General features: G+C 53.4%; 39 protein-coding genes. 21 read left to right on the forward strand and 18 right to left on the reverse strand.

The window, feature by feature from the left end:
* Positions 1–864: 864 nt before the first annotated feature.
* From RC85_RS11590 to RC85_RS11600, 3 genes are read right to left on the reverse strand one after another with little or no spacing between them, the layout of a single operon-like run.
* The gene (locus RC85_RS11590; RefSeq protein ID WP_068262730.1) at positions 865–1,251 is read right to left on the reverse strand and encodes a response regulator; all 387 of its coding nucleotides are present in this window, start codon (positions 1,249–1,251) and stop codon (positions 865–867) included.
* Positions 1,248–2,480 carry a two-component system sensor histidine kinase NtrB gene (locus tag RC85_RS11595; RefSeq protein ID WP_068262733.1) on the reverse strand — a complete coding sequence of 411 codons (1,233 nt, stop codon included), beginning with the start codon at positions 2,478–2,480 and terminating at the stop codon, positions 1,248–1,250. Before RC85_RS11595 ends, RC85_RS11590 begins: the two co-directional genes overlap by 4 nt.
* Positions 2,481–2,504: 24 nt before the next feature.
* Positions 2,505–4,070 carry a hybrid sensor histidine kinase/response regulator gene (locus RC85_RS11600; RefSeq protein WP_238383122.1) on the reverse strand — a complete coding sequence of 522 codons (1,566 nt, stop codon included), beginning with the start codon at positions 4,068–4,070 and terminating at the stop codon, positions 2,505–2,507.
* A 267-nt stretch (positions 4,071–4,337) separates the two neighbouring features.
* On the opposite strand from RC85_RS11600, the gene RC85_RS11605 reads away from it, so the two are divergent.
* On the forward strand, positions 4,338–5,777 hold the full coding sequence (locus tag RC85_RS11605; protein ID WP_068262736.1) for a sigma-54-dependent transcriptional regulator: 1,440 nt from the start codon (positions 4,338–4,340) through the stop codon (positions 5,775–5,777).
* Positions 5,778–5,785: 8 nt separating this feature from the next.
* Here the strand turns inward: RC85_RS11605 and RC85_RS11610 are convergent, their stop codons facing one another.
* Positions 5,786–7,036: a GspE/PulE family protein gene (locus tag RC85_RS11610; RefSeq protein ID WP_149752688.1), complete on the reverse strand. Its 1,251-nt coding sequence runs from the start codon at positions 7,034–7,036 to the stop codon at positions 5,786–5,788.
* 100 nt (positions 7,037–7,136) lie between these two features.
* Between RC85_RS11610 and RC85_RS11615 the strand changes: the two genes are divergently transcribed.
* Positions 7,137–7,865, forward strand: coding sequence for a putative signal transducing protein (locus tag RC85_RS11615; RefSeq protein ID WP_068262739.1), 729 nt, complete (start codon positions 7,137–7,139; stop codon positions 7,863–7,865).
* Between the two features lie 1,100 nt (positions 7,866–8,965).
* On the forward strand, positions 8,966–9,448 hold the full coding sequence (locus tag RC85_RS11620; RefSeq protein WP_068262742.1) for a transposase: 483 nt from the start codon (positions 8,966–8,968) through the stop codon (positions 9,446–9,448).
* 345 nt (positions 9,449–9,793) lie between these two features.
* Here RC85_RS11620 and RC85_RS11625 read toward each other — a convergent pair whose 3' ends face one another.
* Positions 9,794–11,062, reverse strand: coding sequence for a nickel-dependent putative hexonate epimerase (locus tag RC85_RS11625; protein WP_068262747.1), 1,269 nt, complete (start codon positions 11,060–11,062; stop codon positions 9,794–9,796).
* A 98-nt stretch (positions 11,063–11,160) separates the two neighbouring features.
* Here RC85_RS11625 and RC85_RS11630 point away from each other — a divergent pair, with 98 nt between their 5' ends.
* Genes RC85_RS11630 through ilvE form a run of 3 tightly spaced genes read left to right on the forward strand, consistent with a single transcriptional unit; the run spans position 11,161 to position 13,399 of the window.
* Positions 11,161–11,643: a 3-hydroxyacyl-ACP dehydratase FabZ family protein gene (locus RC85_RS11630; protein ID WP_068262750.1), complete on the forward strand. Its 483-nt coding sequence runs from the start codon at positions 11,161–11,163 to the stop codon at positions 11,641–11,643.
* Positions 11,640–12,485, forward strand: coding sequence for an SDR family oxidoreductase (locus RC85_RS11635; protein WP_235033234.1), 846 nt, complete (start codon positions 11,640–11,642; stop codon positions 12,483–12,485). The genes RC85_RS11630 and RC85_RS11635 overlap by 4 nt, the downstream gene beginning before the upstream one ends.
* A 56-nt stretch (positions 12,486–12,541) precedes the next feature.
* The gene (gene ilvE / locus RC85_RS11640) at positions 12,542–13,399 is read left to right on the forward strand and encodes a branched-chain-amino-acid transaminase (protein WP_068262752.1); all 858 of its coding nucleotides are present in this window, start codon (positions 12,542–12,544) and stop codon (positions 13,397–13,399) included.
* A gap of 113 nt (positions 13,400–13,512) precedes the next feature.
* Here the strand turns inward: ilvE and RC85_RS11645 are convergent, their stop codons facing one another.
* The 3 genes from RC85_RS11645 to RC85_RS11660 form a co-directional block, all read right to left on the reverse strand.
* Positions 13,513–14,862 (reverse strand): sigma-54-dependent transcriptional regulator, encoded by a 1,350-nt coding sequence (locus tag RC85_RS11645; protein ID WP_068262833.1) that lies wholly within the window; start codon positions 14,860–14,862, stop codon positions 13,513–13,515.
* Between the two features lie 56 nt (positions 14,863–14,918).
* On the reverse strand, positions 14,919–16,610 hold the full coding sequence (locus tag RC85_RS11650) for a sensor histidine kinase (protein ID WP_149752689.1): 1,692 nt from the start codon (positions 16,608–16,610) through the stop codon (positions 14,919–14,921).
* Between the two features lie 376 nt (positions 16,611–16,986).
* A complete protein-coding gene (locus tag RC85_RS11660) occupies positions 16,987–17,523 on the reverse strand; it encodes a methylated-DNA--[protein]-cysteine S-methyltransferase (RefSeq protein WP_068262761.1) in 537 nt (178 codons plus the stop codon).
* Between the two features lie 113 nt (positions 17,524–17,636).
* On the opposite strand from RC85_RS11660, the gene RC85_RS11665 reads away from it, so the two are divergent.
* From RC85_RS11665 to RC85_RS11675, 3 genes are all read left to right on the forward strand, one after another.
* Positions 17,637–18,173, forward strand: coding sequence for a hypothetical protein (locus RC85_RS11665; protein ID WP_068262763.1), 537 nt, complete (start codon positions 17,637–17,639; stop codon positions 18,171–18,173).
* Complete coding sequence (locus tag RC85_RS11670; RefSeq protein ID WP_068262766.1) at positions 18,173–20,479, forward strand: HEAT repeat domain-containing protein; 2,307 nt, start codon at positions 18,173–18,175, stop codon at positions 20,477–20,479. Before RC85_RS11665 ends, RC85_RS11670 begins: the two co-directional genes overlap by 1 nt.
* Before the next feature lie 69 nt (positions 20,480–20,548).
* Complete coding sequence (locus tag RC85_RS11675; protein WP_068262769.1) at positions 20,549–21,631, forward strand: mannose-1-phosphate guanylyltransferase; 1,083 nt, start codon at positions 20,549–20,551, stop codon at positions 21,629–21,631.
* Between the two features lie 239 nt (positions 21,632–21,870).
* Here the strand turns inward: RC85_RS11675 and RC85_RS11680 are convergent, their stop codons facing one another.
* From RC85_RS11680 to RC85_RS11690, 3 genes are all read right to left on the reverse strand, one after another.
* Positions 21,871–23,280, reverse strand: coding sequence for an O-antigen ligase family protein (locus tag RC85_RS11680; RefSeq protein ID WP_068262772.1), 1,410 nt, complete (start codon positions 23,278–23,280; stop codon positions 21,871–21,873).
* A gap of 113 nt (positions 23,281–23,393) precedes the next feature.
* On the reverse strand, positions 23,394–25,154 hold the full coding sequence (locus RC85_RS11685; RefSeq protein WP_068262775.1) for a hypothetical protein: 1,761 nt from the start codon (positions 25,152–25,154) through the stop codon (positions 23,394–23,396).
* A complete protein-coding gene (locus RC85_RS11690) occupies positions 25,151–25,936 on the reverse strand; it encodes an ABC transporter ATP-binding protein (RefSeq protein WP_238383123.1) in 786 nt (261 codons plus the stop codon). Before RC85_RS11690 ends, RC85_RS11685 begins: the two co-directional genes overlap by 4 nt.
* 313 nt (positions 25,937–26,249) lie before the next feature.
* Between RC85_RS11690 and RC85_RS11695 the strand changes: the two genes are divergently transcribed.
* From RC85_RS11695 to RC85_RS11705, 3 genes are all read left to right on the forward strand, one after another.
* Complete coding sequence (locus tag RC85_RS11695; RefSeq protein ID WP_068262777.1) at positions 26,250–27,488, forward strand: MFS transporter; 1,239 nt, start codon at positions 26,250–26,252, stop codon at positions 27,486–27,488.
* Between the two features lie 364 nt (positions 27,489–27,852).
* The gene (locus RC85_RS11700) at positions 27,853–29,049 is read left to right on the forward strand and encodes a GTPase family protein (protein ID WP_068262780.1); all 1,197 of its coding nucleotides are present in this window, start codon (positions 27,853–27,855) and stop codon (positions 29,047–29,049) included.
* A complete protein-coding gene (locus RC85_RS11705) occupies positions 29,046–30,611 on the forward strand; it encodes a GTPase family protein (RefSeq protein ID WP_068262783.1) in 1,566 nt (521 codons plus the stop codon). The genes RC85_RS11700 and RC85_RS11705 overlap by 4 nt, the downstream gene beginning before the upstream one ends.
* 44 nt (positions 30,612–30,655) lie before the next feature.
* Here the strand turns inward: RC85_RS11705 and RC85_RS11710 are convergent, their stop codons facing one another.
* Both RC85_RS11710 and RC85_RS11715 read right to left on the reverse strand, forming a co-directional pair.
* Positions 30,656–31,552, reverse strand: a complete 897-nt coding sequence (locus tag RC85_RS11710; protein WP_149752691.1) for a response regulator — start codon at positions 31,550–31,552, stop codon at positions 30,656–30,658.
* A gap of 186 nt (positions 31,553–31,738) precedes the next feature.
* Positions 31,739–32,812, reverse strand: a complete 1,074-nt coding sequence (locus RC85_RS11715) for a M42 family metallopeptidase (protein ID WP_068262789.1) — start codon at positions 32,810–32,812, stop codon at positions 31,739–31,741.
* Between the two features lie 251 nt (positions 32,813–33,063).
* Between RC85_RS11715 and RC85_RS11720 the strand changes: the two genes are divergently transcribed.
* A complete protein-coding gene (locus RC85_RS11720; protein WP_068262792.1) occupies positions 33,064–33,498 on the forward strand; it encodes a hypothetical protein in 435 nt (144 codons plus the stop codon).
* Positions 33,499–33,657: 159 nt separating this feature from the next.
* Here the strand turns inward: RC85_RS11720 and RC85_RS11725 are convergent, their stop codons facing one another.
* The 3 genes from RC85_RS11725 to RC85_RS11735 all read right to left on the reverse strand — a co-directional run bounded on the left by RC85_RS11725 (position 33,658) and on the right by RC85_RS11735 (position 36,879).
* Complete coding sequence (locus tag RC85_RS11725) at positions 33,658–34,506, reverse strand: hypothetical protein (protein WP_068262795.1); 849 nt, start codon at positions 34,504–34,506, stop codon at positions 33,658–33,660.
* Positions 34,507–34,594: 88 nt separating this feature from the next.
* Positions 34,595–35,608: a hypothetical protein gene (locus tag RC85_RS11730; RefSeq protein WP_157593917.1), complete on the reverse strand. Its 1,014-nt coding sequence runs from the start codon at positions 35,606–35,608 to the stop codon at positions 34,595–34,597.
* Positions 35,609–36,498: 890 nt separating this feature from the next.
* On the reverse strand, positions 36,499–36,879 hold the full coding sequence (locus tag RC85_RS11735; RefSeq protein WP_149752693.1) for a hypothetical protein: 381 nt from the start codon (positions 36,877–36,879) through the stop codon (positions 36,499–36,501).
* Between the two features lie 202 nt (positions 36,880–37,081).
* Between RC85_RS11735 and hpt the strand changes: the two genes are divergently transcribed.
* The 3 genes from hpt to RC85_RS11750 are packed head-to-tail and all read left to right on the forward strand — an operon-like array spanning position 37,082 to position 39,994.
* Positions 37,082–37,627: a hypoxanthine phosphoribosyltransferase gene (hpt, locus tag RC85_RS11740; protein ID WP_068262804.1), complete on the forward strand. Its 546-nt coding sequence runs from the start codon at positions 37,082–37,084 to the stop codon at positions 37,625–37,627.
* Positions 37,620–38,888: a glycosyltransferase family 4 protein gene (locus RC85_RS11745; protein ID WP_068262807.1), complete on the forward strand. Its 1,269-nt coding sequence runs from the start codon at positions 37,620–37,622 to the stop codon at positions 38,886–38,888. The genes hpt and RC85_RS11745 overlap by 8 nt, the downstream gene beginning before the upstream one ends.
* 2 nt (positions 38,889–38,890) lie before the next feature.
* Positions 38,891–39,994, forward strand: coding sequence for a glycosyltransferase family 4 protein (locus tag RC85_RS11750; RefSeq protein WP_068262838.1), 1,104 nt, complete (start codon positions 38,891–38,893; stop codon positions 39,992–39,994).
* Between the two features lie 9 nt (positions 39,995–40,003).
* Here the strand turns inward: RC85_RS11750 and RC85_RS11755 are convergent, their stop codons facing one another.
* On the reverse strand, positions 40,004–40,513 hold the full coding sequence (locus tag RC85_RS11755) for a hypothetical protein (RefSeq protein ID WP_235033237.1): 510 nt from the start codon (positions 40,511–40,513) through the stop codon (positions 40,004–40,006).
* 257 nt (positions 40,514–40,770) lie between these two features.
* On the opposite strand from RC85_RS11755, the gene RC85_RS11760 reads away from it, so the two are divergent.
* Together RC85_RS11760 and RC85_RS11765 are read left to right on the forward strand one after the other, a co-directional pair.
* Positions 40,771–41,595 (forward strand): penicillin-binding protein activator LpoB, encoded by an 825-nt coding sequence (locus tag RC85_RS11760; RefSeq protein WP_084422585.1) that lies wholly within the window; start codon positions 40,771–40,773, stop codon positions 41,593–41,595.
* A gap of 9 nt (positions 41,596–41,604) precedes the next feature.
* On the forward strand, positions 41,605–43,008 hold the full coding sequence (locus tag RC85_RS11765) for a COG3014 family protein (RefSeq protein ID WP_235033238.1): 1,404 nt from the start codon (positions 41,605–41,607) through the stop codon (positions 43,006–43,008).
* Between the two features lie 122 nt (positions 43,009–43,130).
* Here RC85_RS11765 and RC85_RS11770 read toward each other — a convergent pair whose 3' ends face one another.
* Entirely contained in the window at positions 43,131–44,048 is a 918-nt protein-coding gene (locus RC85_RS11770) for a polysaccharide lyase (RefSeq protein ID WP_068262810.1), read from the reverse strand.
* 307 nt (positions 44,049–44,355) lie between these two features.
* Here RC85_RS11770 and RC85_RS11780 point away from each other — a divergent pair, with 307 nt between their 5' ends.
* The 3 genes from RC85_RS11780 to RC85_RS11790 all read left to right on the forward strand — a co-directional run bounded on the left by RC85_RS11780 (position 44,356) and on the right by RC85_RS11790 (position 48,861).
* Positions 44,356–45,738, forward strand: coding sequence for a Gfo/Idh/MocA family protein (locus RC85_RS11780; protein WP_068262816.1), 1,383 nt, complete (start codon positions 44,356–44,358; stop codon positions 45,736–45,738).
* A gap of 236 nt (positions 45,739–45,974) precedes the next feature.
* The gene (locus RC85_RS11785) at positions 45,975–46,502 is read left to right on the forward strand and encodes an RNA polymerase sigma factor (RefSeq protein ID WP_068262819.1); all 528 of its coding nucleotides are present in this window, start codon (positions 45,975–45,977) and stop codon (positions 46,500–46,502) included.
* A gap of 58 nt (positions 46,503–46,560) precedes the next feature.
* A complete protein-coding gene (locus RC85_RS11790; protein WP_068262822.1) occupies positions 46,561–48,861 on the forward strand; it encodes a VWA domain-containing protein in 2,301 nt (766 codons plus the stop codon).
* Positions 48,862–49,247 lie beyond the last annotated feature (386 nt).

Raw genomic sequence — 49,247 nt, forward strand, 5'->3', positions numbered from 1 at the left:
GCCAAGCGAACTTTGTTGAATGATCTGCGGGCTACCCCTCGTACGATCGAATAGCAGCTTGCGATGCAAATCGGAACTTCCAAAGAAAACCCGAATTTCACCTTGACTAAGATTCCCTCATAGCAGCGAAAGGCGACACTAATTTCCCGCTCGTTCCTAAACGGTGACTTAGATGTAGGCCGTAGCGAGTGGAACGAGTTACGGCAGGGCCGCAAAAAATGCCCCATCTGCCCGAAGCGTGCGCCAGAGTTCTTTGAGGACTTTCCAAGCCGAAGGTCATTTTCTCAGCGGAACTCAATGTCGAACACCGAACAAGGAATCTCGAAGCCACCTCTTTTTGTCGGCAATTTTTTTGTCTAACCGTCGTTGAGATCACTTTTGATGACGATCGCGATGTGGGGAGGATGTAGACAAAAAAATTAACGACAAAAAGAGGTGCTCGCTTTCGCGGTTGTTTGTCATACCGGTGAAGCGTTGTAGCCTGCCGTGCGATCGAGACTGTGTAGCCTCTGTAGGCCGGAACAAGCCGCTTCGGCGCAGTTCCGGCAATTGCATGGTACGGCGTTGGATTGCCGGAACTGCGCCGAAGCGGCTTGTTCCGGCCTACGTCAATTCTCATTACGCCCTACAAGCTTTGAGGTCGAAAAGCGAATCAAATTACCGGGCAATTTTAGAATGAAGTGCGATTGGGCCTTGGCACGCAGGGGCAAACGCAGTTTCTACGCCACCTCTTTTTGTCGCCAATTTTTTTGTCTAACCGTCGTTGAGATCACGTTTGATGAAGATCGCGATGTGGGGAGGATGTAGACAAAAAAATGCCGTAACTCGCTCCACTCGCTACGGCCTACAAAAAACCAATTGATCCTAAGGCCGTGATGATGTGGTCGCCTGTTGGATCAATGGCAACAACCGTTTCATATCAACGGGCTTGCGTAGAACTTCAACGGTTCCGGCTTCCATTGCACGCTTGATGCCATCGCTTTTTGCTTCCGCAGTGATCATGAAAGTCACGGTCGTCTCGCTCCTGGCCCGAATTTTTTGACACAGCAAAGCGCCGTCCATTCCCGGCATCTGGAAATCGACCAGTGCAACGTCATACAGATGTGCATCAACCAACGTCAATGCGTCCGCACCATTAGACGCGATGTCCGCGCAGTAACCCAAGTCGATAAGGATGTCCTGCAAATTGACAACGATATCGTCGTCGTCGTCAACAACCAGAATTCGATACACGCGTGAACTCGGTGTCATGATACTGAGTTCTCCTCGCTTAAATTCAACTTGGCGGCGGGGAACCGAATCGTGAACGTTGTTCCCTCGCCAAGCTTGCTGTTTACAGAAATGTCCGCATCGTTTTTTTCAACGATCGTTCGCGTGATGGCCAAGCCCAATCCCATTCCCCGCGCCTTGGTCGTGAAGAAAGGTTCCAGAATTCGATCGAGCTGTTCCGGCGAGATTCCCACACCGGTATCGGAAATGGACAGAGCAATCGACTTACCATCTGCTTGAACCGAAATGGTGATCCGATTTGGATCAGGTGATCGGTCCGCACCGTTTGGCTTTTCGCTTTTAAGGTTTTGTGCTTTTTCGGCAATCGCATCCCGAGCGTTTCGAATCAGATTGCGGAATACAATTTGAAGCTGGTTCTTATCCGCGAAGACAATCGCATCTTGGTTGGTTAAATCGTTGACGATTGTGATGTTCTCCAATCCAGAAACATCGCCTAACACGCTCGCGAAAACTTCTGCCAAACTGCAACGAATCAGTTTTGGTTCCGGCAAGCGAGCGACATCGGTGAGGGATGTCACCACATTGTCAATCAGTCCGACTTGCCGATCGATTCGTTCTAGGTGCTCGCGCATTTTATCAGGGCTGACTGATTTTGCGTTCATCAGGAAATACGCCGATGTCTTGACGGCGTTGAGCGGATTACGGATTTCATGAGCGATTCCGCCTGAGACTTGCCCCAAGGTCGCTAATTTTTCTTTGGCAACGAGTTCCGCTTGCGCCCGCCGAAGTTCTTCAGTTCGCTCCAGGATGCGAACTTCAAGGGCGTCGTTGAGCTGGACAAGCTGGTTTTGGACATCCTTCAAATCGCTGATGTCGCGGACGATTCCTGCGTAGTGAGTTTCGCCATCGAGGCTGAATTCACTGACCGCCAAGTGCATTGGGAAATCAGATCCATCTTTTCTGCGTCCCACGACCTCGCGTCCCGTGCCAATGATGCGAGCCTGGCCGGTGCGTTGATAGCGATCAAGATAGCCGTCATGTTCTTCCCGGTAATTCGGTGGCATCAAGACCTTGACGTTGTGACCAACGATTTCATCAGAGCAAAAGCCAAACATCCGCTCTGTCGCAGGATTGACCTTTTGAATGATCCCAGACCGATCAATCACAATGATCGAATCCACCGCCGATTCCATGATCGCGGAAAGCAGGTCAGTCTGTTTGGGCGACGAATTGGGGCGGTGCGGATTCATTGGTGAAAACTCACGGGAAGCGATTTATTGACCTTTCGGCTCACGAAAATGACGCGGGGCCGAAGACGGTGATAGGTCGGTCGGCAATGTCATAACGAAACACGCACCTGAATCGGACGGTTTCACTGCAACACTTCCCCGATGGGCTTCAATGATCCTAGCGACGATCGCAAGTCCTAAACCAGTCCCTGTCGGTTTCGTCGTATAGAAAGGTTCAAAGAGTTGCTGGTGATCGCCCGTTTCAAATCCTGGTCCGCTGTCCGCGATTTCCACGCTTAGATCGCCAGAGTCATCGCGAGTGCAGGTCACGCGAATCTGAGGCTTCGCGTCAGTGTTTGACTCGCTGCCGATCGTTTTCATCGCAGCGATTGCGTTTTCAAACAAATTGCGAAAAACCTGTTCCATTCGCATGATGTCTACCGCGATATTTGCATTGTCGCTATTTGCATTGTCACTATTTGCATTGTCACTGGGGGACGGTTCGACAAGCGTTGCGAATGTCTTTTCGGTGGCGGGATTGAGTTGCCGCCAAACTCTTTGCCATACCAACCGCAAGTCGGTGTTCTCAATATGCAACAAAACCGGCGCGGCGAACGATCGAACCTCTTCCAAGACGCTTTGCAGGTCACTTGTCGCGCGGCGGACTGAACGCAAGTCTTTTTGAGCGTCTGCCTGATCAGGGATTTCAAGTTCCAGCATTTCCAAACCGGCATGAATTCGCTGCAACGCATTACGACTTTCGTGGGCCAGCGCCGCCATCGTCTTGCCGATCGCCGCCAAGCGTTCGGACTGTAAAGATCTCGTCTGAGCGGCCAGCATTTCGGTGATGTCAATTCCAACCGCCAATACGGAAGTAGTTTTACCTGCTTGGTTTTTTAGGCACGAATTTGACCACCGAACTCGCCGGATGTTGCCATCGCGACACAGCACTGGGTTGACCATGCTGGTGGTCTTGATGTCCGTCAACGTTTCCATGAACGTGTCTCGCACACGCTGGCGTTCATCCTGCGGAACAAAATACTCAAACCAGTCTTTGTCTAAAACTTCGGACAATTTCCAACCCGTTAGTCGCTCTAAGAATGGATTGAATTGAATGACATTCCCGTTCAAATCCAGCACCAACACAATCGCTTCGGCGGTTCGGAGCATCTGGTTTGCGAACTGCTGTTCACGTTGAAGCACATTTTCAATTTGATGCCGATCATCGATCCGCCGAAGGCTTTGCCGAAGAGCATCAGGGTTGATCGGTTTTAAAATGTAATCAGCAATGCCGTAGCGAAAGGCAGCGATGGTGCTATCCAGTTCCGCGAATCCCGTCACCACAATGATGTCTGAACGAGACCAGCGTTGGACTAGCTCCGGCAGAATTTCATCAATGTTGCCATCGGGAAGGCGACGGTCCAAAATGACAACGTCAAACGAGGAATCGGTCGCTGCCTGGGCTTCCGCCAACGTTCCAGCGAGCGAAACGCTGTATCCATCCAGTTCCAGAATGTCCCGGATATTTGCCCGAGTGTCTGCATCGTCCTCCACCAGCAGAACGCGGAGCGTCGCCGTGGGCGGGAGCATTGAATCGAGGGAATTCGGCATGGATGCACCAGGAATTGTCCATTACGCACACATTACAGCCGGGAAACCGCACATGCGCGCCAATACGCACGTTAAAATAAAGGGGGCCGACGGTCGGTGCAAGTTTTCCGCGTTGACGATGCGAATCAGAGTGCCGCATTTTACGAGTTAATCATCAGCGTGTGTGAGACGGCAGCAAGAAAATGGCTTCCAGGGTCACCAACGGAACAAAGTTCGCTTCTTGCAGACGTAAACACGAAGTCCGCAGGCTTAACTAACTGAAAACCGATGACTGACATACCGCTACGAATACTGCTGGTCGAAGACGAAGAGGACTTCCGAGATTCCTGTGCACGTTGGCTGCAGCGTAAAGGACACATTGTCACCGCACTTGGCAGCGGCGCTGAGGCGATCACTGCCTGCGAAGGACTTCAATTCGATGTTGGCGTTTTCGACTTGAACTTACCAGGCATGTCGGGACTGGAACTGCTTCACCGCATTCAGAAAGATAAGGTCGACATTGAAGTCATCTTTTTGACCGGCCAAGGCAGCATCGAATCCGCTGTGTCGGCAATGAAGATGGGCGCGAGCGATTACTTGACGAAGCCATGTTCGCTTGGCGACCTGGAACACCATTGTCTGCTCGCACACGAACGGGGCAAGCTTCGTAAAGAAAATCAACAGCTCAAAGAAGTGATCTCGCGGACCCAACCCGCTGCTCAACTGGTCGGGGAATCTGCAGCAATGCAAGCCGTCAACAAGATGGTTCAAAAAGTTGCTCCGACGGATAAGCCAGTTTTGATTCAGGGGGAAAGTGGGACCGGGAAAGAAGTGGTCGCTCGTGCGATTCAGCAGTCGAGCATGTTGGCCGATAAGCCATTTGTGACGATCAACTGCGCAGCGTTACCCGAACAATTAGTTGAAAGCGAATTATTTGGTCACCTAAAAGGATCCTTCACCAGCGCTAGCTCAGACAAACCTGGGCTGTTTGAAATCGCAGATGGCGGAACGCTGTTCATTGATGAAATCGGTGAACTGCCACCCGCATTGCAGCCGAAATTGTTGCGGGTTTTGGAAGATGGTTCGATGCGCCGGATCGGTTGCCACAAAGAGCGTCATGTTCGCGTTCGGATCATCGCAGCAACCAATCGTGATTTGCAAAAAGAGGTACGCGAAGGTCGGTTCCGCGAAGACCTCTACTATCGAATCAACGTTTTGTCTTTGAACCTTCCGCCACTTCGAGAACGTGATGGTGACGCGCAGCGGTTAATTGAACATTTCCTGCCTTCGCAATGGCACCTGAATCCGGCCGCTCATCAAGCGCTGACAGAATACCATTGGCCTGGGAACGTTCGGCAATTGATCAACGTCATTCAAAGGGCAACGATTCTGGCTGATGCGCAGGAAATCATGCTGAGTGATTTACCAACGGAAGTGATTAACCGGACGGATGGCCCGCTACAATCACGACCGCCTGTCGAAGCAGTTTCCTATCCAAACGCAGTCAGCAATAGCGGCTTAAACAACAGCGGCTATCGCTCGGCAGATCTGCCAACGGCGAAACTAGACGATATCGCCAAAGCTCATGTTTTGGAGGTTCTGGCGCTCGAAAACGGCAACAAGGCAAGGGCTGCGAGGAAGCTTGGTATTCATCGGAGAAAACTCTATCGGTTGCTCGAGCGATTCGACAAGGATCGCCAGAGCAGCGATTCGACCGTTGAAAGTTGACTGACGCGTTAAGATCCCAAGACGCGATAGACTTCCGCTTGATCGGTCACCTTGTTGCCGACCCAATCGCTGGCTTGCTGGGCCAGCGATCGGCTTCCGACTCGCACCGCGGCCGCATTCATTTCCGCAACCGACAAGCCCGCTTCTAAAGCGTCGGCCAGCGCGTTGCCGATCGCCGCATGATCCGTCTGAGATTCGCCACGCTGAAACTCGGTGCCTTGAAACTCGGTGCCTTGAAACTCAACACACTGAAACTCGATACACTGGGCAATCGGTCGGATTCCTTTGTATCCACGGCCTTGGCAGGTGGGGCAGTCGTGCGATGAACCGGCTCGGCTGCCCGCCTTGCAATCGGGACAAAGGCACCGCAACAAACGTTGGTTAATGATCGCCCTGACACCGCTGCGGACGACCGGCCCGGGCACGCCATAGGCCACCAACCGACGCAGCGCGGTCGCGATGTCGGTTGCGTGCAATGACGAGAAAACGAGATGGCCCGTCAACGAAGCCTGCATGGCGGCTTCGACAGTTTCCGGATCGCGAATCTCGCTGACCAGCAACACTTCGCTGTCTTGACGAACTGCACTTCGCAGCGCCGATGCCAACGTCATTCCCGTCGAAGCGTCAATTTCGCTTTGACTGATTCGTGGCAGCTTGGTTTCAACGGGATCTTCGATCGTCAAGACACTTCGCCGAGGATTCATTGATGCGATTTGTTGCAGCATCGTGTAGAGCGTTGTTGTTTTTCCACTGCCCGCCGGCCCGGTCAAGAGAATCGCACCGTCCTTGGCTGCACACAATCGCGACAATTGTTTTGTGACGTGATCGTCCAACCCGAGTGAATCAAGCGTCTCAAAAACGCTTTCACGACGTAGCACCCGAATCACGGCGCGGGGTCCGTAAACGGTGGGAAAAATTCCTAGCCGCATCGAATGCTGACTTGCCCCCGAGTCACTTTCAATCCGTAAACGACCTTCCATCGGAGAACTCGATCGGTAAGTCGGCAAACCGGCCAACACCATCAATCGCGAAACGGGATCGCTGACTCCACCGCCGGGTAACTCGCAAACGTCTAACAGCACACCATCGATGCGAAGGCGTAAGTTCCAACCCACCGTTGACGGTTGCAGATGAATATCGGATGCGCCACATTGCACTGCCATCGGCAGCAAGCGATCAATCAATTCAATCGCAAACCGTTCGGAAGTTGAATCCAACCCCTGCGTGATTTCCTCGGCCAGAAAAGCAGTTGCGTTCAAAAGAGGTGCCCAGCTTCAATGAGTGATGTCTAACCCTAGTCTTGTTATCATAACCACAATCCATTGACCACAACTGAATGATCCGAAGGGTGTTGTTTCGATGAGCAAAGAAATGGTCGTGTTGCAGCGATTTTCAGATTCCGTTGCGGCTGAGACATTGCGTGGTCGTTTGGCGGTCGCCGGCATTGATACGTTCGTGCGCGGCACCAGCATCGAAACAGCGTTTGGACTTGGCGGAGCACCCACGTCCAGCGGGCTTCGGGTGGAAATTGCCAAGCGTGACGTTGACGCCGCGCTCGCGATCATGGCGGAAGACCAACGGATTCGCGAAGTCGCGGGCGATTGGATTTGCAGCCGCTGTGACGAAGAGAATGACGCCGCGTTTGAGTTTTGTTGGAAGTGCCAAAAGGAACGCGGCCCCAACGACACCAAACAAAATCCGTCCGCACCCGAAATCAACCCCATCGCCGCCCCAGAATCAAATGTAGCCAAATCGATCAAGCTTACGACCGCTGAAAAAGCCAATCCCTATCAGCCAGTTTTGTTGGAACCCAATGCGGCTCCCGTAGATTCGGGGGCAAACAGCAGCAGCATGATCGACGACGAAAAAATCGACGACACGATGCGAGATCTGTTTCGGTTGGCGTGTGTTTCGGTGTTGATCATTCCCATTCCGTTGGCCCTGTATTCGGTGTACCGCGTGATGATGTTACCTGATGAATTACAGCAACATCCCCGAGTCCAATCACGACTCCGCAAGTACCTGTTTTTCTACCTACTGATTTCAACAATCGTCCTAGCATTCTGGGCCGCAATGCTATTCAGCTAAACCAAGGCCTATGACCAAGGCCCGGCCGCTCACGCGCCAGCGGCTCACAACCTGTGAGCCGCAGGACGTAAGTCCTCGGGCCTCGTTGCGCAACTTTTCAGTTCAGAACGAAGCGATTCAGCCATGATCAAGAACCCGGCCGCTCACGCGCCCGCGGCTCACAGATTGTGAGCCGCAGGACGTAAGTCCTCGGGCCTCGTTGCGCAACTTTCAGTTCAGAACGAAGCGATTCAGCCATGATCGAGGCCCGGCCGCTTACGCGCCCGAGGCTCACAATTTGTGAGCCGCTGGACGTAAGTCCCCGGGCCTCGTTTCGCAACTTTCAGTTCAGAACGAAGCGATCCAGTCAAGAACAAGGCCCGGCCGCTCACGCGTCGCGGCTCACAATTTGTGAGCCGCTGGACCTAAGTCCCCGGGCCTCGTTGCGCAACTTTCAGTTCAGAACGAAGCGATCCAGCCACGATCGAGGCCCGGCCGCTTACGCGCCCGAGGCTCACAATTCGTGAGCCGCTGGACGTAAGTCCTCGGGCCCCGTTTCGCAACTTTCAGTTCAGAACGAAGCGATCCAGTCAAGATCAAGGCCCGGCCGCTCACGCGCCCGCGGCTCACAACCTGTGAGCCGCAGGACGTAAGTCCTCGGGCCTCGTTGCGCAACTTTCAGTTCAGAACGAAGCGATCCAGCCATGATCAAGGCCCGGCCGCTCACGCGTCGCGGCTCACAATTCGTGAGCCGCAGGACGTAAGTCCTCGGGCCTCGTTGCGCAACATTTCAGTTCAGAACGAAGCGATTCAGCCATGATCGAGGCCCGGCCGCTTACGCGCCCGAGGCTCACAATTTGTGAGCCGCTGGACGTAAGTCCTCGGGCCTCGGTGCGCAACATTTCAGTTCAGAACGAAGCGATCCAGGCATGATCAAGGCCCGGCCGCTTACGCGCCCGCGGCTCACAATTTGTGAGCCGCTGGACGTAAGTCCCCGGGCCTCGGTGCGCAACTTTTCAGTTAGATTCAGTCATGATCAAACCCCGGCCGCACATCGACCGATTCAATTTGTTAAAATACCTCATTGGTCCTGCGACGCATTTCGCGATTCGAGAACTACGATGCCGAATGATCCTCTTGCGTACTTCATCACTTGGACGGTTTACGGAACGTTCCTTCCAGGCGATCCACGTTGGTGGCGGCACAAGAAACAAGGCCCATCGGCACCCGCCCGCGGTCTTGAGCAATGGTCCAAGAAACGCCTTCTCCACCCAATCAAACTGCTCTCCCCCGATGACCGAATTGTTTGCGAATCCGCCATCGACGAAATTTGCGTTTTTCGAAAATGGAAACTCTGGGCCCGATCGGCTCGAACCAACCACGTGCATGTTCTCGTAACTGCGTCGGCCAAGAAGCCAAAGTTGGTTCGTGATCAAATCAAAGCCAAATGCACTCTGGAAATACGAAATGCAAATTCTGGTTTCGTAGATCGGCCGATTTGGACGACCGGAGGCGACATCGAGTTTATCGATACGGAAGACGAGATCCGCGAATGCGAAACTTACATCAATGATGCCCAAGACCGGATGGATCGCGGTATCTGAACCTCAAAACCCCGCCGCTTACGCGCCCGAGGCTCACGACTTGTGAGCCGCTGGACGTAAGTCCTCGGGCATCGTTGCGCAACTTTTCAGTTTAGAACGAAGCGATCCAGCCATGATCAAGGCCCGGCCGCTTACGCGTCGCGGCTCACAATTCGTGAGCCGCTGGACGTAAGTCCTCGGGCATCGGTGCGCGACTTTCAGTTTGATTCAGCCATGATCGAGGCCCGGCCGCTTACGCGTCGCGGCTCACAATTTGTGGGCCGCTGGACGTGAGTCCTCGGGCTTCGTTGCGCGACGTTTCACTTGGAACTTGGGAATGGCACCACGAAACATGCGTTTGTTAATCTAACCCAGCGGTGCTTCCCACAATCCGAGTGCTGGATTGCGGATGAAGTAGAACTCGCTGCCGTCGATGTCGGTATGGAATCCGTCGTCTAGCTTGGTGATGTCGTACTGTTGCATCAGCAGATTGATGTCGCCGTATTGGTAGCCAACCGATTCGATTTCTTGGGCTGATAGTTTTCCGGCGGCGTAGATAACGTCAAAACGGTTTTCCGGGGATCCATGCACCAGGTGTGCTGCGGCGGATGGGTTCGCGGCAAGATCTTCGTTTTCGGCAACCAGTTTGACGACCTCTTCTTTCGTTCGGTAACCGTACTTGCGAATCAGGCGATCGATTTCTTTGTCTTCACCAAACTCCTCGACCGCCGGTGCCAGCACTGTTAAGCGGCCGCCGGTTTGAATCGCCAAACGCGTTCGGTAGATCGACTTGTTTCCCAACCAAGTGCTTTTGAATTCGCTTGGATCCAGGTAGGCGACAACGTGCTTGGGTGCGTGGTCCAAATGCGTGATGTTCACCTTGCGTGCCAATTCTGCCGCTTGGAAAAACGTGTCATGATCGTCGCCAATGTACAGGCCACGAGTATGCAAGGCACCGTCAGGCATCTGCTGAACCACGGTCAATGCGTACAGCAACGGCATCGATTGGCAGAATTGATCCTGAGCGTGATTGAGAATTTTTCGCAGCGGTGTGTCGGCTTGTCCAAGCGTTTGCTCGATCCCATAAATCGCACTCAGATAATGACTCTCGTTGATGCCTTCCACACCGCCGGTGCCAACGAACACGTTCTTGTTGTAATTCGCCATTCCGATCACTTCGTGCGGAACGACTTGCCCGATTGAAAAGATCAAATCGTGACCACCGTCTCGCAGCATTTGATTCACTTGGGCTTTCCATGGCGAAGTGTAAACACCACCGGTAACTTCGGAAACAAATTCGGCTGAAACTTCGCCAAGGGTCACCACATCGTCTCGCCAGTTATGCGCCCGAAACAAGTCGTGCGGAATACCGGGGAACATGTGATCAAGCTGGTCCGGTTTCATCGGGCTGTGCGTGCCAAGGGCTGGCATGATATCGGTCACCGCATCGCCCAACATTTCGTTGCTCAACACCGTGATCTCGCCTGCTCGGCTGAACAAACGCGTCGCATCAGGAGGCAGCAATAATACCTTGTCGCGTTTGCCGATCGCGGCAAAGGTTTGTGAAAGAGCGTCGCGAAGGTCTTCGGTGGTCAGCGACGTGGACTCGTCGCCCCGAGCGTAGAAAATGGTCATGGAGGCTTTCATAGATTCCGGTAAACGATAACGGCACTTCATCTTAACAAATCCGTGCCCGCTTGACGTCTAGACCGTTTTTGACGTCTCATAATGCAATGAATCAAGCTGAAATACTTCGCCGAATTCCTCACCGCGGTCCGATGTTGTTGGTCGATGAGATCATTGAGGAAACCGAAACAACCATCGTTTGCAAAAAAACATTTGCGGACAACGAGTTCTTTTTCCAAGGCCATTTTCCGGACTCGCCGATCGTTCCAGGCGTGATCCAGTGCGAGTGTTGCCTGCAATCGGGCGCGCTGTTGTTGGCGGGAATTTCCGCTAGCGGTTCGACGAGTAACGATGATGATGAGTTGCCGGTCGCGACGCGGATGGACAGCGTTAAGTTCAAACGCATGATTCGTCCAGGCGACGAAATTGAAATGCACGTCACTCTGAACGAACAAGTCAGTAACGCGTCCTATCTAACTGGCAAGATCCTTTTGGCGGGAAAACTTGCGATGCGTTTGGACTTTTCGGTCACGATGAGTCCCGCACCAACCAGCAGCAACGCTCCACCGAAAAAGGAATCGGCATCATGACAGCTCCCATGAAAGCGGCACACGAACCTGTCCACGATTTTTTGGGGCTAGCTGGAAAGTCAGTCTTGGTGATGGGGGTCGCGAATAAGAAAAGCGTCGCTTATCGAATCGCTCATACGCTTGAGCAAGCTGGCGCGGAAGTGATTTACAGCGTCCGCAGCGAGGCGAGAAAAGAAAGCCTGGCGAAGCTGTTGGCCAATCGCCGAATTTTTGTTTGTGATGTCGAGCAACCCGAACAGATTGATCAGTTGGCGATCGACATGAAAAACCAAAACATTCAACTGGCGGGCTTGGTCCATTCCATTGCTTTTGCTGATTACCCGGAAGGCATTCGCCCGTTTCACGAAACCACTCGACGTCAATTTTTGCAAGCGATCGACATTTCGGCTTATTCATTGATCAGCGTCTGCAATGCGTTGAAAGATCGATTGGTCAAAGATGCGGCGGTTGTGACGATCGGAATCAGCACAACGCGGATGGCGAGCGAGAGCTACGGTTTTATGGCTCCGATCAAGGCGGCGTTGGAATCATCGCTCGCTTTTTTGACCAAGTCATTTAGCAGATTTAGCGAAGTGCGTTTCAATGCGGTTGCCGCTGGTCTGTTAAAAACGAGTGCGTCGGCTGGCATCCCCGGCTACGTTGATTCCTATCTCTACGCCGAAAAAGTCATTCCTCGCGGCAAAGCGGTCTCGACCGATGAAGTCGCTTCGACCGCTGTTTTCCTGCTCAGCCCTCGCAGCAGCGGTATCACGGCTCAATCAATCGTGGTGGATGCCGGGATGTCGATCAACTACTTTGATGCTTCGGTCGTCCAGGCCGTCACTTCCGCCGACGTTGATTGATTTGCAATCGGCGTTGCCGTTCATTTTTTCTACACCCCTTTCGCTACTAAGTTCTGATGAGCCAACAGATTTATATCTCGGGCGAGTATTTCTCTCGCGACGACGCCAAGATCAGTGTCTATGACCACGGCTTGCTTTATGGCGATGGCGTCTTTGAAGGAATGCGGATCTATAGTGGCAAGGTTTTTCGGTTGCACGACCACATGGTGCGGCTGTGGGAATCGGCGCTCGCGATCTCTTTGCCGATTCCCATGTCGATCGACGAAATGACAGCGACGGTCAACGAATGCGTTGCTAAGAATGGATTGGACGACGGCTACATCCGATTGATCATCACTCGCGGAACCGGCACGCTAGGCTTGAATCCCTACACGTGCAGCGACCCGCAAGTGATCATCATCGCGGACAAGGTCGCGTTGTATCCGGCCGAGATGTATGAACAGGGTTTGGAGTTAGTCACCGCGTCAACGATCCGCAATCACCCGGCGGCGTTAAGCCCGCGAATCAAATCGCTGAACTACCTGAACAACATCATGGCTCAGATGGAGGCCTTGAAAGCTGGCTGTGTCGAAGCAGTGATGTTGAACACCAAGGGCGAGGTTGCAGAATGCACGGGCGATAACTTGTTCATCGTGCGTCGTGGCAAGCTTTATACGCCGCCAATCGACGCGGGAATCTTAGAAGGCATCACTCGCGCCGTGGTATTAGAACTGGCCGAAGCGGCGGGCATCGAAACCCACGAAACTCCGCTGACACGCCACGATATTTTCATCGCCGATGAGTGTTTCCTGACCGGCAGCGCCGCGGAAGTAATCGCGGCAGTCAAGTTAGACGATCGTGTGATCGGAACAGGCAAACCTGGGCCGATCACCAATCAACTCAACAAAGCGTTCCGAGAACTAGTTTCAAGCTGAATGGTCGCAGGTTGTAGGCCGGAACAAGCGCAGCGAAGTTCCGGCAATTGCATGGTAATTTGGAAGATTGCCGGAACTGCACCAAGCTTGTTCCGGCCTACGGGCACCTTAGCCTAACCTGCCATCTTCTTTTCTTCCGCCGCATTTATTTTGTTGTAGAGCGTTTTCAAGCTGACACCCAACTCTTCCGCGGCGGCTGGTTTGTTTCCTTCGTTTCGCTGGAGTGCTCGGTTGATCGCGATCACTTCAAGTTCTCGCAACGTCATCGGGCCGGATTCGAGCAATTCTTTGCGTAGTTTTCGGCGGCCAAACGACTGCGGCATATCATCGGCGTCGATTGGCAGCGAATCGCAAAGAATTGTGGCGTGTTCGATTACGTTCGCCAATTCGCGAACGTTTCCGGGCCAAGAGTAATTCGTAAGCAATTCCATCGCTTCGTCGGTGAACAAGTCTTCGTCACTGCCGTCGCTACGATGGCGTCGCAACAGGTGCTTGGCCAGCGTTGCAATGTCTTCGGGGCGTTGGCGAAGTGGCGGAACGTTGATTTCAAAAGTATTGATGCGGAACATCAGGTCTTCGCGGAACGTTCCCTCTTCGACCATTTGTTCCAGGTCACGGTGGGTCGCGCAAACCAATCGCACGTTGACATTGGTCGTTTCAGTGTCGCCCAAACGTCGTATGTCGCCTGTTTCCAAAACTCGCAACAACTTGGCCTGCATCGCCAGTGGCAATTCGCCGATTTCGTCCAGGAAGATGGTTCCACCGTCGGCAACTTCAAAGAGTCCTGTTCTAGCTGAATCAGCACCGGTGAATGCACCTTTGCAGTGACCAAACAGCTCGCTTTCAATCAGGTTTTCGGGCAGAGCACCGCAGTTGACTGGAACCAGTGGTTCGTCGGCTCGCAAACTTGAATCGTGGATCGCTCGGGCGACCAGTTCTTTTCCGCATCCGGTTTCGCCACGAACCAGAACCGAGCTTTCGGTGGGAGCGACTTTCGCGATCAGTTTCTTGACCACTTCCATCGGTTTGCCGGTTCCGACCAGCTTTGCATCACCTTGGGCGAGTCGCAGTCGTTGCTGCAGGGCGGCGAGTTGGCGTTTGCTGTTGCGACGTTCTTTGACTCGCCCCATCAGACCGGCAATGTCGGCCAGACGACTTGGTTTGGTTAGATAATCGAACACCCCATAACGTAGCGCGGCGATGGCTGTTTCTTGACTTGGGTTGCCCGTCATGATCACGGCTTCAATTTCTGGCCGTAAACTGCGAGCCTTTTCGATCACTTCGATACCGTTCATGCCAGGCATATCCAGGTCAACCAGCAAGCAATCAAACGACTGCTTTTCCAACGCAGCGACCGCAGTCAAGCCATCGGGACAGACCGTGACTCGGTAACCCATGCGAGGCAATTCGGTACGCATCAGTTCCTGCAGATTCTTTTCGTCATCGGCAAAAAGAATGTGCATCCCTGCCTGTTCTTTTTTCTTGTCGGCATTCATTGATTGATTACTCATGATTTTTCTTACGCTGCACTTAGTCTTTTAGTGTTCTGTTGTTTTGAATCGAATGCGATTCGATGGCTTGCGGTAACATCTTGATTCTCCGGTTCAAGCGGTAGCATCAGTTCCATTGTTGAACCGCATCCTTCGCCATCGCTGTGCGGAGTCAACGAACCGCCGTGTTGCGAAATGATTCGATAGGTAATGCTTAGCCCCAATCCCGTGCCGGTTCCGTCGCGTCGGCGAGTGAAGAAGGGCTCGAACAGATGCTTCATTACTTCTTCGTTCATGCCACAACCGTTGTCTCGCACGACAATCAGAGCTTTGCCTGCATCGCAACTGACGCGAATATCGACCGCACCATCGGTGTCAACGCTTTCCAACGCGTTGGTGACAAGATTTAGCACGACCTGCCGAACCTCTTGTGGATTCACATGAGCCACGACAGCAGTCTCGGCATCGATGTTCATGGTCTTGCATCGGTATTGCCCGACGGTTCCGACCATCGCAACGACATCGCGAACCAATTCGGCAAGGTCCGTCGGAGCCCGACGAATTTCGCTCAAGCGACTAAAGTCGAGCAACTTTTCCGTAATGCCTTTGCATCGATACGCTTCGTCTTCGATGCGCCGCAGATTGTTGGCAAGTTCGGCTGTCCATTCTTGCGCGGTGTCGGCATCGGGTTGCCGACTCATTGCGAATTCGGCCGCGCGAGATTGCAACGATTCGGCACTCCAGGCGATCGTCGCGAGCGGGTTGTTGATTTCATGGGCGACGCCCGCTGCTAGGAAACCGACGCTGGCAAGTTGTTCATTCTGAATGACTTCACGGGTGCGGTCTTTGACTTGCTTGTCCAAGTTCAAACAAAGCGAATTGATGTTGGCCAAGGCACCTTGGAAGCGGTCTGTCATGTCGTTCATCGCATTGGCAAGTTCACTTAATTCGTCATCGGTTCCCAAATCAATGCGGTGGTCAAATTGTCCACCTGCCACCAATCGCGATCCATCCAGCAGAGTTCGGAAAGGTTTTACGACCAGCGAACGGAACGCCAGCAGCAGCATTCCGACCATTGCGATCGCAAGAATCGTGCAGGTCCAGGCGATACCGATCCAGGCACGGTACTGGCCGCGAACGTCACGACTAAACTCCGCCATCCCACCGTGAATGATTCGTAAGTGATCGTCTGTATCCTGAACCAACCGACTTAGATGCGATTTCATTTCCAGCCGCCGCGAAGGTTCAACCGTGTGCGGCGCTCGCAAGAACCCATCCAGGTTTTCAAAAGAAACTCGAATGTCGGCCAAACTTTTTTGCTGGCCTTCCAGATCCACCAGCAGCGAATGTGTTTCCGTCATATCGCTCGATGCTGCTTCATATCGCTGTAGCGTTAGATGAAATTCGACCAGTGCGTTGTCAAACCGTTCGCTCTCCAGTTTCGCGATATCGAAGATTGGATCGCCTAGCGTTGATGACTGAATCATCCCTTCGCGGGCGCTGATTTGACCGCGACGCGTATCAATCTCGCAAAGCGTCAAGGCGTGGCGGTTCAGATCGTAGGCGTACGGAATCTCCATCGCTCGCGTGACAAGCGAATTCGCCAATTGGCGGTACCGATAAAGCCCCCAAAAGCCACTGAAAGCCAGCAGCAAAACGGTCGCCAGCAGCAAAGAAACTGCGATGAATAATTTAGACCGAATTCGCCAACGTCGTACCACAGCGTTGCCCTCCCTAGCACCTGCGCATGAAACTTCCTTGCTTCAAGACAACAAACTATCGCGAGGCCGATTCGGCGGCAAGTCGAGTTCTTAGAATTGCAATTGCTGTCATTTGCTCCTATTGATCGATCTCCTCGATTCGCATGCAAATAAGCTTCTGCTGCCTCGATTACTTTTTCACCACACGACTGAATCAATAAAGATAAAACCACTGATGAGACTGAAAATTTTTTTGACAATCATTTTTTTGTCGTAATCTCCCCACCAGTCAGTGAAGGTTACGACAAAAAAATGATTGTCAAAAAAATTGCATGCTCGGCCGCCCGATTTTTGTTGCAATTCTGCCTGGAACGTTGGGACAGTAAACGGGGGCATCTCAAGGTGACTTACCCTTGGATTGTTCCAAGTCCAGCAGCGACTGCTTGGTCCGCAAACCGCCGGGGGCACTGAACCCTTGCAGCTTTCCATTGGATGCGATCACCCGGTGGCAAGGGATGACAATCAAGATTCGATTTCTTGACATCGCACCGCCGATCGCGCGACTGGCCCCTGGTCGTCCGACCGATTCGGCCAGCCGTTTGTAGGTGGACGTTTTTCCAGCCGGGATTTTTCGACACAGTCGGTAGACTTGCGTACTCAAATCGGTCCAACCATCTTCGTCAATCTGAACCGATTCGAAGTCAGCGATTCCGTCGCGGAAATACTCCGCCAAAAGTGAGTCGAGTTGACGCTCGGGACCGTCTGCGGAACACTCACAAGACTCCGCCAGATCGTCCAGGTTCCAATCGAGGCCCAGGTTCCAATCGAGTCGGTACAACCCTCGATCTGTCCAGGTTGAAACCATCTTTCCCAACGGGGTCGAGTGCAGAAAGCCCGGTTGGTTGAAATGCGGATTAAACTTAGTCAGGTTCATTGTGAACGTTGCTGATTTCAAAGAAAAAATGTAAAGCTGAATCGTTGCTCGCCACCTATAGTGTGAGACGCACAGCCCCCTGACGACCAGCCCCAACGACCGGAAATTAAAGTATGAAACGGAATGCCCTTGGCTCATTGCCCATCATCTTGATGCTGTTGGCGTTCTTCTTCGCGAGCAATCCAGCGGCGATGAATCAGGTGACAGGGCAGCAGCCCGAATCGCCGGTTCCTTTTCCTGAAATTAGTGATGCCGAGATCGCTAAGGCAGTGAAGGAATCCAGTGCCAAGGATCGAACGAAAGATTCAACAATCGGGCCGAAGTCTAAAATCCGTGAAGTGCTGCAGGGTAATCAGCCCGCCCCCACGGGCGACGGAGTGTTGGAAGATGTGCTGGGCGTGATTCAACGACAAGGCAGCGTGCTTGATGGAAGCACGCTGGATCCGCCGCCGCGTCCCGATGCAGCCATCGCGAGCGAATCCAATTCGACTCCCCATGCGGCGACCCGGCGTGCGCTCGTTGCCGAACATTTACTCCGTGCTGCTCGCATGCTGGAACAGATTTCTGGCGACGAAGAATCCGCAATCCTGGTTGCGTCGATGAGGCGTCGAGCCGCGACTTTGCTTCTGGCCAGCGAAAGCTCAAACTGATGAAGCAGCTTTCCAACCGACGCGGGTTCATCATTCTCGCGATTGGCCTGATCCTGGCCGGAGCCGTCGCGGCTGATTATTACTCATCGTTGCCCGCAGTCTTGCCAGCCGAATTAGCCCCCGGCTACGTCGGCCGCGATTCATGCATCGAATGCCACCAAAGTGAATTCAAATCGTTTGAAGGTTCGCACCACGATAAAGCGATGGACTTGGCGACCGAAGAAACCGTCTTGGGTGATTTTGATGATGCGACGATCGAACACGACGGCATCGTCAGCCGGATGTTTCGGCGTGATGGCGTGTACATGATCAACACCGAAGGCCCCACCGGTGAGATGCAGGACTTCGAGATCAAGTACGTCTTCGGTGTCGAACCGTTGCAGCAATACATGATCGAACTGGATCGTGATCCTGATCTTCCGCCGGATGAAATTGGCCGCGTGCAAGTGCTGCGAATTAGTTGGGACACAATCGCGAAAGAATGGTTTTACCTGCGCCCGCCGGACGTAAAGGAAAAGTTGGAACCGGGTGACCCGCTTCACTGGACCGGCATCGCGCAGCGTTGGCAAACCATGTGCGCGGTCTGCCATTCAACAGACCTAAAAACTGGATTCAACGCAGCCGAAAACCAGTATCACACCACGTTTTCAGAAATCGACGTTAGCTGTGAAGCCTGTCATGGCCCGGGAAGTCTGCATCTGGAATTGGCCAACAGCCGATCACTATTTTGGGATCGCCATCACGGTTACGGACTGGCAGAACTGAAAGGGGAAAGCGTTGAGCCTCAATTGCAGACCTGCGCCCCGTGTCACAGTCGCCGTGCTGAATTGACGGGAGATTTTGAAGCTGGAAACGAATTCTGCAATCACTATCAACTGGAAACGATGCGGGCGGACACGTATCACGCGGATGGTCAGATCAAGGACGAGGTTTACGTTTATGGTTCGTTCATTCAAAGTCGGATGTATCACCAGAACATTCGCTGCACCGATTGCCACGATCCGCATTCGTTGGAATTAAAATACCCGGGCAACGAAACTTGCACGTCGTGTCATCAGCATGCCGCCGGCAAGTACGACGTACCTTCGCATCATCATCACGCCGTGGGCAGCGAAGGTGCGAAATGCGTCAACTGCCACATGCCGCACACGACCTATATGGGCAACGATAAACGTCGCGATCATTCGTTACGCGTGCCGCGGCCAGACCTGTCGGTGAAACTGGGGACTCCCAACGCGTGCAGCCATTGTCATGTCGAAGATCAGCTCACCTCATTGCCAACGGACGACCAACAACTCCTGGACGGCGAAGAGTACTCGCAATGGTTACTGTTAGCCGATCAAGGCAACGAAGCGATCCGATCGGCAATTCAAAAGACAGACCAATGGTGCGATGACGCTTGCGAAAAGTGGTACGGCAAAGATCGGCAAACCCCTCCGCATTTTTCAGAAGCGATCGTTGCATTTCGTCGTGGCGAAGCGGGCGCAGTGGAGGAAATGCTGAAGCTAGCGGTTTCCAAGCCCGCTGATCCCGCAAGTCTTCATCCGATGGCTCGCGCGTCGATCTTACGAGAAGTCGCTGCCGCTGGAATCAACTTAACGACCGCCGCCAAGTCGATCGGAAAACTGGCGAGTGATCCCGACGAAGATGCGATGCTTCGCGCTGCGGCGGTCACTGCGATCGGAAACACCGATGCCAATACCGTGCGATCGGTGCTACTGCCGTTGCTGAAAGATGAGTCTACTCTGGTCCGTATCGAAGCAGCGAGAACGATCATGAGCAGCGGAGTGTACCGTTCATTAACGGGGACCGAGGTGTTGCAAATCGATCCGATTATCGAAAACGAGATTCTGCCGTCGTTGGCGTTGACCGCGGATCGTTCGGGATCGCACATGGCAGCGGCAAGAATCCACGAACAACGAGGAAACTTTAACGCCGCGATGGATGCTTACCAATCCGCGATTCGTGTCGAGCCGACCACCGCCGGACCTCGGTCAAATTTCGCTGCGATGCTGGACAATTTGGCGAACCAGAAATCAAGGTCGCCTTCCGAGGTAAAGCAGATGTTGGCAAAGGCAAAACAGCTTCGCCAACAAGAGTTGCCGCTGCTGGAACGAGATGCAAAGCTAGCGCCCGAAAACGCAGAACTTCAAAACCGGTATGGTTTGGCTCTGTACCTCAGTGGCGACTATGAAAAATCGCTGCTTCATCTACAGCGAGCATCAGAATTAGCGCCGGGCGTTGTCCAATTTCAGCAAGCCTACGATCTGCTGAAACAAAAGATGGAACAAGAGGAAGGCCAGTAAGCATTGACGGAGGATTTGAGTACAATCTCGACTCCTTCAAATCGACGACCTTTCTAAAAGTGAATTTCAATGCTTCATGCAGTCATCATGGCTGGCGGCAGCGGTACCCGTTTTTGGCCTGCCAGCCGGAAAATGCAGCCCAAGCAATTGCTGGCCCTCTCGGGACAGCGAACCATGATCCAGTCAACGCTGGACCGGCTTGGTGATTTGGTGCCACAAAACCAACGTTGGATCATCACCAATCAATTGCTGACGGACGCCGTTCGCGAACAATTGCCTGAGTTGCCGGCTGAAAATGTCGTCGGTGAACCTTGCAAACGGGACACCGCACCCTGCGTCGGTTTGGCCGCCGCAATGATTCGCCGAATCGATCCCGACGGAACGATGGTCGTGATGCCATCGGATCACGTGATCGCGTCACCAGACAAATTTCAGGCAGCCATCGCCGCGGGCGAAAAGTTAATCGACGAAGATCCCACTCGCATTGTTACATTCGGAATCAAGCCTTCGTACCCGGCTGAATCGTTTGGCTACATCGAACGTGATGAAGCAAGTCAAATCGATGCCGCCGGCGTGGACGCCTACGCAGTCAAGCAGTTCCGCGAGAAGCCCGACCAGGCGACGGCGCAGCGGTACTTGGACGAAGGCACGTTCTATTGGAACAGCGGCATCTTTTTGTGGCGAGCGTCAACGATCTTTGACGCATTGGAAAAGAACGCACCAAAAATGAGTCAGCATTTGACGGCGATCGCCGATGCGATGGGGCAAGACAACTTCGGTGAAGTCTTGACGAAAGAGTTTACTGCCATCGAAGGCACGTCCATCGATTATGCCGTGATGGAAAAATACAAAAATGTCGTCGTCGTCGAAGCACCATTCCCATGGGATGACGTCGGCAGTTGGCAAGCCTTGTCGCGACTGCACGATCCAGATTCCAACGGCAACACCGTGGTTGGATCACACGTTGGGATCGACACCGGCGGTTGCATTGTCGTCGGCGAACCGGGGCACACGGTCGTGACGATTGACGTCAAGGACTTGATTGTCGTGCAAACCAAAGATGCCACCTTGGTCGCCCCCAAACATGCCGAAGAACGAGTACGAGAGGCCGTCAAGGCTTTGGAAGAGCAAGGCATGACGGACAAGCTGTAATTCAGTTTCTAAAGCCCTTTTTCCCTCGTGAGCCGCGACGCGTAAGCGGCCGGGCCTTCGTCTTTTCTTTCCTGAGCCGCGACGCGTAAGCGGCCGGGCTTTCGTCTTTTCTTTCCTGAGCCGCGACGCGTAAGCGGCCGGGCCTTCGTCCATGACTCGATTGCCTGGGTCGGAAACAAAAAAGAGCGAGACGAGGCCAAAGGACTTACGTCCGGCGGCTCACCTTTGCCACTTTACAGCTACGTTGCCGCGACAACTCGATGATCGCGTTGGCTTGCAGCCTGACGTCTCGGTTGGATTCGCTCCGCTGTGATCCCTTGTCCGTGAACATTGATCGCCAATCCTGCGATGAACATCAGGAACATCTGCACCATTGGAATCACAATCAAATCATGGAACATTGCATTGGCGACGTAGATGACGATGGCGCTGATCATCAAAATCCCTAGGTACCGTGCATCGGGACTGGACTGCGGACGTCGGGCCAATTGCCACCCGACGACAAAGAATACCAGCAGCGGCAAACTGAACATCAGGATTCCGATTAATCCGCCATCGACCAAGATCGATAAGAACGTATTGTGCTGCACGTAGACACGGACCTTTTCCAGCGGTAAATCGTATTCGCGATTATCGTGGTATGGACCATTGTTTTCAAAGTAGTGTCCAAAACCGTGACCAGCAATTGGTTTGTCTTTGAACATTTCATAGGCAACGATCGCCAACAAGGGTCGCAGTTCGACCGACTTAGCTGCTTCGGCCGCCGACAATGCTTTATCGCGTTTGATTTCCATGAACTGATCCTTCAATCCCATTGCCATCGCACCAGCAAGCAAGACGACGGACGCTAAGCCCAAAACACGAACCCAACGTGGCGAATGAATCATGGCAACCAGGCCGATCGCGCCGATCGCTCCCATCCAGCAACTTCGGGTCAGCGTCGCATAAACGCCAAACAGTAAGATGAACGCGGCGATGCCGAAGAACAGTTTTCGCTGACGTACACCACTGCGAAAGAATTCGACCACAGCCACCATCAAGGCGAGCCCCATCAAAAAACCATTCGCGATCGGGTTCAGCAGCGGACCGCGGGCGCGGCCATAGAATTCCCATACTTCGGGATTACTGATGTGTTTGGGAAACACAGCCCAGTGCATTTCTTTGATCTCGAAGATGCCCGTGATCGCAAGGTACAGACCGAGTCCTAAAATTGATCCAAAGACCCATCGCATGTCCGAAACGTTCAGTCGAATTGTCCGAGCAACGGCGTAGGTTCCAAGTGGCATGAAGATGTAAAACAACCAGCGAGCGGTTGGTGAACTCTCAATCACTCCGGGTCCGTCACCGCCTCGAAGGGCACTGAACAATAAAAACGCTGACAACCCTGCCATCAACCAATCGATGCGACCTGGTTTGGGAAACTTGATATTCCCCAATCGCCATCCCACCACAACCATTCCAATAATCCCCAGCCAAAGCAGTCGATCCAAACTGAATTGAATCGGGCCATCGATCGCAAAGAAAAACGGTCCAAACACGGTGCCGGTAATCAACATCATCATCGTGACGGGGATCACACGCCCGCGATGGATGACGGGAATCATCCACATGGCAGCGGCGGCAACGAATAGCAGGATCAGCAGTTCCATCGAGATCAGTCGGTGCTGTTCGGGTAAAACGGATAGTAGGGGTTGTGCTTGCGATTCACGTTTGGAATGCCGCAAGCATCACACAAACTTAGGTCAGGAATTCGCGTTAGCGATCACTCAGGTGCGATGTCATGCGAAATATCGAATCGTTTCCAGCACCAGGTGGCAACAAGGAAGGTCATCGCGGCAAGTCCCCAACATGCAAACTGTGCCCCCGCGAAAATCGCGATCTCAGACATCGGGCCATTCAAATTGTCGCGACACACCGTTGCCCAAATCGCCAAAACCAAAGCGGCTGCAACCAGCAGCGATGATTTGCCTAGGAACGTCAGCTTGGTTCGCAGCACCATCGCAATGCCTTGGCTTCGCTGCGAATGCGGAAACGCCAGGAACAATGCGTTTTCAAACGCAAACGTAAACGCTGACAAAGCCGCCAACATTCCCGTCCACAAACAGACTTGCTGCATCCCTGGTTGCAGCACCATCGATGCGATCGCGATCACGGTCCATTGGAAGAAGCATGTGATTAAAAACGGAAACCACAACTGGCCCAGCACCATCGAACGCGGCTTCACCGGCAAGGATCGCAACAACAGCAAACGGGACAGGTCGCGACGGAAATCAATTTTCAATGCAGCCGGTGCAATCAGCGATGTACACATCGCAATCCCACCAACGACGTACAACCACTGATCCAAAACGCGTCCCGTGACCAATGGCGACAAGCACAACAACACTGGCACCAACAAACTCATGAAGATCGTCGTTCGATAACGCACCACGCTGGACACTGTCCGAGCGGCAACCGCGGCCGCATCGGTATCAATCAGAGCCAAGGGGCTCAAAGCCAATCGACTGGGCCAAGCACTGGGGTGATACCACGGTTTGCGCTGTAGATCGTTCGTCGTATCGGAATTAAAACGCTGCCCCAAATGCGGAACCGCTTGGATCGATCGCAATCGACTGCATTCATCAACCACCTGACGGGCGGCGCACCGACGATCCAGTCTGACGTACAATTCAACAGCGATTGGCAACATCACGACTGCGATGATCAGACAAAGCAACGTCATCCAATCAAACGAGGAAGCGATCGCAACCTTGGCAGCGAAACTGAACGGCAGAGCTAACCACTGAACCGCGTCACATGCAGCCGTTTGTCCCAAGGCTGAAAACGTCTGAAACACATAGATCGGTGTGGGTGATCCCATCGGAGTCGCGGCAGCGATTCGGGCGATCACTTGTGCAGCGACCGCCACGGCGATCAGCGTTGCGACGACTTGGAATCGTTTCCGTCTGATCGAGTTGAGGCTGTTGATAAAACGAACGACGATCAGTCGAGAAATTTCAAGCAGCAACAATGCTGAAAAGACTCCGATTCCCAAACGCACGACGCCGAACCCGTCGGAGCCCTGCACATCGACTGCCAGCACCGTACACAGCAGGATTGACTTGATCACCGTTGCCAAAGCAATGTCAGTAATTTGATGCACCACGATGGATGACCTGCGGATCGGTGCACCACCGAGCCACAATTTTTCTGCGGCAGAGATTTCCAGTATCGATTGATCACTGGACCAGGCAGCTTTGAGTGCATGGTAGATCGCGTACAGAACCATCCCGCCAGAAAGCCACAGTTGCAACCGCTGGGGCGAAGCGGGCTGGCGATTCATTAAGATCGTAGCACCGAACGTTACATACAGAACCGCGTAAATGATCACCAAAGCGGTCGCGACGATTCGACGCGGCGACAGCATCCGTGAAATCGTTCGCTTGATCCGGAAACGTCCCCGAGCCATCGTCAGCCCAAGCAGGTCGCGATGCGTTTGCCAATCATCCCAAGTCGATAATGCGTTGGCTTCCACGCCGATCATGCCAACACGCCCACTGCTTGACTTGGATTCGCCTGTTCGTGCAATTGTGTCGCAGCAAAGTAGGCCGATTCCAGTGACGTTGATTCGGGATGACGGTTGCGAAGATCACTGACATTGCCAAAGTAATCGACGACTCCCTGTCGCATCATCATTAGGTCAGTGCAGACCTCTTCGATCATCGGCAGCAAATGACTGCTCAAGATCACCGTTGCACCCTTTGCCGCACGCTGACGAATCGAATCTAACAAAATGCGAATGCCGGGTGGATCCAGTCCAGTCATCGGTTCATCGAGCAACAACACCGACGGATCGTACAAATAGGCACATGCGATTGCCAGTTTTTGACGCATGCCACGTGACAAAGTCGTCGCGCCCGCGTCGGCCTTTGCGATCAGGTCAAACTGTGTGATGAGAGCTTGCGATTTTTCGACGTAGCCTTCGACTCGATAAATCCGTCCGATGAAATGCAAGTGTTCTCGAACGGACAAGTCGTCAAACAGCGGCGGGTCGTCTGGGACGTAGGCCAAGCATTTTTTTAATTCGATTGAATCGGTGCTGACAGCGTGTCCGGCCACGGTCATCTTTCCATCAGTCGCGGGCATCAGTCCCGCCAAGCATCGCATCGTTGTGGTTTTCCCAGCGCCATTGGCCCCCACCAATCCACAAACCGATCCCGATCGAAGGGAAAACGAAACTCCATCGACGGCCAGGTAGTCGTCGTAGAGTTTTCGGAGGCCGTTAACTTCGATCATGGTTGCTTCGGTCATCGCTGATTCAATCATGTTGGGAGAGCCTCCAACGCCGTGAAGGTTTTCTAAATCGTTTAACCGCGTGGGCATCGCACCGCGCGTCGTGCTGCCCCGAACGCGCGGGGCGATGCCCACGCGGTTAAACGAAGTAACACGTGTTTTCCGAAACCAAAAGTCTTCACGGCGTTGGGAGAGCCTCCCCTTGGCGGAGCGAGACAATGGTGGGAAAACGCGTTTGATGAAACTTAGGCCACTTTTCGTGCGTCTGCCGGCGAATGATTGATTGTCGCGTTTATGCCGGTTTTCCTGAACAATCCAACTACCAACCCCACGTTTTTGTCTTCCTATGCCGCCCAGCGATTCCAAATCCACCTGGGCTCCGCTTGCGTCACCCACGTTTCGTTGGTTCTGGATCGCGTCGGTCGTTTCCAATTTGGGGACGTGGGTTCACGAGGTCGGTGCGGGTTGGTTGATGACCAACTTAGATCCGTCACCAGAAATGGTATCAGCGGTTCGGGTTGCGATGACCGTGCCGATGTTGCTGATGGCGATTCCGGCCGGGCTGATCGTGGATGCAGTGGACCGACGAAAACTGTTAATCGTGACTCAATTGTTCTTGTTGATGTCCGCGACAACGTTGGCAACGCTGACTTACACAGGAAAGATCACGTCATGGTCGTTGCTGTTTCTGACGTTCCTGACAGGCATCGCGATGGTGATGCACATCCTGACTTGGCAATCAACGATTCCCGAATTGATCCCGCGTCACCAGCTATCGCGTGCGGTGGCGTTGGGCAGCATTAGTTTCAATCTGGCCAGATCGGTGGGACCGGCGCTGGGCGGGTTTCTAATCGCGATCGCGGGAGTCTGGATTGCGTTCGCCGTGAATGCCTGTTCGTTCGCAGCAGTTCTTTTTGTGTTGGTGCGTTGGCAACGAGAGCCTCGGCCGACGACATCGGGGCAGCCAATCCGACAATCGGCCTGGGACGGTTTGACCTTCGTTTGGCAATCGAAGTCGATGCGACATACTTTGATACGGTTGGGGTTGTTCATGGTCCCGGCTGCCGCACTTTGGTCATTGCTGCCGTTGGTCGCTCGTCAGCGATTGTTGTGGGATGAGCGAGGTTTTGGTTTTTTGGTGACCACGGTTGGCATCGGAGCTGTGATTGCTGTTTGGTTTTTGCATTGGATCCACCGGCGAATTGGTTTTAATCGCACGATCATTTTTTCAGGAGCCCTTTTTGCAATGGCCCTTGGCTTGCTGGGGATGACGACCAACGGAATCCTGGCTTCGCTTTTGACATTGGTGATTGGCGGGTCGTGGATGACAACGTTGACGACGTTCAATTCAGAAATCCAGATGACGTTGCCCAACGAAATGCGAGGTCGAGGAATGAGCTGTTACTACGCCGTCATGGCAGGTTCGATGGCGACGGGTTCGTTGCTTTGGGGGCAAGTCGGTGGCGCGATCGATGTCGGCCCAGCGTTGGTAGCCTCCGGAGTGACGTTAACCGCCACAGGATTGATCGGGATCGCCTTTCCGTTGGACGAACGGCCGGAAGATCACGAAATGTCATCTGGATAATTCTCCGCAGGGCAACTCACTTTTTCAGTCTGGGTTGGGCACTGAAATCCGAACCCGCCTAGGCTGTGAATCAATGAGCAATCCAAAACTTGTACTTCAACTTTTTCTTAAACTTCAACTCTCACGGCGAAAGTTGAGGTTTAAGTTTACGGTAAAGAATGAGATAACTTCACAGCCTAGCAGTGTTAGTCCCCCAGCGTCAAAAAGTGAATTGCCCTTGAAGTGGCCACCTCCGATTTCATTCTTACTGCTCGGCGAGGTTAGAATTCGGGCACACATGCCCGCCACCCTCGTCTAGTAAGCCGCCGTGACTGATCGAAATGAACCACCATCGAATTTAAGCTTTTACGAGAAATTTCGTTCGATGTGGTCAACCTCCCATTCTCAATCAATCGATCTGCCCGACGCTGTGCCGGTCGCGAAGATTTGGATGCTGGGAAAGACCGGCAGTGGGAAGTCGTCCATCATCCATTTCATCACCGGTGCCGATGACGCCGAAATCGGTAGCGGATTTCGTCCGCAAACCAAACACTCGCGCGAATACGGTTTCCCTGATGACAAGACGCCGTTGGTTCGGTTCTTAGACACGCGAGGTTTGGGGGAAGCGGGTTACGATGCCAGCGATGATCTGAAAGCGTTTGGCAAGGAAGCAAATCTGGTCATCATCACGGTACGTGCAACTGACCAGGCCACTGAGTCACTGATCGCACCGTTGCAAAAAATCCGCAAAGAGAATCCCGATCGTCCTGTGTTGTTGGTGATTACCGCGATCCACGACGCGTGTCCCGGCCAAACTGAGTTCCCGGCTGACATGCTTGATCACTGGAATAGATCGAAGTTGCCAGAAGGTCTGCGTCGGGTGCTGCAGGAACAGCTACGCCGATTTGATGGACTTTATGATTCCGCAGTCGTGATTGACCTGACCAAACCAGAGGATGGTTTTCATCCACCGGATTTGGGCGGAGAACGACTGTTCGAGGCGATCATGAATGCAGTCCCGGCGGCGATGCGTTCCACGCTGGGGACGATGCGAATGCTGCAGCCGGAATTGCACTCTTCATCAGAGACCGATGTAACCAGCGTTGATACTCTTATTTTGACTCACGCAACTTTGGCCGCCGGCGCGGCTGCCGTTCCGATCGCTTGGATCGACATGCCGGTTGTTTTGGGAATTCAAACACATCTCGCTCATCGGATTGCAAAGCATCATGGGCAAACGCTAAACCCGACCGCGATGGCTCAATTGTCGGTCGTGCTGGGTGGACGAGCGGCGATTCGCATGGCGGTAAGAGGGTTTTCCAAGCTGATTCCCGTGGTGGGTTCGGCAATCAATTCGGCAGCAGCTTTTGCACTGGTCTTCGCATCGGGCAAAGTGTTGGACTGGTACTTTGCCCAGGTTCAAACCGGACGAACACCAAGCCAAGAAGAGGTTTCCGAAATGTATAGCAACCAGTTGGACGCTGCTCGTGCCTATTGGAAGAAGAAACAATTGAGCGAATCCGATTTGGGTGCCGGTGATTCGGGTACCAGTGACAATCACGCTGATGGAGAAAATCGTTGATTGATCGCCGTTTGTTCTTCGTTAGTTTCTTGGTGGCGCTTCCGGTTTTGGTCTGCGTTTGCTTTGGTGCTCATGCGATCTGGGTGACTGGATACTGGAAATCGTTGTGGTGGGTGTTGCCTGGGTGCTGGGTGCTTGCTTGGTTGGCGTCACAGTTTTGGAAACCAGGCAAGCGTGTCTCCGATGCTGCCGATGCGATCGCGATTGATCCAAAAGTCAGCAAACATTGGAGCGCACGAGATCACGAAGCCGCCAAGATTATTGATCGGCATCAGCGGGACATTGAAACCATCGACGCGGCTAAGCTTTCTGACCCGCATCATTATCTTTCGCAGGCACAAGTTTTGGCGGCGGAATTGGCCGAGTTCTATCACGGGAAAAGTAAACGTGAATCGGCTTCGCAAGTCATCGATTCGCTGACGGTGGTCGAAGTTGCTGCGGCAGCCCGTTTGGCGATCGATGATTTGGAAGAATGGATTTTAGAATCGGTTCCGGGCAGCAGTCTGGTCACGATCCGGCAATGGCGAGCAATCACATCCACGCCCAAGTGGTACTCGCAAGTGTCAAAGGTCTACTGGGCCGCATCGACGCTGGTCAATCCAGCCAACTTGATTCGATACGCGACATCAAGGGCGACGTTGGATCCGGTGGTAGGGCAACTGCAAAGTGAAGTCGTGGCGACGATCTACCTGAACTTCCTACGTCGCGTCGGTTTCTATCTGATCGAAATGAACAGCGGTCGGTTGCGTGGCGGTGCGATCGCTTACTCAACAGCATTTGGTAACGAAAGCCATTCGCCACAATTAAAGGACGTGCCGGTGTCCATTGCGTTGGTCGGCCAAACCAGTGCCGGCAAGTCCAGTTTGATCAATGCTCTGGTCGGCGATCAAGTTGCCACGACAGATTTGTTGCCGGAAACCCGACAGGTGTCTCGCTATCAGTACCAGATCGATGGCGAAGATCAGGCAAGTAGTTCGCTGACGTTGCTGGACACACCCGGCTATGGGGAAGCGGGCGCGTCAAAGCAACAGCTTGCTGATTCGCAACAGGCGGCAGCTAATGCAGACGTTGTGTTGTTGGTGATCGATGGCCATAGTTCAGCCCGTGCGGCGGATCAGTCGATGATTCAAGAACTAGATGCACACTTTGCCGCCCAGCCAAAGCTTCGCCGTCCACCGGTCATCTGCGTGATGACTCACATTGACTTGATCCCACCGGCATCGGTTTGGGATCCACCTTACGATTTTGAATCGCCCGCGGATGCGAAGGAAGACAACATTCGCGGCGCTCGCGACTACGCCGAAGAGGTGTTCGGTGACTCGGTCGTCGGCGTAGCGTGCGTTTGTCTGGCCGACCGAACGTCTGGCATCAGCGAATGGGGAGTCGCCGAGCATCTGTTACCGCTACTGATTCAAAATCTTGACGACGGACGTGCGGTGTCGATTGTTCGTATCTTTGAAAACGAAGTCGATTCAAATCGGTTCAAAAAAGTGATGAAGCAAGCGAAGCGTTTTGCTGGGGATGCTTTTCAGACGTGGTTTGACCAGCGTCTTGGAAGTTAATGCAATTGCCGGAACTTCGCTCCGCTTGTTCCGGCCTACGCTTATTATCCGAAACGTTTTACTAGAACGACTTCGTTGCCGGATTCGTTGAATGTCATTTCGTCGGTGAAGCTTCGCATCAGGATCAGGCCATGGCCGGATTCGCTATCCGAAGCTTCTAAATCCATTCTTGCGGAGGCTTTTGACGTGTCAAAACCTTTGCCTTGATCACGAATCAGGACTCGAAAATCTGTTTTCGAGATCGTTGCTTCAACGTGAACAGACCGGCCTTGGTACGGATCGCTTGTTTTGCGTTTCTCGATGAGGTCCGACGTTGCTCCGTCGTAAACCAACGCACGATGGCTTGGTGTGACGGAGGGGCCTAATTCTAAGTTGCCGCGGAACATCGCATTGATGACGGCGTGTTCAATCGCGGTTCCCATTCGTCCCAATGCGGGGCCGCCGGCCAATTCCATCCCCGAGGCAACTTGCATCAACAGCCCGACCATTGGCGAGATCAAGTCAGCGTCGTTGGGCAGGTCAAACGTGTATGAATTTTCCTGCAAGGTCGAAATCAACTTTGCAAAACTAGCGTCCGTCTTGATCACACCTAAAACATCAACAATGGTGTCGTTCAGCAGCGCTCGCAGATGATTTTTAGGAACGTATCCTGCCGCACCTTGTTGCAATGCCTTGGTTGCCAGTTCTTCGGACCCGCTGGCGGTGACAAGGACGGCGGGAATGTGTTCAAAGTCCAATTGCATTGCCTGGACCAAATCGAGACCATTCATTTCTGGCATTTCCAGGTCGGTCACAACGAGTTCGATCAACTCTTTTTCGAGAGCTTCGATTGCCAACTTTCCGTTGGCGACATGTTTCACTAGGTGATTTCCCTCTTCAAGCAACATCCTCATTTCGACTGCCTGAGTCGGACTGTCTTCGACTAAAAGGATTCGAGCCATCATTCGCCTCTATAAATTCAATTGAAAATGGCTGGCAATAAAAAAACAGATGGGCCAACCGGCTACCCCTCGATTCTAGCCGATTAGGCAGCAGCCGACACGAACGTAACCAGTTCCGTAACCGCTTTTGTGTCTCTTTGCGGCATGACTGAAAGGAATGGGTAAGATCGAAACATGTCAAAGCATCTAGCCTGGGATAAAGCTATCTTCGCGCGATAGATTTTGTGCAAACAGTGTCAGTAGTTTTGCAACGTTGTCGATGTCGGTCAGTGAAATCACTTCCACGGCTGAATGCATGTATCGATTGGGGATCGCAACAAGTCCGGTCGCCACACCACCGCCGTGAATCTGTAACGCGTTGGCATCATTGGGTGCCGCGCGTCCAATCGCCGCGACCTGGAAAGGCACATCGTTTTGCTCGCACAGTTCAACCAATCTTGCGGCGACTTTTCGATTGATATTGGGGCCGCGAAAGATGACGGGACCACCGCCGACCGCAATGTCGCCTTGCCGCGTCGCGTCAATCGTTGGACAGTCCGATGCATGAGTCACGTCGACTGCGATCGCAACATCAGGATTGATGCTGCCGGCGGCTGTCTTCGCACCTCGCAGGCCGATTTCTTCCTGGACCGTTGCGACGCTGTGCAGGTGGCAGGCGAGCGGTGATTTTTTCGATTCATCAGCCGCGCGTCGCAGTGCTTCCATCACGGTCCACATCCCCGTTTTGTTATCCATCCCAGGACCAGAGACGCGATCGCCCATCAGTTCACGATAGTTCAATTCAAGCGTGACGGGGTCACCGATGCGAACCTTTGCTTCGGCTTCCGCTTTGTTGGCTGCACCAATGTCTAGCCATAGCTCTTTTAGATCGACAACTTTTTTGCGTTCGTCATTGTCGAGCAGGTGAATGGGTTTTCGGCTGATCACTGCGGGGACGGGGCCGTTGTCGGTCCAGATCGTCATCGATTGACCAATCAATTGTTGTGGATCCCAACCACCAATCGTCTGAGCGTACAAAAAACCTTGGTCGTCGATGTGGCAAATCAGCATACCGATTTGGTCGCAGTGACCGGCATACATCAATCGAGGTCCGTCGGCGTTTCCGATCGACGCAATCAGGTTCCCGTGAACATCGGTGCGAACGTCCTCTGCATGCGAAGAGATGTACTTGCCGACCACCCCCTGGATCTGTTCTTCAAAACCCGATGGGCTGGGTGTTTCGATCGCGGCTTGGAAGAAATCTCTTGCGGAAGGAATCATCGTGTTTCCAATGTTCTGGGGGGATCTTGGTTCTGGGGCATCCTGATGTTCAGGATGCTGCGATGCTTTTCGGCATCATCGTTTGCAGAACGCCACTTTATCGTTGTTGATCAAATGCAACACCACCGGGGCCGTGCCGATCGAATCACCGGCGACTGGCGGCACGTAAGTCGTTCAAACGCAAGGCGTTAGCCGATCTTGGTTTGTCTAAGCGTGCGAGTTTGGACCAGAACGTGCTTTCTTAGCTCGCCATGGAACTGTTTACCATTGCGCCTGCCGACCGACGTTTTCTTACCAGATCGCTACGTTGCCACGCGGTGATTTGGTTAGTGATTGGTGCCTTGTTCACGATTGGTTCATTGGTTCCGTCCCAAGGGCCGTATGCCGCAGCACCTGTGAACAAGCCCGCAAACAAAATCGAAGTCGAAGTCCCCGCTCGGATCGACGCCCATGTCCCGGTGGGTTGGCGACGGACGGCCGACGGATGGGAACACACATCGAACTGGTTGTCGGTCGATAAGTCGATTGACACCTGGATCGACGAACAAAAATCTCGCGAACCGGCCTGGATTCAACGCACCTTGGCCATGATCCGCAACACACCGCCACTAGTGTTTGCGATGTTGCAAGTGTCCATGATTACGGCAGTCGTCTTGATTACGACTCGCCGAAAGTTGACGGTTTAGGAAACGAGCGGGGAATCACTTCCCGATTTCCAAACCCGAATGCGTAAGCGAGGGATTTTGTTTGACGCGGAAATCCCTCGCTCACGCGTTCGGGTTGGGATTTCGTCGCACCACATCTCGTAAAGTCATTTCGTGACCATTCCTGCGTTTGTCAGCCCGTTAGCGAAGTCTGGCGCTTCGCTCGGTTTCGGGGATCAGCGTTTCGGTCATCTTGGCTCGGTATTCCATCATGCTGTTGGGGCCTTGGAATCCGACGACGGTTTCATCCCAGTCCAGTTTCTTGCTGAGCATGCATCCGGCATCCAGGTCGAAGCGGATTTCACCATTGCTTAGCTGTTGAACGACTTGGGCCTTAACCGATTCTTGGTCGATCGGTGTCAGGGGTTCGCTGCGAATCGAAAGCGTTGCGACGCCGGTCTTCACCTTTTCCAAAGTGTAGACCTCGCGAATTTTGATCGTCTTGACTTCGTTTTCTTCGGTGCGAGTTTTGACTTCGCGTGGAACTGACCACGAACCACCGATGCGGATCGGTTCTTCGGGCAATGCCAAGGTCAACGATCCCATTCCGAGTGATGCCTTGGTGCCACCGAAGTCTTCACGTTCAAGTTCTTGGCCACGCGTGTTGATCTTGATCGTTGCCAGTGTTTGTCCCATTTGCTCGGCAACCTTGCTAAACATCTTGGGGGCTTCTTCACCGCTTTCGCTGTCCCAACGAATTTCGTCTTTGTCACCTTGTTGCTGAGTCATTTCGACGGAATCAACGATGTGATTAAACGTTGCTCCGGAATCGTTGGCATCTGTCACCGCAAGATGCCGCTGACTGGTCGTGTGAACATTCGACGCTTCTTCTTCGCCTTTGATCCGGGTCTTGGTCTTGGCTGCATGCGTGACTTCATAGCGAAGCGTTTGTCCTGACTTTAGCGAGTACCGCAGCAAGTAGTCTTCGGCGGAGACACCCAAATTGGACGACAGGATCAAAAAGCTAAGGCAACAAAGAATACGACACACAGGACGGTCTCCCTACACGAAAGTCAAACCAGTTTCACAAGTGTCGAAGAGTGTCAAAAAACCCGAGCGGAAACAAGATGAGTTTTTCTCAGCGCAGTTTCCATAGCGTGCCTTCGCTTGCGACCGTAAAACTGATTCTTCCCAGTTGATTGATCAGGTCGACTTTTGACGAATCGACCACGGCTTCGACTTGGCGGACATTGCGTTCGGACAGACTGCCAACGACGGCTGAAACAAGATAGCTATCCGAAGCCGAGAGCGTTTTTTCTGCACCTAAATCCAGGTCCACGATCACTTTGGATGGCGGCATCACCTGGGCCTCGGCGTCTGAGAACCAAAAGTCCATTCCACCGATTACTCCGCCGCTGCGATCAACCAAAGCGTGTCGTTCAATGTCCAAATGCGACAGAGCGGACGCACGACGGACCGAATCCGGCAGAATGCGTTTATGTTGAACCGTCGCCGAACGCCTCAATTGCATTGCTTCACGACTAAACGCCGGTCGATAACCTTCCGTCGAGGCAACGACGCGAACGAGCGACCGATTGGCAACAAAGCCGCAGGCCTGCAAAACGCCGTGCAAGCGAACATCCAAGTTCTCGATCCCATACCCGTGGCCATAGGGATTCAGCCCGGCGTATCCAAAATGGTCGTCTCGGAAAAGACCAGCGGTAATCGCGGCGGGGCCGTTGTTCTCTGTGCCGGATGCGGAGCGATTAGCATCAAGCCGACGCGAAAGCCTGACAGCTTCTTCCAACAGTTCAACGGCAACGTCGGCCTGGCATTCTTTTGCCAAGCAGATTGCCGCGATGGTAATGCCACCGGGTGCCTGATCGCTGGACGCCAACAGACTGTTTAAGCCTGAACTTAATGCAGGGTTCAGCCCAAAGTGGCACCAGCCGACGATGACTTCGTTGTCGTTGCTGTCTCGAAGCGTGGCGATCAGGAAGTTCTGGGGATCGAAAAAGCTTCTGGCCAAAATTGCCTGTTCGAACTGTGCCAGGGAAACGTCCGGCACCATGCCCGCAAGTTCGTGGTGCTGCCTAAAAACCGCAACCAATTGCGGCAGGTCCCCGTTTCGAAGAGAGCGAAAGCTAGTCACAGGTTCGATCGATTCGGGGCAAAAAATCAAAGCGGCAAGAAAAAGAGTGTCCTGTCAAAATACAGGATATCTGTTGCCCGGATACTGCCAACGCAGAAAAAACGTTGCGTGCAAGACCGTTCATTGGCTGAAGACCCAAAAGTAGGCCGTAGCGAGTGAAGCGAGTGACGGCTTTTTCAGCAGTACTGCCGTCACTCGTTTCACTCGCTAAGGCCTACAAGAATGATCAGCGATTAAAACGCAGGTCAAAAAAAAACGGTGAGGCAACCCAAAGGGCTGCCCCACCGTTAGTATCAAAACCCGCGAGAGGTTCTTGGTTGGATTCTGATGACGCAATCCCACTTTCGCCATCCACCAATCAAGTCCGCTCAGTTTTCTCGGAGTCATCCGACAACGTCTTCAAACTCCTAAGCGTTGGGCGTTCCACACGGAAAGCCCTTGCCGGTTTAATAACCATCGGCCGATTATGCCCCTTAGCAGGGATCGGAACCGTCGAAACGATCATCCGGGTACATGCGGCGTACCTGTTGGCACGGTCAGGCAAGCTGTGCCGGTTAGGTGCGCTGGTCGGCCAGAAAACCGTAGGCCGGAATTCGTAGGCCGGAACAAGACGCGTCAGCGACGCAGTTCCGGCAGACCGCATTGAGGCAGGTCGCAGGATTGCAAATTGCAAATTGGACAATGCAAATTGAAAATTGTCGGTGAAACACGGTCCTTCAGAATTTTCAATTTGCAACGTTCATCTTGCAATTTGCAATTGTCTGTCTTCGGGCTGGTTTCAACGCGATCTTCCGCATCGTTTTCAGGCAGGGCACGGGATTGCCGGAACTGCGCCGCTGACGCGTCTTGTTCCGGCCTACCTGAGTGCGGCCAATCAAAACTTTGCGAGGCTAAGCGGCGCGTCGGATGCCTTCATCACTGTCGGCTTGATCACTGTCGGCCGAATCAATTCTCTGCGAATTGATCGAGATCACGTGTGGCGATTCTTCGCCGGCCAAGCCAGCCGCGTCATCGATCTGATCAGCTTTCAAGACGCAACACAGACTCTGATCGGCGGTGAAAATCTTCACTTGGTCTTCTTCGATAAACCAAACCGCACGATGGGTCGATGTGCTAAACCGTCGCCCGCAGTAATGTTCGTCGCGAATCAGGATCGACTCGATCGCGATCACGCAATCAACCTCGTCCGTACTGCCCGGTTGATCCGCCTGGCTAGCCAAGTAACCTTCAATCGCTGATCGGACCGTTGTTAATCGCTGTGAATTTGTCATGCGGTGAACTGGTCTGGCAAGTGAGGTACGATGGTGTAACTCGGAGTATTTTCGACCGTCGGAACGCGATTTGATTGACGTAATTTGCTCCAAGATCACGAACACCCCAATGCGACCGGTCAACCGGATCGACACGGTCTGCTCAAATCCCCTAAATTAAAATCATCTAAACACCAGGAACCTGGTTTCCAAGGATTAATCGATGCGAACTTTGCTCACTGAATCTCAACTTCACGATGGTGTCCAGCGATTGGCGGTCGAAATCGATGAACATTACGGCAACAATCGCCCCATCACTTTGATTGCGGTCATGACCGGATCGCTGGTCCTGTTCGCTGACCTGATCCGCCGGCTATCGATGCCGCAACGGATCGGCGTCATCCAGGCATCCAGCTATCGCGGCGGGACCACGTCGGGTGAATTAAGCGTCGATTCAAAAATGATGATCGACGTCAAAGGACGTGACGTGTTGCTGGTCGACGACATTTTCGACACCGGCAAAACGTTGGATCGTTTGACGGGAATGCTGACCGACTTTGGTGCTCAGTCCGTCAAGACAGGCGTGCTGCTGCATAAGCAACGCGAGCATTCGACGACGCTGCGTCCAGACTTCGTTGCCTTCAAAATCCCGGACGAATTCGTGGTGGGTTACGGTTTGGATTACTTGGACATGTATCGCAACCTGCCATATCTGGCGGTACTGGAACCGTCTGAAATTGAAGCCACGGCAGCCCAAGCCAATGCCTGAGCCATCGTCGGCGGATTCTGGAAAGCTGAAATCAAGTCGAAAAAGAATACTGATCGTGGGCCGTCGGTTTTGGCCGCACGGCGGGCACGCTGAAGCCGTTCACTTAACGGAACTTGCGTCCGGTTTGCATCGACTTGGGTATCACGTCGAAGTCGTGACGCCGCGTTATGCATCGCATTGGCCAGAACGGTTTCAGTTTCGCGAGTTCGCGGTTCATCGCCCCGTTGCCGCACCCAAGAGTGACTGGAGCGTCGCTCGGTACACAAGACAACTGACCCAGTGGCTAAGAACCAAGTGCCGATCGTTTGACGCGATCATTGTGGATTGCATTCGCGAAGAAGCCATCGCCGCGATCGAGGCAACTCGCAGAACCGCCTGCCAAACGATCCTGAAATTTGGCAGCCGAGACGGCGTCAGTGATGATCAATGGTGGAACCAGAATCGGGCTTCGCGACGGTGTGCTGCCATCGGACGAATGGCCGACCATGTGATTGTTACCAATGCGAATCAATCACGATCGCTTTTGACCCACCACTTTGACGTTGCCCGAATCAAAAGAATTGAAAATGGGTTTCGCTCTGGCCCTGTTCAGAATGCTGTCGGCAAAGCAGCGGCCCGCAAGTCGCTTGGTCAGGTCAATGGAGACTTATTGACGGACAGCGATTCGATTGTGTTGCTGACGACCGATCGCATGACGCGAGGCGGCGGCGTTTTCACGCTTGTCGAAGCGGCTCGGTTGCTAATGACCAAGCACCCCAATTTGCGAATCTGGTTTATCGGTGACGGACCGGCTCGCGATAAGATCTATTCCACCCTTCGCAGCGACGGAATCCGAGCTCAGATTGCGATGCCAGGTTCGTTTTGCGACTTCGATGATTTGATGATGGCGGCTGACGTCTACATTCACAGCGGCGATGATGGCGGCGCTTCATTGTTACCCATCGCCATCGCATCCGGCTTGCCCATCGTGGCACGCAGCAGCCCGGCAAACTATGAGATCCTTGGTGCTGCGTCGGCCGACCAATGCCCCGAAATCGCGTGGTATGATTCAGACAAGGAATATGACCTGCGTAAAAAAATTAGTCATCTGCTAAGAGATCGCACGGCGAGTCTGCAGGCATCCGAAATTCTAAAACGACGCTTGCTTCGATCCCGTCCCGAATCGCGGATGCTTGAACAGTACGATGAATTAATTCAGCAACAGAATCCAACGACAACACAAACGACAAAACCCGACGCAAACCGCAAGGCGACTGGATGACGATCCGTTTAGCACTAGTCATCCCCACCATGGACCAGGGTGGCGCTGAGAAACAGCTTTGTTTGCTGGCCGAGAATTTACCGCCTGACCAGTTTGACGTTCGTGTGTTCTTGTTGACGCGCGATGGGCCGCTGTCGGATCGACTTCGCCGCGCGGGTGTCGAAGTGGTCGTGATTGGAAAGCGGTTTAAGGCTGACCCGACGGCCCTGTTTCGTCTACGAAAACACTTCCAATCGTTCCAGCCCGACATTGTTCATACTTGGCTGTTTGCGGCGAACAGTTTTGGCCGTGTTGCGGCACGAATGGCGTCGGTCCCGCGAATCATGGCGTCGGAGCGATGCGTGGACCTTTGGAAAACTGCGGCTCACTTTTTGATTGATCGTCGGCTAGCCGGTTTCACTGAAACGATCACCGTCAACAGTCAAGGCATCGCTGATTTCTATGCAGGCCATGGAATCCCGGCCAGTAAGTTTCGCGTGATTCACAATGGCATCACGCCTAGCAGCGATGCAAATTCGGAGGAATCAAAACCAACCGATTCGGCATGGGCACGCGAGAGTTTGCAGATTGTTGATGATCGCCGATTGATCTTGGCAGTGGGACGTTTGTGGCCTCAGAAACGTTATCGCGATTTGATCTGGGCAGCCGAGTTAATGGCGACGATGCGAGGCGATACGACGTTGGTCATTGTCGGCGACGGTCCTCAGTCCGCTGAATTGTTGCGGCATCGCGACGCCGTATCAACGCCGCTGCACGTTCGTTTCGCGGGCCACCGCAGCGACGTTGCCAGTTTGCTGCCGCACGCGGATGTGTTTTGGATCGGCAGCGAATATGAAGGGCAAAGCAATTCCGTCATTGAAGCCATGCAAGCCGGCGTCCCGGTGGTGGCGAGCGACATTCCCGGTAACCGAGATCTAGTGGTCCCCGGCGAGACTGGATTCATTGTCGAACTTGGCGACACCGCAGACTTCGCAAGACAGACCCACAAACTATTGGAAGATCCTGAATTGGCCCGGCAAATGGGCGAGTCCGCAAAAACAAGAATCGCAAACGAGTTCAGCGTCGAAAAAATGGTCGACGCCTACGTTGATCTGTATCGATCTTAACTTCGCGGATCAATCGACGTTTTCAAAATCGTCGAAGTCATCGAGTTCATCGTCGATGTCATCTTCAACGTCGTCGTCTTTGTCTTTGCCAGCGGTGTTGAGACCAAATTCGGTGCTGATTTCATCGTCGATTTCAATCTCGTAGTCGTCCTCAAGTTCTTCCTCGAAGTCGTCATCAAAGTCATCGTCGAAATCATCTTCGTCGATATCGTCGAATTCATCTAAGTCTTCGTCGTCATCGAGTCCATCTTTGAATCCGCCGTCCTCGGTCTCGGTACCAAAGCCCGCGTCGTCAATTTCCGGCTCATCTTTTTCGTCCTCGTCATCGTCGTCGTCGTCGTCATCATCATCGTCGTCATCATCTTTCGACGCTGACACAGTGTCCGTCACCGAAGGGCGAAGTGTCTCATTTGGAAGAACGACGGTTTGAAGAGTCATCAGTGGTGAAACCAACGTCGGTGCGTCCGCGGTCATGGGAACGGCCAATGGCATATCAATACTGGGAGAAAAGACGGGCATGAGCAGCGATGTTTGAGGCGATGTTTGAAGCGATGTAAGGATAGGCAAAAAGGGCGGCTTTGCAAAAGCCCGTTGAGTTTTCGTCGGTTTCTTATTTCCCGGCCAATCAGTGCTGTGCCCAGCCGATATGACAATGTGGGTGGTTCATTCAGCGAACATTTTGATAGGTACCGCTCAGGCTACAAGCCGACGCACGCCACTTTTCGCAATGAAAGTCGCGTAAACCACTGAAACAATCATAAAAAGCCGACTTCCGCATGACTCGATCACAACTTTCGTACTGCCAAGATCTATTAGAACGCAGTTTTGGTCTCATCAATCGAGCTTCAAAGCCGATTACGACTTTGCTTATCGCATTTTCCCTGGCCAGCCTGTTTTCGGCATCCGGGTGTGCTTCTCGGCAATATGGTCACATGTTGGCGTCGGATGACAAAGATATCGTCGGCAGCCACAACGCTGGCGCGGCGACTTGGAACCCCTTGGTGGATGAATCGGTCGCCAAAATTCTCTCACGCTGTCCGCCAAGCATTCAACCGGTCTCCTTCGAGCTCGCAGGCCATGTGACACCGGATCCCACCACGGTCGGATCTTCGCTGGTCCCCGAAACATCACTGGCAGGAACATCATTGGCAAACGGGCCGGCCTCGGTTTGCTTTGTCGGGATTGAAAACAAGAGTGCAGAAGAATTGGCTGATTTCAAGGAACAGCTTTACCAACAAATCGACTCTCAGATCAATTCCGCCGAGACCTTTCGCGGGATCAGTCGTCGCATGGTCGATGCAGCTCTCGTCGAAACTCGGTTGCGTCCCGAATCTTTGATGCTCCCTCATCACCGCGATGCGTTTGCCGCAGCCTTGGGGCGTCAGGGAACGCCGGTGGATTATTTGATGTTTGCTACCGTCACGACTGGCACAACGGATCGCAACAAAACCACTCAGCGTGATTACACATTGACGCTAGAAATGGTGAACTTGCACACCGGCGAATTTCTGAAAGAGTCGGCCAAGATTCGCAAGGGATACAGCAAAACGCGTGCGGGTAAATGGTGGAACTTTGGCATCTTTGATCAGGCTGACGGCTAAACCATCCCAGTGAAAACTGTTAACGACTGTCGATCGCTGCGATGCTTTGCCTGTCTGCCATTGTGCATCCTGTTTTTGACCGGCTGCTTTTTGACCGGCTGCCTTGGATGCGCCCGCAGCGTCGGCACCATCGATTCGGCTCGGTCAGCTTTTCACAATGGCGACCTTGTCGCGGCCGAAGAAACACTTTCGCAAATTGCCAGCAAGCAAGGCGGCGACTCGCATGCCGCTGCACTTGATTTGGCAATGGTCAGACTTTCGGCTGGCGATTTAGACGGCGCTGAAAGCGAGCTTCGCAGGCTTCGCAATCAGTTCGACGAACTCCCCGAAACAAACCTGCTTTGCGATTCGGCATCGATGTTGACCGATGATACGGTCCGCGTGTTTCGCCCCGCGGGCTACGAAGAAGTTATGATCCGAGCGATGTTGGCGGTGTGTTCGTTGGCGGGTGATTCGATCGATGCAGAAGCCTACGCGCTGCAGGCTTCGATGCAGCAAAACAAGCTACGTGATCGAGCCGAGCAGCGCGGTATTCCTTCAGCGACAGAAAAGTTTGAACCGATCGCGATCGCACCCTATTTGCGCGGCGTTCTTCGCGAGGCAACTCATCACGACTACGACGATGCCGCCAAAGCGTATCAATTGGTCAGCGCCGTACGGCCTCAATTTGGCCCGGCCAGCGCCGACATTCAACGAGCCACCACGGGCACGCACAGCCGACCTGGGCACGGCGTTTTGTACGTGATCGCCTGCGTTGGCGAAGGCCCACGGCTTGTCGAAACCGAGGCACCGACCACCTCGGACGCGCTCGCAATCGCATCGGTAGCACTGAGTGCGAGTCAAAACAATTCGCAAAAATCCAACGGCGGTAAATCCAGGGCCGTGCCGGTGATTCCTAACATCGCATCAGTGAAGGTTCCGCGAGTCGTGATCCCGGAAACTCCCATCGCGTCGGTCGGAGTTCGCGTGAACGGGGTTCTCTACGGAGCAACACAAACGTTGACGGATGTGGGCGACTTGGCCATCAAACAAACCGAAGCCGAAATGCCCTGGACGCTAGCCCGCGCCGTGATGCGACGAACGACAAAAGAATTAGCCGTCGCCAAGATCGGCGATTCGATGGGCCTGGGCGGAGGTGCCGGATCACTGTTCCAGTTCGCGGCCGCATCGGCGTGGGCGGGCACCGAGAACGCTGACACTCGCTGTTGGGCGTTATTGCCACGCGAGATCCAAGTCCTGAGGGCAGAACTGCCGTCCGGCCAACATGATTTGGTGGTCGAACCACTCGGCTGGAACGGACAGCCGATCGGATCAACAAACCTGCGCGAGATCGAAATGGTCGATGGACGCAATACCTATGCGGTGGTCATCGCGCCGGGAAAGGTGATCTACCAAATCGGCTCAGCAAAGTGAGGAACGGTTTTAAAACGACCTACCCGTAGCCGATCCCGCCAGGGTTCAGTTCAACGTAAGCTGTACCCAACTGAACCCTGGCGGGATCAGCTACGTTTTGATCAGTTTCTGAGCGAAGTTTCTTACCTCAACACTTCGACTTCAAATTCATCGAAGAAAATCGTTTCGTCTTTCGATGGACCCCAATCGTCACTGCTGCCGCCAAAGAAAGTGGTAAAGTAGAACACGTCGATCTTAAGATCGTTGGTCTTGCGGAACTCGATGTTCCTGGCGTCCAGAACTTGCTTTCCATTGATGAATGATTTGATTCGTCCGTTCGCTCGCCCGACTTTGTTCAGCTTCAACAAAGTCACGATGCGGTAGAATTGTCCGGAATTGATTTCGATTCGTTCGCCGTCTTCATCGGTCCAATACAAGTTGTCTTCTTGTCGTCCATCGTTGTTGAAACCGCTCGTTGGATGTTTGACGTATTGCACCAAGTTTGCCTTGGTTTGAACCGGGGCGCCCGGTTGGCCTTCGTGATCAGTTCGCCACATCATGCGAGCACCAAAGCCGTTGAAACCGTCCGCTTGCGTTGATCCGGTCGGAGCCGTTCCGCCCGCCAAGCCGGGAAGCTTTCCACCGCGTACGAAATCGAATCCATCAGCGAACTTAACGCGGTAACGAAGACGAACCATCTGGCCGCCTTCCTCGAAATCAAACTTCCATTGAGCACCGCCGTCCTTGGGGCCAACACCGCCGGCGGGGAAATCAACCGCCATCGCTCCGCCGCGTCCGCGGTAAGTATTCGCGCCCTTCACGATCGAAACACGCTCTTCACGAATTCCATCTTCCCAAACGGGATCGTTCCAGTCGGATTCCCAGTCATCCTTGGTGTAAAGTTTTGCCTCCGGATAGTCATCAAACTTCAGATCTAACATCTTCTGACCTGAAACCGTTGATGGCGACAAAACACTCGACCCAACGAATAGGAATGTCAGGCACATCAAGTTCAGCAACTGACGCGACTTGAACAGGCGATTGATTGGGAAGGTCTTCATGGAAACAATCTTGATAGTAGGAGCAATTTCTCCGCCAAAGGCACTAGGCGGTAAGATGGGGATTTTAGGTCGTCTTTTTCATGTCGCAAGGATTGCAGCGATTCTCTTTTTTAACGCCCCACTCTATCTCTTTAAGGTAGATAGAAAGGAAGATCCGTACCCCTTAGGCATCTCTGATAAGTGAAGATTCTCCCAAACGCGGGTTTCAGCTCGCTTGAATCGAAGGCATTCAGCCAGCTCGACGCTTAGACTGATGGGACTTTGACGAAGCCAATTCATTCTCAAATACCCGCGTTTCCCGACTTCAATGTCTCAATCATCAAATAGCCGCCCATCCAACAGTCGCCGCCGGTTTTTAGCATCCAGCACCGCAATCTCCGCATCGGTCGCCATGAACTTTGCCGCAGAAGGAAAAGTTGCAGAAGGGAAAGCAGCGGACGAGCAAGCCGCAGGTCCGAACGAAAGCCCAAGTCCATCGGCTGATGACAACACGGACCAGGATGCTTCGATGCCGATTCGCATCGCCTTGGTTGGTGCCGGCGGCCGCGGAACCGGCGCGGTGATCGATTCGCTTTCGATCAACGAGAACGTCAAGCTCGTTGCGATGGCTGATATGGATGAGCGGATTTTGGCGTCGGCTCGCAAGAGGCTGTCAAAACGTTATCCCGAAAAGGTGGACGTTGCAGAGAAAGACATGCACGTCGGCATCGATTCTTATCAACGCATTTTGGATGATCCGAAAATCGATCTTGTCTTGATGGCCACGCCGCCCGGCTTTCGTCCGCGACAGGTTCTTGATGCCGTGGAAGCCGGCAAGCATGTGTTCGCAGAAAAACCGACTTGCGTTGATCCGGCTGGATTCAAAATCTGTTTGGCCGCTCACGATAAGGCAGTCGAAAACGGTACCTGCATCGTCACGGGGACTCAGTACCGGCGGCAAGTCAATTATGTCGAAGCGATCAAACGCATTCACGAAGGCGTGATCGGTGACATCGTTTCGGCGACGTCGCGTTACTGCGGCGCGGGGATTTGGTTCAAGAATCGTCGGCCCGACATGAGCGACACTGAGTACCAGATTTACAATTGGATGCACCACATCTGGTTGTCCGGTGATCAGATTGTTGAACAATCCGTCCACAACATTGACGCGATGAACTGGATCATGGGCGGACCACCTGAATCGGCGTACGCCAGCGGCGGACGGTTTACTCGCCCCGAAGGCAGCGAGATGTGGGACAGCATGTCGGTGGACTATCTGTATCCCGGCAATCGCAGCGTGTCGTTTAAGTGCCGACAAATCCCTGGCACCGATGGCGAGAATTCCAACGTCATTCGCGGCACCAAGGGGCATGCGGTGATCTATGGAATCAACCGCGGGGCGTTTCTTTACGACGCGGAAGGTGCTGAAATCTGGTCGATGAAAGGCGACCTGTCCGCCGCGTACCAGCAAGAACACAAAGTGCTGGTGAACGCCATCCGCAGCGGCAAACCGATCGTCGAACTACGCGAAACTAGCGAGAGTTCTCTAACCGCTGCGATGGGCCGCGTCGCTGCCTACACCGGTAAGCATGTGTCTTGGAAGTTTATGTCCGAAGAATCCAAATTGGATCTCTTCCCCAAAAAATTGGACATCAACAGTTCGCTTCCCGAGCCCAAGCATGCGATTCCGGGTAAGACAAAGCTAGTTTGAGACGCAGTTTTTAACCACAGAGTCACTGAACGGCACTGAACGGCACCGAACGGCACTGAACGGCACAGAGGATTGTACCGACAACCTGAATCCACCCCTCGTAGGTCTCTTTCTCTCTGTGCCCCTCTGTGCCTCTGTGGTTCATTATTTTCTTAAAATCCGACCTAATAAAGTCGCTGCTCGGTCGTCTTCCTGATCGAACCGCATCTTTTCTTCCCTCTTGATCCACGCCATCGATGAACCGAACTGATCGAAAATGGCCGGCCAGCGAATTGTCGGGCATTATCGACCGCTTCGAGCGACCATTGTTGGCGTATGCGTCTCGCATGCTCGACGGCGATTGGCAGGGAGCACAGGACGCGGTGCAGGAAACGTTCCTGCGGTTGTGCCGCGAAGATCCGTCAAAGATTGAATCTCGCGTCGCAGCTTGGCTATTCACCGTCTGCCGAAGCCGAGTGATCGATATGCAACGAACCAAACGCCCAGTGTCAGTCGCGATGGGGCCGATCGACGCATCAGTGCAAACGATGCCCGACGATTCGCCCGACGCATCCCAGATCGCAAGTGACGCCGAAGAACAGGCCAAACTGCAAGGCTTGCTCGATGACCTAACTCCGCGTCAACAAGAAGTTATCCGGCTGCGAATGCAAGCCGGGCTGTCCTACAAAGAAATCGCCAGCGTGACCGGCATGACGGTCAGCAACGTTGGCTTCCACCTGCATGAAGCCATCAAATCACTGCATGGTCGTCTCGCTGCTCCCTAACAAAGAGACCTGACCCCTTTTTTGCATCCCACGCACACAAAACACTTTGGTTTCTGTTATGTCTTCTGAAAACAAATCTCCTTGGAATGATCCTCGCATCACTGCTTATGTGTTGGATGAATTGCCGCCCGACGAACGGGTGTCTTTTGAAAAAGAAATGGCCGCTGATGAAGCGTTGTCACAGGCTGTCGCCGGCGCTGGCGAAGTCACGGGACAATTGTCAGCCCTGTTTAAAACCGAAACGACACCTCCGCTGACCGATCACCGTCGCGCTGCGATCATCAACGAACCGGCGACCGTTCGACCTGAAGATGAAAAGACCAACCGAGCAACGGTGATCGCATTTTTGGCCATCGCCGCAACCGCATTGGCGTTGATTGGACTATCCCCAATGTTGAAAACGCAGCAGGTTGCACAGGTCGATCAAGTCATCGCCAGCGATCGTTCGGCTGATGAAATGGAAGTGGCTCTTTCGGGGAGCAGAATCGTGTTGAATGAATCCAAGCCAGTTGACTCGAAACCCGAATCGATCGCGCAGATAGAGAACCAAGACAAAAGCCAATCTATCTCGGCAGGCTACGCCATGGCACCACCGGTTCCCGTGATGACGCAAAGCGAACCGCAATCGGAGGCTTTTTCAAAAGTCCAAATGAGTCAGTCGCCAAATGTCAAGAACGTCAGGCGAGAATCATTGCAAGAAGTTAAGAAAGCTTTCCAGGAAGATCGAGCGAGAATCGGCAGGCAGCAGAGGGATATCGTGGAGCAAACTAGAATCGCATCAACGCGTGCAGCAGAAATCCGGCCCGCCCAAAGCGACTTTAAGTTTTACATCACACCAAGAATCATCATCCAAGAAGAAGAGCAACTTGCTCAAACCGGTTTCGATCCGCGTTCCGCTCTCGGCCGTGGCCCCGGCATGGCAGGAGACCAGTTTGACCCGATCGTTGAAAACAACTTCATCCGCACTGCCGATCATCCGCTCAGCACCTTTTCCGCCGATGTCGATACGGCCAGCTATTCCAAAGTGCGTGACTTCTTGATGCGAGCGAATCAAATGCCGCGTCCTGATGCGGTGCGTATCGAAGAGATGGTGAATTACTTCGATTACGATGACGCACCGCCCGCCGACAATGCCGAGCATCCCTTTGCCGCTCGAGTGAACATCACCGAATGCCCTTGGAATGACGGGCATCGATTGGCTCGGATCGCCATCAAAGGGAAAACGATGAAGCCCAAAGAACGCCCGAATTGCAACTTGGTTTTCCTGCTGGATACCAGCGGTTCGATGAACGCAGCCAACAAGTTACCGCTGGTGGTCGAAGGCATGAAAATGTTGACCGGCCAACTGACCAAGAAAGACAAGGTCGCCATCGTCGTGTACGCGGGATCTGCTGGAATGGTCTTGGATTCCACATCGGCAAAGAAGAAGAAAAAGATCCGCCGCGCACTGGAGAATCTGTCCGCCGGTGGCAGCACCAACGGCGGCCAAGGGATCGCCCTGGCCTACCAAACCGCTCGTGAGCATTTCATCGAAGGTGGCGTCAACCGAGTCATCCTTTGCACCGACGGTGATTTCAATGTCGGGACAACCGGAACTGATTCACTGGTCCGGATGGTCGAAAAAGAAGCCAAGGACGACGTCTACTTAACGGTGCTTGGTTTCGGAATGGGCAATCACAACGACGCCATGCTGGAACAAATCAGCGGTCGCGGAAACGGCAATTACGCCTTCATCGATAACCAACGTGAAGCGCATAAAGTCTTGGTCAAGCAGACGGCGGGAACGTTGGTCACGATCGCCAAAGACGTCAAACTGCAAGTCGATTTCAATCCCGCCAAAGTCGGTGCCTATCGTTTGATCGGTTACGAAAACCGCATGCTGGCGAAGGAAGATTTCAACGATGACACAAAAGACGCCGGTGAAATCGGTGCGGGCCACAGCGTGACGGCATTGTACGAATTGGTGCCGCCGGAATTGGCCGACGAAGTGACAAAGCCGGCCGTGGACGAGTCTGAGTTCACCAAAAACGATGACGACGAAGCAGCCCCCGTGGTCGAGAGTAACAAGACGCTGGTCGTTCGGATCCGTTACAAGCAGCCCGAGTCCAGTAAGAGCACGCGAGTTGATTTCCCGGCGATTGATACAGACCAATCGTTTGCCGATGCCAGCGTTGACACGCGATTCACCGCTGCCGTTGCCGGCTTTGGAATGCTGTTGCGTGAGAGCAAGTTTTCAGGCGACTGGGAACTTGCCGACGTTTTGAAAGTCGCCAAGTCCGCGATCGGTGATGACCAAAGTGAGCTGCGAGCCGAGTTTGTGCAGTTGGTGAAGAAGGCGAAGCAGTTGAGTGGAAAGTAGTTCTTCGGCTTGTCGTGATCATGCCGTCTTCGGCGAATTCTTTCGTAGCTGGGCCCGCCAGGGTTCAGTCGGGTACAGATCAAGGCCGTGAAGAGATTCTGGACTGTTTAACCGCGTGGGCATCGCCCCGCGCGGTGAAGGGTTTCTAAATCGTTTAACCGCGTGGGCATCGCCCCGCGCGTCCATGCGGGGCGTAACGCGCGGGGCAACGCCTGGGCCGCTAAATCTTTGGTATTGACATAGTATTTTGCAATTAAGAATTTGTTCCGCTTTCAGTCCAATGCGGCCATTCGAATCGTAGGAGGCAACTCGATCGATTTCCGTTGCGGGCTTGTCCCGGCGGAATCACAACTGGCGGCTACCAATGCTCCGTTTCAACGCCAACA

Origin of the sequence: Rubripirellula obstinata (assembly GCF_001642955.1) — a bacterium.
In the GTDB taxonomy this organism is placed as follows: Bacteria; Planctomycetota; Planctomycetia; order Pirellulales; family Pirellulaceae; genus Rubripirellula; species Rubripirellula obstinata.

Bases quoted from the DNA above. Each gene is read 5' to 3' on its own strand.
- RC85_RS11590 (WP_068262730.1), bottom strand. From the start codon at position 1,251: ATGACACCGAGTTCACGCGTGTATCGAATTCTGGTTGTTGACGACGAC.
- RC85_RS11595 (WP_068262733.1), bottom strand. From the start codon at position 2,480: ATGAATCCGCACCGCCCCAATTCGTCGCCCAAACAGACTGACCTGCTT.
- RC85_RS11600 (WP_238383122.1), bottom strand. From the start codon at position 4,070: ATGCCGAATTCCCTCGATTCAATGCTCCCGCCCACGGCGACGCTCCGC.
- RC85_RS11605 (WP_068262736.1), top strand. From the start codon at position 4,338: ATGACTGACATACCGCTACGAATACTGCTGGTCGAAGACGAAGAGGAC.
- RC85_RS11615 (WP_068262739.1), top strand. From the start codon at position 7,137: ATGAGCAAAGAAATGGTCGTGTTGCAGCGATTTTCAGATTCCGTTGCG.
- RC85_RS11620 (WP_068262742.1), top strand. From the start codon at position 8,966: ATGCCGAATGATCCTCTTGCGTACTTCATCACTTGGACGGTTTACGGA.
- RC85_RS11625 (WP_068262747.1), bottom strand. From the start codon at position 11,062: ATGACCATTTTCTACGCTCGGGGCGACGAGTCCACGTCGCTGACCACC.
- RC85_RS11630 (WP_068262750.1), top strand. From the start codon at position 11,161: ATGAATCAAGCTGAAATACTTCGCCGAATTCCTCACCGCGGTCCGATG.
- RC85_RS11635 (WP_235033234.1), top strand. From the start codon at position 11,640: ATGACAGCTCCCATGAAAGCGGCACACGAACCTGTCCACGATTTTTTG.
- ilvE (WP_068262752.1), top strand. From the start codon at position 12,542: ATGAGCCAACAGATTTATATCTCGGGCGAGTATTTCTCTCGCGACGAC.
- RC85_RS11645 (WP_068262833.1), bottom strand. From the start codon at position 14,862: ATGCACATTCTTTTTGCCGATGACGAAAAGAATCTGCAGGAACTGATG.
- RC85_RS11660 (WP_068262761.1), bottom strand. From the start codon at position 17,523: ATGAACCTGACTAAGTTTAATCCGCATTTCAACCAACCGGGCTTTCTG.
- RC85_RS11665 (WP_068262763.1), top strand. From the start codon at position 17,637: ATGAAACGGAATGCCCTTGGCTCATTGCCCATCATCTTGATGCTGTTG.
- RC85_RS11670 (WP_068262766.1), top strand. From the start codon at position 18,173: ATGAAGCAGCTTTCCAACCGACGCGGGTTCATCATTCTCGCGATTGGC.
- RC85_RS11675 (WP_068262769.1), top strand. From the start codon at position 20,549: ATGCTTCATGCAGTCATCATGGCTGGCGGCAGCGGTACCCGTTTTTGG.
- RC85_RS11680 (WP_068262772.1), bottom strand. From the start codon at position 23,280: ATGGAACTGCTGATCCTGCTATTCGTTGCCGCCGCTGCCATGTGGATG.
- RC85_RS11685 (WP_068262775.1), bottom strand. From the start codon at position 25,154: ATGATCGGCGTGGAAGCCAACGCATTATCGACTTGGGATGATTGGCAA.
- RC85_RS11690 (WP_238383123.1), bottom strand. From the start codon at position 25,936: ATGATTGAATCAGCGATGACCGAAGCAACCATGATCGAAGTTAACGGC.
- RC85_RS11695 (WP_068262777.1), top strand. From the start codon at position 26,250: ATGCCGCCCAGCGATTCCAAATCCACCTGGGCTCCGCTTGCGTCACCC.
- RC85_RS11700 (WP_068262780.1), top strand. From the start codon at position 27,853: ATGTGGTCAACCTCCCATTCTCAATCAATCGATCTGCCCGACGCTGTG.
- RC85_RS11710 (WP_149752691.1), bottom strand. From the start codon at position 31,552: ATGGCTCGAATCCTTTTAGTCGAAGACAGTCCGACTCAGGCAGTCGAA.
- RC85_RS11715 (WP_068262789.1), bottom strand. From the start codon at position 32,812: ATGATTCCTTCCGCAAGAGATTTCTTCCAAGCCGCGATCGAAACACCC.
- RC85_RS11720 (WP_068262792.1), top strand. From the start codon at position 33,064: ATGGAACTGTTTACCATTGCGCCTGCCGACCGACGTTTTCTTACCAGA.
- RC85_RS11735 (WP_149752693.1), bottom strand. From the start codon at position 36,879: ATGACAAATTCACAGCGATTAACAACGGTCCGATCAGCGATTGAAGGT.
- hpt (WP_068262804.1), top strand. From the start codon at position 37,082: ATGCGAACTTTGCTCACTGAATCTCAACTTCACGATGGTGTCCAGCGA.
- RC85_RS11745 (WP_068262807.1), top strand. From the start codon at position 37,620: ATGCCTGAGCCATCGTCGGCGGATTCTGGAAAGCTGAAATCAAGTCGA.
- RC85_RS11755 (WP_235033237.1), bottom strand. From the start codon at position 40,513: ATGCCCGTCTTTTCTCCCAGTATTGATATGCCATTGGCCGTTCCCATG.
- RC85_RS11760 (WP_084422585.1), top strand. From the start codon at position 40,771: ATGACTCGATCACAACTTTCGTACTGCCAAGATCTATTAGAACGCAGT.
- RC85_RS11770 (WP_068262810.1), bottom strand. From the start codon at position 44,048: ATGAAGACCTTCCCAATCAATCGCCTGTTCAAGTCGCGTCAGTTGCTG.
- RC85_RS11780 (WP_068262816.1), top strand. From the start codon at position 44,356: ATGTCTCAATCATCAAATAGCCGCCCATCCAACAGTCGCCGCCGGTTT.
- RC85_RS11785 (WP_068262819.1), top strand. From the start codon at position 45,975: ATGAACCGAACTGATCGAAAATGGCCGGCCAGCGAATTGTCGGGCATT.
- RC85_RS11790 (WP_068262822.1), top strand. From the start codon at position 46,561: ATGTCTTCTGAAAACAAATCTCCTTGGAATGATCCTCGCATCACTGCT.